53 protein-coding genes and 1 other RNA gene (1 of these 54 running past the window's edge) are annotated in these 57,671 nt (G+C 40.8%); 44 read left to right on the top strand and 10 right to left on the bottom strand.

All coding sequences use genetic code 11. The annotated features are described in order from the left end of the window. From LKD48_RS06880 to LKD48_RS06865, 4 genes are all read left to right on the top strand, one after another. Positions 1–769 carry the 3' portion of a site-specific integrase gene (locus LKD48_RS06880; RefSeq protein ID WP_308731571.1) on the top strand. The gene continues 257 nt to the left of window position 1, outside the view, so the window shows 769 of its 1,026 coding nt (coding positions 258–1,026); its start codon lies off the left edge, out of view; the stop codon is at positions 767–769. Positions 770–785: 16 nt separating this feature from the next. Then, positions 786–1,394 carry a class I SAM-dependent methyltransferase gene (locus tag LKD48_RS06875; protein WP_308731570.1) on the top strand — a complete coding sequence of 203 codons (609 nt, stop codon included), beginning with the start codon at positions 786–788 and terminating at the stop codon, positions 1,392–1,394. Positions 1,395–1,596: 202 nt separating this feature from the next. Further along, entirely contained in the window at positions 1,597–2,799 is a 1,203-nt protein-coding gene (fliB, locus tag LKD48_RS06870) for a flagellin lysine-N-methylase (protein WP_308731569.1), read from the top strand. A gap of 15 nt (positions 2,800–2,814) precedes the next feature. After that, a complete protein-coding gene (locus LKD48_RS06865; protein WP_308731568.1) occupies positions 2,815–3,303 on the top strand; it encodes an LURP-one-related/scramblase family protein in 489 nt (162 codons plus the stop codon). A 53-nt stretch (positions 3,304–3,356) separates the two neighbouring features. Here LKD48_RS06865 and LKD48_RS06860 read toward each other — a convergent pair whose 3' ends face one another. Continuing rightward, on the bottom strand, positions 3,357–4,718 hold the full coding sequence (locus tag LKD48_RS06860) for an MATE family efflux transporter (RefSeq protein WP_308731567.1): 1,362 nt from the start codon (positions 4,716–4,718) through the stop codon (positions 3,357–3,359). Positions 4,719–4,893: 175 nt separating this feature from the next. On the opposite strand from LKD48_RS06860, the gene LKD48_RS06855 reads away from it, so the two are divergent. From LKD48_RS06855 to LKD48_RS06765, 19 genes are all read left to right on the top strand, one after another. Beyond that, a complete protein-coding gene (locus LKD48_RS06855) occupies positions 4,894–6,177 on the top strand; it encodes a dihydroorotase (RefSeq protein WP_227100457.1) in 1,284 nt (427 codons plus the stop codon). 34 nt (positions 6,178–6,211) lie between these two features. Beyond that, the gene (pyrF, locus tag LKD48_RS06850; RefSeq protein ID WP_262535849.1) at positions 6,212–7,129 is read left to right on the top strand and encodes an orotidine-5'-phosphate decarboxylase; all 918 of its coding nucleotides are present in this window, start codon (positions 6,212–6,214) and stop codon (positions 7,127–7,129) included. 28 nt (positions 7,130–7,157) lie between these two features. Further along, a complete protein-coding gene (locus LKD48_RS06845) occupies positions 7,158–7,928 on the top strand; it encodes a dihydroorotate dehydrogenase electron transfer subunit (protein ID WP_262535848.1) in 771 nt (256 codons plus the stop codon). 2 nt (positions 7,929–7,930) lie between these two features. Then, positions 7,931–8,866 (top strand): dihydroorotate dehydrogenase, encoded by a 936-nt coding sequence (locus LKD48_RS06840; protein WP_308731580.1) that lies wholly within the window; start codon positions 7,931–7,933, stop codon positions 8,864–8,866. An 82-nt stretch (positions 8,867–8,948) separates the two neighbouring features. Beyond that, positions 8,949–9,623 (top strand): orotate phosphoribosyltransferase, encoded by a 675-nt coding sequence (gene pyrE, locus LKD48_RS06835; protein WP_066561964.1) that lies wholly within the window; start codon positions 8,949–8,951, stop codon positions 9,621–9,623. A 38-nt stretch (positions 9,624–9,661) separates the two neighbouring features. After that, entirely contained in the window at positions 9,662–9,823 is a 162-nt protein-coding gene (locus tag LKD48_RS06830; RefSeq protein WP_227100459.1) for a hypothetical protein, read from the top strand. A gap of 18 nt (positions 9,824–9,841) precedes the next feature. Beyond that, entirely contained in the window at positions 9,842–10,168 is a 327-nt protein-coding gene (locus tag LKD48_RS06825; protein ID WP_118612833.1) for a hypothetical protein, read from the top strand. Between the two features lie 48 nt (positions 10,169–10,216). Then, on the top strand, positions 10,217–10,951 hold the full coding sequence (locus LKD48_RS06820; protein WP_262535847.1) for a hypothetical protein: 735 nt from the start codon (positions 10,217–10,219) through the stop codon (positions 10,949–10,951). A 58-nt stretch (positions 10,952–11,009) separates the two neighbouring features. Then, the gene (gene purE / locus LKD48_RS06815) at positions 11,010–11,534 is read left to right on the top strand and encodes a 5-(carboxyamino)imidazole ribonucleotide mutase (RefSeq protein ID WP_066561898.1); all 525 of its coding nucleotides are present in this window, start codon (positions 11,010–11,012) and stop codon (positions 11,532–11,534) included. A 96-nt stretch (positions 11,535–11,630) separates the two neighbouring features. Continuing rightward, complete coding sequence (gene purM, locus LKD48_RS06810) at positions 11,631–12,656, top strand: phosphoribosylformylglycinamidine cyclo-ligase (protein ID WP_066561891.1); 1,026 nt, start codon at positions 11,631–11,633, stop codon at positions 12,654–12,656. Then, positions 12,653–13,285 (top strand): phosphoribosylglycinamide formyltransferase, encoded by a 633-nt coding sequence (purN, locus tag LKD48_RS06805; RefSeq protein WP_262535846.1) that lies wholly within the window; start codon positions 12,653–12,655, stop codon positions 13,283–13,285. The genes purM and purN overlap by 4 nt, the downstream gene beginning before the upstream one ends. 29 nt (positions 13,286–13,314) lie before the next feature. Next, the gene (purD, locus tag LKD48_RS06800; RefSeq protein ID WP_066561887.1) at positions 13,315–14,586 is read left to right on the top strand and encodes a phosphoribosylamine--glycine ligase; all 1,272 of its coding nucleotides are present in this window, start codon (positions 13,315–13,317) and stop codon (positions 14,584–14,586) included. A gap of 179 nt (positions 14,587–14,765) precedes the next feature. Beyond that, complete coding sequence (locus LKD48_RS06795) at positions 14,766–16,352, top strand: DNA topoisomerase 2-like domain-containing protein (protein WP_308731566.1); 1,587 nt, start codon at positions 14,766–14,768, stop codon at positions 16,350–16,352. 255 nt (positions 16,353–16,607) lie between these two features. Further along, entirely contained in the window at positions 16,608–18,173 is a 1,566-nt protein-coding gene (purH, locus tag LKD48_RS06790) for a bifunctional phosphoribosylaminoimidazolecarboxamide formyltransferase/IMP cyclohydrolase (protein ID WP_227100462.1), read from the top strand. Between the two features lie 76 nt (positions 18,174–18,249). Next, positions 18,250–18,861 carry a cyclodeaminase/cyclohydrolase family protein gene (locus LKD48_RS06785; RefSeq protein ID WP_308731565.1) on the top strand — a complete coding sequence of 204 codons (612 nt, stop codon included), beginning with the start codon at positions 18,250–18,252 and terminating at the stop codon, positions 18,859–18,861. Between the two features lie 27 nt (positions 18,862–18,888). Next, positions 18,889–19,767: a bifunctional 5,10-methylenetetrahydrofolate dehydrogenase/5,10-methenyltetrahydrofolate cyclohydrolase gene (locus tag LKD48_RS06780; RefSeq protein ID WP_308731564.1), complete on the top strand. Its 879-nt coding sequence runs from the start codon at positions 18,889–18,891 to the stop codon at positions 19,765–19,767. Next, a complete protein-coding gene (locus LKD48_RS06775) occupies positions 19,748–21,658 on the top strand; it encodes a YgiQ family radical SAM protein (protein WP_308731563.1) in 1,911 nt (636 codons plus the stop codon). The genes LKD48_RS06780 and LKD48_RS06775 overlap by 20 nt, the downstream gene beginning before the upstream one ends. Positions 21,659–21,660: 2 nt before the next feature. Further along, positions 21,661–22,902 carry a serine hydroxymethyltransferase gene (glyA, locus tag LKD48_RS06770; protein ID WP_227100466.1) on the top strand — a complete coding sequence of 414 codons (1,242 nt, stop codon included), beginning with the start codon at positions 21,661–21,663 and terminating at the stop codon, positions 22,900–22,902. 24 nt (positions 22,903–22,926) lie between these two features. Beyond that, positions 22,927–23,361: a dUTP diphosphatase gene (locus tag LKD48_RS06765; RefSeq protein ID WP_118612824.1), complete on the top strand. Its 435-nt coding sequence runs from the start codon at positions 22,927–22,929 to the stop codon at positions 23,359–23,361. Positions 23,362–23,564: 203 nt separating this feature from the next. Here the strand turns inward: LKD48_RS06765 and LKD48_RS06760 are convergent, their stop codons facing one another. The 3 genes from LKD48_RS06760 to LKD48_RS06750 form a co-directional block, all read right to left on the bottom strand. After that, the gene (locus LKD48_RS06760; RefSeq protein ID WP_066561874.1) at positions 23,565–24,185 is read right to left on the bottom strand and encodes a hypothetical protein; all 621 of its coding nucleotides are present in this window, start codon (positions 24,183–24,185) and stop codon (positions 23,565–23,567) included. Positions 24,186–24,299: 114 nt separating this feature from the next. Then, positions 24,300–25,112, bottom strand: coding sequence for a diaminopimelate epimerase (dapF, locus tag LKD48_RS06755; protein ID WP_066561872.1), 813 nt, complete (start codon positions 25,110–25,112; stop codon positions 24,300–24,302). Positions 25,113–25,365: 253 nt separating this feature from the next. Beyond that, on the bottom strand, positions 25,366–25,857 hold the full coding sequence (locus LKD48_RS06750) for a TetR/AcrR family transcriptional regulator (RefSeq protein ID WP_066561870.1): 492 nt from the start codon (positions 25,855–25,857) through the stop codon (positions 25,366–25,368). A gap of 307 nt (positions 25,858–26,164) precedes the next feature. Between LKD48_RS06750 and LKD48_RS06745 the strand changes: the two genes are divergently transcribed. The 14 genes from LKD48_RS06745 (at position 26,165) to LKD48_RS06680 (ending at position 44,256) form a co-directional block, all read left to right on the top strand. Then, positions 26,165–27,115 carry an alpha/beta hydrolase gene (locus tag LKD48_RS06745; protein ID WP_308731562.1) on the top strand — a complete coding sequence of 317 codons (951 nt, stop codon included), beginning with the start codon at positions 26,165–26,167 and terminating at the stop codon, positions 27,113–27,115. 77 nt (positions 27,116–27,192) lie between these two features. Further along, on the top strand, positions 27,193–27,321 hold the full coding sequence (locus tag LKD48_RS06740; RefSeq protein ID WP_308731561.1) for a hypothetical protein: 129 nt from the start codon (positions 27,193–27,195) through the stop codon (positions 27,319–27,321). Positions 27,322–27,464: 143 nt separating this feature from the next. Further along, positions 27,465–28,412 (top strand): alpha/beta hydrolase, encoded by a 948-nt coding sequence (locus LKD48_RS06735; RefSeq protein ID WP_082868646.1) that lies wholly within the window; start codon positions 27,465–27,467, stop codon positions 28,410–28,412. 329 nt (positions 28,413–28,741) lie between these two features. Further along, a complete protein-coding gene (gene pyrH, locus LKD48_RS06730) occupies positions 28,742–29,446 on the top strand; it encodes a UMP kinase (protein ID WP_066561863.1) in 705 nt (234 codons plus the stop codon). A gap of 43 nt (positions 29,447–29,489) precedes the next feature. Continuing rightward, a complete protein-coding gene (frr, locus tag LKD48_RS06725) occupies positions 29,490–30,044 on the top strand; it encodes a ribosome recycling factor (RefSeq protein WP_118612821.1) in 555 nt (184 codons plus the stop codon). A gap of 85 nt (positions 30,045–30,129) precedes the next feature. Further along, a complete protein-coding gene (locus tag LKD48_RS06720; RefSeq protein ID WP_308731560.1) occupies positions 30,130–30,849 on the top strand; it encodes an undecaprenyl pyrophosphate synthase in 720 nt (239 codons plus the stop codon). Positions 30,850–30,890: 41 nt separating this feature from the next. Next, positions 30,891–31,700, top strand: a complete 810-nt coding sequence (locus tag LKD48_RS06715) for a phosphatidate cytidylyltransferase (protein ID WP_308731559.1) — start codon at positions 30,891–30,893, stop codon at positions 31,698–31,700. A gap of 37 nt (positions 31,701–31,737) precedes the next feature. Next, positions 31,738–32,898: a 1-deoxy-D-xylulose-5-phosphate reductoisomerase gene (locus LKD48_RS06710; RefSeq protein ID WP_227100470.1), complete on the top strand. Its 1,161-nt coding sequence runs from the start codon at positions 31,738–31,740 to the stop codon at positions 32,896–32,898. Between the two features lie 44 nt (positions 32,899–32,942). After that, a complete protein-coding gene (locus tag LKD48_RS06705; RefSeq protein ID WP_118612817.1) occupies positions 32,943–34,034 on the top strand; it encodes a M50 family metallopeptidase in 1,092 nt (363 codons plus the stop codon). 27 nt (positions 34,035–34,061) lie between these two features. Then, positions 34,062–35,135, top strand: coding sequence for a flavodoxin-dependent (E)-4-hydroxy-3-methylbut-2-enyl-diphosphate synthase (gene ispG, locus LKD48_RS06700; RefSeq protein WP_308731558.1), 1,074 nt, complete (start codon positions 34,062–34,064; stop codon positions 35,133–35,135). A gap of 20 nt (positions 35,136–35,155) precedes the next feature. Further along, positions 35,156–39,673, top strand: coding sequence for a PolC-type DNA polymerase III (locus tag LKD48_RS06695; protein ID WP_308731557.1), 4,518 nt, complete (start codon positions 35,156–35,158; stop codon positions 39,671–39,673). A 25-nt stretch (positions 39,674–39,698) separates the two neighbouring features. Next, on the top strand, positions 39,699–41,183 hold the full coding sequence (locus LKD48_RS06690) for a DUF1846 domain-containing protein (RefSeq protein ID WP_227100473.1): 1,485 nt from the start codon (positions 39,699–39,701) through the stop codon (positions 41,181–41,183). A 42-nt stretch (positions 41,184–41,225) separates the two neighbouring features. Beyond that, positions 41,226–43,337 (top strand): glycoside hydrolase family 36 protein, encoded by a 2,112-nt coding sequence (locus LKD48_RS06685; protein ID WP_308731555.1) that lies wholly within the window; start codon positions 41,226–41,228, stop codon positions 43,335–43,337. Positions 43,338–43,374: 37 nt separating this feature from the next. Further along, on the top strand, positions 43,375–44,256 hold the full coding sequence (locus tag LKD48_RS06680) for a PPK2 family polyphosphate kinase (protein WP_308731554.1): 882 nt from the start codon (positions 43,375–43,377) through the stop codon (positions 44,254–44,256). Positions 44,257–44,442: 186 nt separating this feature from the next. Here LKD48_RS06680 and LKD48_RS06675 read toward each other — a convergent pair whose 3' ends face one another. After that, on the bottom strand, positions 44,443–45,630 hold the full coding sequence (locus LKD48_RS06675; RefSeq protein ID WP_227100476.1) for a ribose-phosphate pyrophosphokinase: 1,188 nt from the start codon (positions 45,628–45,630) through the stop codon (positions 44,443–44,445). A gap of 224 nt (positions 45,631–45,854) precedes the next feature. Here LKD48_RS06675 and secG point away from each other — a divergent pair, with 224 nt between their 5' ends. From secG to smpB, 3 genes are all read left to right on the top strand, one after another. Then, entirely contained in the window at positions 45,855–46,091 is a 237-nt protein-coding gene (secG, locus tag LKD48_RS06670; RefSeq protein WP_118612813.1) for a preprotein translocase subunit SecG, read from the top strand. A gap of 378 nt (positions 46,092–46,469) precedes the next feature. Next, positions 46,470–48,623: a ribonuclease R gene (gene rnr, locus LKD48_RS06665; RefSeq protein WP_308731579.1), complete on the top strand. Its 2,154-nt coding sequence runs from the start codon at positions 46,470–46,472 to the stop codon at positions 48,621–48,623. Continuing rightward, complete coding sequence (gene smpB / locus LKD48_RS06660) at positions 48,589–49,056, top strand: SsrA-binding protein SmpB (RefSeq protein WP_066561839.1); 468 nt, start codon at positions 48,589–48,591, stop codon at positions 49,054–49,056. The genes rnr and smpB overlap by 35 nt, the downstream gene beginning before the upstream one ends. Positions 49,057–49,094: 38 nt before the next feature. On the opposite strand, the gene ssrA is transcribed toward smpB, so the two are convergent. Continuing rightward, positions 49,095–49,439, bottom strand: a transfer-messenger RNA (tmRNA) gene (gene ssrA / locus LKD48_RS06655). Between the two features lie 185 nt (positions 49,440–49,624). On the opposite strand from ssrA, the gene LKD48_RS06650 reads away from it, so the two are divergent. Continuing rightward, the gene (locus tag LKD48_RS06650) at positions 49,625–50,203 is read left to right on the top strand and encodes a TetR/AcrR family transcriptional regulator (protein ID WP_308731553.1); all 579 of its coding nucleotides are present in this window, start codon (positions 49,625–49,627) and stop codon (positions 50,201–50,203) included. 152 nt (positions 50,204–50,355) lie between these two features. After that, positions 50,356–52,311: an oleate hydratase gene (locus tag LKD48_RS06645; RefSeq protein ID WP_262535873.1), complete on the top strand. Its 1,956-nt coding sequence runs from the start codon at positions 50,356–50,358 to the stop codon at positions 52,309–52,311. Positions 52,312–52,520: 209 nt separating this feature from the next. On the opposite strand, the gene LKD48_RS06640 is transcribed toward LKD48_RS06645, so the two are convergent. After that, entirely contained in the window at positions 52,521–53,582 is a 1,062-nt protein-coding gene (locus LKD48_RS06640; RefSeq protein WP_308731552.1) for a tyrosine-type recombinase/integrase, read from the bottom strand. Continuing rightward, on the bottom strand, positions 53,583–54,407 hold the full coding sequence (locus LKD48_RS06635) for a tRNA 2-thiocytidine biosynthesis TtcA family protein (RefSeq protein ID WP_308731551.1): 825 nt from the start codon (positions 54,405–54,407) through the stop codon (positions 53,583–53,585). Positions 54,408–54,593: 186 nt separating this feature from the next. On the opposite strand from LKD48_RS06635, the gene LKD48_RS06630 reads away from it, so the two are divergent. Then, on the top strand, positions 54,594–55,610 hold the full coding sequence (locus tag LKD48_RS06630) for an LCP family protein (RefSeq protein WP_308731550.1): 1,017 nt from the start codon (positions 54,594–54,596) through the stop codon (positions 55,608–55,610). A 259-nt stretch (positions 55,611–55,869) separates the two neighbouring features. Further along, positions 55,870–56,496 (top strand): transcriptional repressor LexA, encoded by a 627-nt coding sequence (lexA, locus tag LKD48_RS06625; protein ID WP_227100485.1) that lies wholly within the window; start codon positions 55,870–55,872, stop codon positions 56,494–56,496. A gap of 63 nt (positions 56,497–56,559) precedes the next feature. On the opposite strand, the gene rsfS is transcribed toward lexA, so the two are convergent. Further along, on the bottom strand, positions 56,560–56,925 hold the full coding sequence (gene rsfS / locus LKD48_RS06620) for a ribosome silencing factor (RefSeq protein WP_118612807.1): 366 nt from the start codon (positions 56,923–56,925) through the stop codon (positions 56,560–56,562). A 3-nt stretch (positions 56,926–56,928) separates the two neighbouring features. Further along, on the bottom strand, positions 56,929–57,540 hold the full coding sequence (gene yqeK, locus LKD48_RS06615; RefSeq protein ID WP_227100486.1) for a bis(5'-nucleosyl)-tetraphosphatase (symmetrical) YqeK: 612 nt from the start codon (positions 57,538–57,540) through the stop codon (positions 56,929–56,931). Positions 57,541–57,671 lie beyond the last annotated feature (131 nt).

Below are 57,671 nucleotides of genomic sequence, written 5' to 3'. Positions count from 1 at the left end.
AATTGTAAAGCGTGAGATTTCTGTTTCTACATCGCGAATACGTTATTATGCCATTATTGGCTTTCTGGATTTTTACAGTATAAATCATCCATCGTATGTAGAGACGTCAGATCAGTTTTTAAATCCAGCGCATGCACCAACACCAAAGGTGAACAAATATCCAACGGCTGTGCAGATGGCATCTATTTTGCAGGCAATGAAGAAGGCAGATATTCAGGTGTATGTTGCAGCGCTTCTCGCTTATGAATGTGCACTTGCACCGAGTGAGATTATTGAGCTTCAGACTAGCTCATTTATCAGAAATGGAGAGGATGGAACATGTATGCTGTCCGTTCCTGGTAAGGCAAAACGTTTGATAGTTATACGAGAAGACTTGATGGAAGAGATCGAGCACTTTTTTTCAATGGGCGGATATTATGGCGATGACTGGCTTTTACACAATAAATATGGTGGGCAGATGAGGGCGTCTGTTTTGCAAAGAGCATGCAGAAAGGCACAGCAGGAAGTAATTGATACAGGTATTATATTAGAACCATATTCACTGATTTCAATCCGAAGTGCGGCAATTCATCGTTTCTTGATGTCAGATGGTGCAAAGGGTACTAGTACGGCACAATATGCAGGAATCAGTGAGGCATATGCGCTTCAGATGCAAAGTGTCGGGTTGGCATCAGCTGTCCAGCTTCCGGGAACGAAGCGTGGCTACACTATTTCAGATCTGCTTGATTCCTCAAATGAAGAAAGTAGCAAAAAAACACAACAGAAATAAGAAAGGAATGCAGCGAATGGGACAAAGTGAAGAGCAGTTGGAGAGTCAATGGGACAAAATGTTGAAAATTAAAACTACAGGGCGTGATGACAGTCATGCAGATGCCTTTTGTTATCCATATGAGCCAACACCATATTGTGTATTAGAGCGATTGGCTAACAGTGGTTTGATTCAAAAAAAGCAGACAGTCTTGGATTATGGAACAGGAAAGGGAAGAGTGTGCTTTTTTCTTTCATATCAGACGCGTTGCCACAGTGTTGGTATTGAGTATGATGAGCGTATTTTTGCAGGAGCAGAACAAAACAGAGAAAATGCGGTTTCAGGTGCGCGTACACAATTTGTTCTTGCCAATGCAGAAAATTATAAAGTACCATCAGATGTGAGTTTTTGCTATTTCTTTAATCCATTTTCGGTAGAAATCCTAAAGAGAGTAGTAGCAAGGATTCTTGAATCTTATTATGAGAATCCAAGGCCGATTCAGCTTATGTTTTATTATCCGTCAGATGAATATGTGAGTTTTTTGATGACGCAAGATGAGTTGATGTTTTCTGATGAGATTGACTGCAGAGATTTGTTTGATGGAAATGATAGCAGAGAGAAGATTTTAGTGTTTGATGTGGGGTAAGTTGGAAAATAATTTGTGGTGGAGTATATAAAATACATAACATAAAAATAGCATAACTTAAATTAGATAAAATTTCCGCCCAAAACTTCCCTCTTAAAATACACACATTAACCCACCAAATCACCACTAAAAATTGCTATCTGTGAAATTACCGACTGTGGATTGAAACAATAAAAAAGAAAGAGAACTTAAAGAAAACTATATGACAATTAGAAAACCAGAATATTATGATGAATTTGTCTGCACTGCCAATAAATGTCCATTCACCTGCTGCCGTGAGTGGAAGATTGAAGTGGATGACGAGACAAATGAAAAATGGAAGAAATTACAAGCACCAGAGAATGTATATCCAGTTCGAAAGAATATGAGCCAATACACACAAAAAAAGGACAACATGCGCGTAATTGCATTAAATAAAAAACATATATGTCCTTTCTTAAATGAACAAAAGCTGTGCCGTCTGGTATGTACATTTGGCGATGACGTTTTATCAAAGACATGCCGTGTTTTTCCAAGAGAAATTCATAAGTTTTTAGATCAAGAAGAATTTTTCCTTATGCCGTCATGTCCAGCTGTTATTGACTTGATGAAAAAATATCCAGATTGTAAATATATTGAAATGGATACTGAAAACATAGAAGGAAAGAAGAATACTGAATTTAGTGAATTAAATTTTTTAAGAAATGTACGCAGCATATTTTCTGATTGGATGAGAAGAAAAGAATTTGATCCACAGGAAAATTTAAAACATATTTTCTTTGCTGCACTTGAGCTATGGCGTATTTTGCAGGAAAACAGTAATGAAGATTTCTTATTTTCAGATGATTTCAATGCTCAGATTAAAAAGAATCTTAAAGAGTATAAAACAAAAAAGCTTCAAAAAGAACTGGCGGATGCCATTTCGAAAATTCCTTCTGATCAGGAATCAGCCATTTTTGAACAAAATGAATTGTTTTTAGATTTGACAACTAATTATGAAAGAGAAGGCTTGTATAAGAGTGAGCTAAAGGATGTGCTTAACAAAGCAAGACTAATTGAGGAAGAAAACAGCACATTCCTTTTGGAACAGAAAAGAAAATTTAATGATCATTTTTCAAAATGGCAGGAATTATTTAGAAGCTTTCTGACAGCAGAAATTGAATCAGACTGTCTTCTTCCTGATGGAAACCTGCAGGATTTTATTGTTCATCTGGAATGGATTGCACTTGAATATACAGCGATCAAACAATTTCTTTTTCTGGATTGGATACAAAATGGTTCGTTGACATATGAAAAGATACGCGACACAATCACGTTAGTTTGTCGTATGACCGGATATGAGGAAGATGACATTTACGAGTACATGCAGGATTGTTTTGATGATGTTGTGTGGGAGTGGGGATATTTGGCATTTATTTTGACGTAAGGGAGGAATGATGTAATGAGGTTGTTATTTCGACAGAGATTTTTTTCATGGTTTGACAGCTATGATATTTACGATGATAATGAAGAAACTGTATACACAGTAAAAGGTCAGCTTTCAATTGGACATTGCCTGACGATTTATGATGCAAATAATAATCGCATAGGAATGGTACAGGAAAAGTTTTTAACATTTCTTCCTAAATTTGAAATCTACGAATATGATCTGCAAAATAATTGTCGGTATATTGGACAAATCAGCAAGGAATTTACTTTTTTTAAGCCAAGATATAATATTGATTTCAATGGCTGGCAGATTGAGGGAAGCTGGACTGAGTGGGATTATTCTATCTTAGATTCAAACGGACGAAATATTGCGCAAATCTCAAAGGAACTGTTTCATATGACAGATACTTATGTATTAGATATTGCACGACCATCAGATGCATTGCATGTATTAATGTTTGTTTTGGCTATGGATGCAGAAAAATGTTCTAGAAATAATTAAATAAAGACCTTCCAGTTGTTCGTTGAAAAATGAACAGCGGAAGGTCTTTTTTATTAACACAATTCTTTTTTTTCTGTCAGTGTATGGCGATAAACATGGAAGAAATATATATTTTCCGCAATTGCAGTGATTCCCCAAGAGAATACATATAGGATGTATAGCGACTGGATGGTATGGAAATAGGCGAATATCGTATATATCCAGATGATACGAAATACGCATGATCCCATAACAACAACAAAAGTAGGAACAGCTGTCTTTCCAAGACCTCTTGAGGCAGCAATGGAAGCATCCATAAAAGCCGAGGCACTATAAGAAAGCGCCATAATGGAAAGTCTTGTAATACCAGCTTCCACAACAGCCTTATCACTTGTAAACAGATAAAGAAACGGATATCTTGCAAGATAAATGCCTACACCAAGTACTAAGCTTGTAATAAAAGAGTAAAACAAACATATCAAATAGGTTTGCAGAATACGTTTCTTTTTCCGTGCACCAAAATTTTGGGCAATAAAACTGGAACAGGCTGTATAAAAAGCAGCCATCATATCATATACAAGAGGATCTGCATTTGCAGCGGCAGAGTTTCCTTCTACAAGAACATGGTCAAAGGAATTGACACTGCTTTGCACAAACAAATTGGCGAAGGCAAATAGTGAGTACTGGAAAGCAGAAGGAATTCCAATTTGTAAAATACCGACTGCTTTTCTTTTGTCAAAGCGAATTTCTGATAAACGCAGACAATATTTTTCCTTTCCTGTCAACAGCGCCCGCAAGATTAAAAATGCAGAGATGAACTGTGAAATCATACTTGCAAGTGCAACACCAGCAACACCAAGGTGACATACAATAACAAAGAATAAATTTAAAATGACATTTACAACACCTGCGAAAGCAAGATAATATAGCGGTCGTTTCGTATCTCCGGCAGCGCTAAGCACCGCATTTCCAAAGTTATATAATCCAAGTGCAGGCATACCAAGCAGATAGATTCGAAGGTACAATACAGCTCCATCAATAAGTTCATCCTTTGTATTCATTAAAGCAAGAATATTGTGAGAAAAAAGAATGCCAAATACAGTTATTAAAATACCACCTGCCAGACAGATAATTACCGCAGTATGTACAGTGCGCTTTAACCCTTCATCATCCTTTGATCCAATGTGAAGTGCAGTTAGTGCGTTTACACCGCTGGCAAGACCAAGCAAAATTCCAGTAAATAACGTGACAAGAATGCTGGTAGAACCAACAGCACCGAGTGCAATCGCTCCTGCAAATTTTCCTACTACTGCCACGTCTGACATATTAAACAAAACCTGCAGGATGTTTGTAAACATCAGCGGAACGCTGTACACAAAAATTTTTTTCCAAAGGGATCCGCTGCATAGATCCATTTCATGTGATTTGCTGCTCATAAAAAATAGTTACTCCTTTTAGTAGATGCTCTCACTATCATAACGCTAAAATAAAAAAAAGCAAGCGAAAAAACAACAATATAATAATCGAAGCAAAATATCTCTTGTGCAACGCCTGTATTTATGTTATGATATTTTAGATAAAAACGAAAAAAGTTGAAATGGAGGAGAAGCAATGCGTATTTTGGTTGAAAATGGACGGCTTTTGGACCCTTCCAGGGAACTTGACGTTCAGGAAAGCCTGTGGATCGAGGATGGCATCATCTGCGAGAAACAGGCTTTTTCTGCGAATCAGGCTGATCGCGTGATTGATGCAGCCGGTGGTTGGGTTGTGCCAGGTTTGATCGATCTTCATGTTCACTTCCGTGATCCGGGACTTGAATATAAGGAAACTATTGAAACAGGATGCTTGGCAGCAGCACATGGCGGTTATACAACTGTATGCCCTATGCCAAACACAAAGCCTTCAACTGATTGCCCTGAGGTGGTAAAGGAAGTTCTTGACAAGGCATCAGCAGCATGTGGTGTTCATGTTCTTCCAGTTGGTGCTGTTACGGTAGGTCAAAAGGGTGAACAGCCAACTGATGTTGCAGCATTAAAGGCAGCTGGAATTGTTGCAATCAGCGAGGATGGAAAATCCGTTATGAATTCTGAGGTTTATCGTGAAGCAATGCTGCAGGCAGCTGAATGTGATATTCCAGTATTTGCTCATTGTGAGGATATTAATCTTGTTCACGGTGGCTGCATGAATGCAGGAAAGCGTGCAAAAGAACTGGGTCTTCCAGGTATCTCAAATGCAGTAGAGGATATTATTACAGCAAGAGATATTCTGCTTGCAAATGAAACAGGTGCACAGCTTCATTTGTGTCACTGCTCGACAAAAGAAAGCGTTAATCTGGTAAAGTGGGGCAAGGAGATGGGTGTTAAGCTGACGGCAGAAGTCTGCCCGCATCACTTTGCACTTTCAGATGAGGATATTCCATCAGCAGAAGATACGAACTATAAAATGAATCCGCCGCTTCGTTCTAAGGAAGATGTAGAGGCTATTAAGCAGGCATTAAAGGATGGCGTTATGGAGGTTATCTCAACAGATCATGCACCTCATCATGCTGACGAGAAGGCAAAGCCATTTACACAGGCACCATTTGGTATTGTTGGATTAGAGACAGCAGTTGCACTTACAATAACAAACCTTGTCCGTACAGGTTGGCTGACACCAATGCAGATGATCGCTTATATGAGTACAAATCCAGCAAAGGTTCTTGGAATTGATAAGGGAACATTAAAGCCTGGAAGCTGTGCAGACGTCACAGTCATTATGCCAGATGAATCTTATGTCATTGATGCAGCTTCTTTTGCTTCAAAGGGAAAAAATACCCCGTTTGATGGTCAGAAGGTGTGGGGACGTGTTGCATTAACTATTGCCGATGGAAAAATCATTTATGAAAATGAGCAATAAAAATTGAAAATCAAATACAGGAAGGAGATAAAAAATGATTAACAAACTTGTTAGCAAAATCAAAAAAATGGGAGCACCAGTTGTAGTAGGCCTTGATCCAATGTTAAATTATGTGCCGGAATTTGTTCAGAAGAAGGCATTCGAGGAGTACGGAGAGACCTTAGAGGGAGCAGCAGAAGCAATCTGGCAGTTTAATAAGGCAATTGTAGACCAGATCTATGATATCGTGCCTGCTGTAAAGCCGCAGATTGCTATGTATGAGCAGTTTGGTGTTCCGGGCGTTGCTGCATATAAGAAGACTGTTGATTACTGTAAGTCAAAGGATCTTGTTGTAATTGGTGATGTAAAGAGAGGCGATATCGGTTCTACCTCTGCTGCATATGCAGTTGGTCATCTGGGAAAAGTAACTGTTGGAAGCAAAAAAATTACTGCATTTGATGAAGATTTCGCAACCGTAAATCCTTATCTTGGAACTGATGGCATCAAGCCGTTTGTTGATGTATGCAAGGAAGAAAAGAAGGGTATTTTTGTTCTTGTTAAGACTTCTAATCCTTCAAGTGGTGAGTTCCAGGATCGTCTGATCGATGGAAGACCGCTGTATGAGCTTGTTGGCGAGAAGGTTGCTGAATGGGGTGCTGATGCAATGGGCGATGAATACAGCTACGTTGGCTGCGTTGTTGGTGCAACATATCCAAAGATGGGTGAAATCTTACGTAAGGTAATGCCGAAGAGCTACATCCTTGTTCCAGGTTACGGTGCTCAGGGTGGTACTGCTGCAAGTCTTCGTCCATACTTTAATGAGGATGGTCTTGGTGCAATTGTAAACTCCTCAAGAGGAATTATTGCAGCTTATAAGCAGGAAGCATACAGCAAGTTTGGACCAGAGCATTTTGCAGAAGCATCAAGAGCAGCAGCAGAAGCAATGATCGCAGACATTGCATCCATCTTCTAAAATTGATTAGAAAGGGTTTTGATAACGTATGAAAAAGAAGGAACGTGCGGTTGTTCTCTCACAGGAATGTATCGCTACCGATATTTACAGCATGTGGATTGAGACACCGGACATCGCAGCAGAAGCGATTCCAGGTCAGTTTATAACATTATACACAAAGGATGCAGACAAGCTTCTTCCAAGACCAATCAGTCTGTGTGAAATTGATAAGGAAAATGGACGTTTGCGCATCGTATATCGAATTGCCGGAGCAGGAACAAAGGAGTTTTCTGCCTATAAGGCAGGCGATGCTGTCGAGATTATGGGACCGCTTGGAAATGGCTTTTCGGAAACTGGAAAAAAGCCAATGGTAATCGGAGGTGGAATCGGTATTCCGCCAATGCTTGGTCTGGCAAAAAGCCTTAAGGAATCTGGAAGTGATGTGACTGCCGTTTTAGGCTATCGAAGCGAACTTTTTTTACAGGATGAGTTCGCATCCAGCAGCAGCGTTTACAATGCAACAGAGGATGGAAATAGCGGAACAAAGGGTACTGTAATTGACGCAATAAAGGAAAATAACCTTGATGCAGATATAATCTTTGCCTGTGGTCCAAAGCCAATGCTTCGTGCAATTAAAGAGCTTGCTGCACAAAAAAAGATTCCATGTTATATTTCTCTTGAGGAGCGTATGGCATGTGGAATCGGAGCTTGTCTTGCATGTGTATGTCAGACAAAAAATGTGGATGGTCATTCAAATGTGCATAACGCCAGAGTCTGCAAGGACGGTCCTGTATTTAAAGCAGAGGAGGTAGAGCTGTGAGTATGAATATGACTGCAGAAAAAAATGCACCTGCTTTTGATACAAGTGTTACAATCGCAGGCGTAACCTTAAAAAATCCAGTTATGACTGCATCAGGCACATTTGGTTCTGGTGCGGAATATAGTGAGTTTGTTGACTTAAACAAATTAGGAGCTGTTGTGACAAAGGGTGTAGCCAATGTACCGTGGCCAGGCAATCCAACACCAAGAATTGCAGAGACACATAGCGGTATGCTCAATGCGATTGGTCTTCAAAATCCTGGTATAGATCTGTTTTGCAAGCGCGATATTCCGTATTTAAAGCAGTTTGATACAAAGATCATCGTAAATGTGTGCGGAAGAAGTACAGAAGATTATTTAGAGGTAGTGGAGCGCCTTGGAAATGAGCCTGTTGATATGCTTGAGATTAATATTTCCTGCCCGAATGTTAAAGAGGGCGGAATTGCTTTTGGACAGGATCCAAAAGCAGTCGAGGCAATCACAAAGGCTGTAAAAGCAAAGGCAAAGCAGCCTGTAATTATGAAGTTAAGCCCTAATGTAACAGATATTACTGTTATGGCAAAGGCAGCAGAGGCCGGCGGTGCTGATGCAATTTCTCTTATTAACACTCTGACAGGAATGAAGATCGATATTAACCGTCAGTGCTTTGCACTTGCAAATAAGACAGGCGGTCTTTCAGGTCCGGCAATAAAACCTATTGCTGTGCGTATGGTTTACCAGGCAGCAAATGCAGTTTCGATTCCTGTAATCGGAATGGGAGGTATTGCTTGTGCAGAGGATGCACTGGAATTTATTCTGGCAGGTGCAAGCGCAGTAAGTATTGGAACAGCAAACTTCTTTAATCCATATGCAGCAGAAGAGACTGTGCAGGGAATTGAAGCATATATGCGCGAGAAAAAGGTTGCCCGTCTGACCGATCTGATCGGAATTGTAAAGTAAAAGATGGAAAGTCTTGAATATTAAGGTATTCTATGATATAATCATTTGCCGTAAAACGCAAACAAAAAAGGAGATTTCTGGTATGGAACAGTACAAGAAGGAATTTATTGAATTTATGATTGACTGCCAGGTTTTAAAGTTTGGCGACTTTGTAACTAAGAGTGGCAGAAAGACACCATTTTTTGTAAACACAGGTTATTACCGCACAGGTTCTCAGTTAAAGAAGCTCGGTGAGTATTATGCAAAGGCAATTCATGAGAGCTTTGGCAGTGATTTTGATGTGCTGTTTGGACCTGCTTATAAGGGAATTCCACTGTCTGTAACAACTGCTATCGCTCTTAGTGATGAGTTCGATACCGATGTGCGCTACTGCTCTAATCGTAAAGAAGTAAAGGATCACGGCGATGTCGGCATTTTGCTTGGCGGTCCGATCAACGATGGAGACCGTGTTATGATGATCGAGGATGTAACTACATCTGGCAAGTCCATTAATGAGACAATGCCGATCATTCAGGCACAGGGCAACGTGACCGTAACTGGTCTTTGCGTTTCTGTTGACCGTATGGAGAGAGGAACAGGCGAGAAGAGCGCTATTGCAGAGCTTGAGGAGAAGTTTGGCATCCGTATCCGTGCGATTGTTACAATGCAGGAAGTAATTGAACATCTTTACAACAAGCCATACAAGGGCAAGATCATTATTGATGATACCATTAAGGCAGCAATTGATGAGTATTATAAGCAGTATGGTGCAAAATAAAAATCAAGCAAAAATTGAAGAAAGGTTTGGGTGATGATATGGAACAAAAGCTGTATAAAACGGTTAATTCCGCAGGAATCTCCAGTATTGTTACTGGTATCATTGCAGTAGTAGCAGGACTTGCCTGTGTGGCTGGCGGTATCCTGGCATTGATTCAGGGTGGCCGTCTCTTAGGGGCACGAAAGAATATCCTGTTCTGATAAGCCAAAGGGGTTTTTATGGAAGCACAGAAAGTTGAGCGCAGCAATGCCGCACGATACGGTGTGCGCAGAGTTTCCTGGCAGGGAATTGCTTCAAGTATACTTTTAATCATCCAGATCATTCTTCTTTTTTCTGCCGTTTATCTGTCATATCTGGCAGAAGGAAAGGGTGGACTTATTGTCGGTATACTAGGAGTAGCAGCCTTTGTTCTGGCGATTGTCAGTGTCGGACTTTCCATCTGGGGACTCTTAAAAAAAGAGCAAAATCATGCAGGCTGCATGGTCGGAGGAATCGGCAGCCTCTTGATTGCGGCAGGAATTATAATAATCTGTACGATATTGTAAATACATATTCGTTCAAATGATTTTAATTGAATTGAAAGGAAACTGTCTATGACATCAAATAGAAAGGAAAGGTTAGCACTCGTTACAAAAAGGCTGGAAGATGAACTTGTGCAGCAGAATGATTTTTTCCATTCCTGCTGTGAGCTGGCACTTGGCTGTAAAATCAGCGAAGAATCACACGCATACTTAAGCTATCGTGTATGCCGCGAAACACTAGGACATAAAAACGGTGTTTATCTGTGTCTTCTTTATGCACAGCTATACGCTGCAAACTGCCTGCTGACAACATACGGCAGCCAGATTGATGAGCAGCTGCGTGACGAGTTTACCTGCGTTAACAGGGAGCTTCTTTCACAGATTCTTTTGATGACAGCGCAGCATGACGGACCTGAGCAGATACGTGATGCACTGTATTGGTTTTACAGTGATTACTGTGAACTATTTGTACAGCTGCATGCGGTACTGCTTTCTAATAATGTTTCGCTTACATTTGGCGGTCCCTTTTTAATTAGTACATTACAGGACAACAATCTAAAACAATGGCAGCAGCATATGTGGGACTGTGGACTTTATCTGGGAAAACGCTTTGAGGAGCGCTTTTTTCAGTCAGTAAAAAAAGTCTTTTCTCAGCCTGAAAACACAAATTGTTTTGACTGCTATATAAACCTGTTTCCAAAGCAGGTATCTATTGATACACCTGTAAATGAAGGCTTTCTGCTGACTTTGTGGCAAAAAAAACAGTGGGAGCAAATGACTACACAGCTTCGCCTTATGGCTAAGTGATAGATTAAGCAACACCAAAATAGCATTACCATCATAATAACAACTAGGAGGAATCAAAATGGAACCATTGGTAGGTATTATCATTGGCAGTGACTCTGACCTTGGTGTCATGAGTAAGACAGCAGAGATTTTAGACAAACTGGAGATCCCGTATGAGTTTAGCATCATCTCTGCACACCGGACTCCGGACAGAATGTATGAATATGCAAGACAGGCAAGAAAAAGAGGTTTAAAAGCAATCATTGCAGGAGCCGGCGGAGCAGCTCATGTTCCAGGCATGGTTGCCGCTATGACAACCGTTCCTGTAATTGGCGTTCCGATTCAGGCAAAAGCACTTGACGGCATGGATGCACTCTTCTCTATCTGCCAGATGCCTCCGGGAATCCCGGTTGCCACTGTTGCCATTAACGGTGCTTTAAATGCAGGTATTCTTGCAGCAAAAATCATTGCTACAAATGATGAAGCACTGGCAGACCGCCTTGAGGCTTACGCTACAAATATGAAGGAAACCGTTGAGAAAAAGGCTGCAAAGCTGGAAAGCATCGGTTACAGCGAGTATTTAAAGCAGATGCAGTCAAAATAATTATTAAAAATGACTCGCACAAATTAAAAATCACAAAACACGTATACCACATCACTACTACATAAGTGCTGCAAAAAGCAGCAGAAGGAGATCAACATGGATTACAAGCACGCTGGAGTTGACATTGAGGCAGGTTACAAGTCAGTTGAACTGATGAAGGAGCACGTTAAGAAAACACTTAGACCAGAGGTATTAACCGGACTTGGCGGATTTTCAGGAGCATTTTCTATGGAGCGTTTCAAGCAGATGGAAAAGCCAACTCTTGTTTCTGGAACAGATGGTGTTGGAACTAAGTTAAAGCTTGCTTTCTTAATGGACAAACATGACACGATCGGTATTGACTGCGTGGCAATGTGTGTAAATGATATTGCATGTGCTGGCGGTGAGCCGCTGTTTTTCCTTGACTATATCGCATGTGGAAAGAATTATCCGGAAAAAATTGCAGATATCGTAAAGGGTGTAGCTGAGGGCTGTTTACAGTCTGATGCAGCATTGATCGGCGGTGAGACTGCTGAGCATCCAGGTCTGATGCCAGAGGAAGAGTATGATCTGGCTGGCTTTGCAGTTGGTATTGTTGATGAAAAGGATATGATCACTGGACAGGATCTTAAGGCAGGCGATGTTTTAATTGGCGTTGCTTCCAGTGGTGTTCATTCAAATGGATTCTCTCTTGTTCGTAAGATTTTTGAGATGACAAAGGAAAGTCTTGATACCTACTATGATGAATTAGGAAAGACTCTTGGTGAGGCACTGCTCACACCTACCCGCATCTATGTAAAGGCAATGAAGAGTATGAAGGATGCTGGCGTAAAGGTAAAGGCATGCAGCCATATTACTGGAGGCGGTTTCTACGAGAATATCCCGCGTATGCTCAAGGATGACACCGTTGCTGTAATCGAGAAGAACAGCTACCCGATTCCGCCAATCTTCACTTTAATGGCAAAGAAGGGAAACGTTGATGAGCAGATGATGTACAACACCTACAACATGGGTCTGGGACTTGTTATCGCAGTGGATCCGGCACAGGCAGATGCAGCCATCGCAGCTATCGAGGCAGCTGGTGAGAAGGCATACCGTGTTGGAAGCATTGAAGCTGGAGAGAAGGGTGTTATCTTAAAATGAGTAAGTTAAAGATCGCAGTGTTAGTCAGCGGTGGAGGCACCAATCTGCAGGCTATAATTGACAAGATCGCGTCTGGCGAAATCACAAACACCGAGATCGCACTCGTTTTTTCAAACAACCGTAAGGCATATGCATTGGAGCGTGCAAAAATGGCAGGGATTCCTGCCAAAGCGCTGTCTCCAAAACAGTTTGAAAACAGAGAGGCATTTAACGATGCCGTGCTTGAGGTGATTGAAGAAAGCAAAGTTGATTTGATCGTACTTGCAGGCTGTCTTATGTATATCCCGCCAAAGCTGATTGAAAAATATCACAACCGGATTATCAATATTCATCCATCCTTAATCCCGTCCTTTTGCGGAAAGGGTTATTATGGCCTGACAGTACACGAAAAGGCACTAAAGCGCGGTGTGAAAGTGACAGGTGCTACAGTTCATTTTGTGGATGAGGTACTTGATAATGGACCAATCATTTTGCAAAAGGCAGTAATGATTGAAGAAGGCGATACACCAGAAGTTTTGCAGCGCCGTGTTATGGAACAGGCAGAGTGGGTTATTTTGCCAAAGGCAATTGATTTGATTGCAAATGGAAAAATATCGGTTGAAAATGGAATTGCCCATATCAAAGAGTAAATAAAAAGTGAAGGAAGGTTGCAGGCAATATGAAGGTACTGATTATAGGAAGTGGCGGAAGAGAGCATGCCATTGCATGGAAGCTAAGTAAAAGCCCAAAGGTAACGAAGTTATATTGTGCACCAGGAAATGCCGGAATTGGACAGATCGCTGAGTGTGTTCCGATTTCTGCCATGGAATTTGACAAGCTGGCTGATTTTGCACAGGAAAACGGCATTGATCTTACAGTTGTAGGTATGGATGATCCGCTTGTAGGCGGCATTGTTGATGTATTTGAGGCGAGAGGCCTGCGTGTATTTGGACCTCGCAAGAATGCAGCAATTTTGGAGGGTTCCAAGGCTTTTTCCAAGGATCTCATGAAAAAGTATGGTATTCCAACTGCCGCATATGAGAATTTCCATTCTCCAGAGGATGCAATCGAATATTTAAAAACTGCGAAAATGCCAATCGTATTAAAGGCTGATGGACTTGCACTTGGAAAGGGCGTTTTAATCTGCAATACAAGAGAAGAAGCCATGGAAGGTGTAAAGACACTGATGCTTGACAAGCAGTTTGGTGCTGCCGGTGATACTATTGTTGTTGAAGAATTTATGACAGGAAGAGAAGTTTCTGTTCTTACCTTTGTAGATGGAAATACCTATCGGGTAATGACAAGCGCACAGGATCACAAGCGCGCAAAAGACGGCGATCAGGGCTTAAACACAGGTGGTATGGGAACCTTCTCACCAAGTCCATTTTATACAAAAGAAGTTGATGCATACTGCAGAGAGCATATCTATCAGCCAACGGTTGATGCAATGCGTTCTGAAGGACGTACCTTCCAGGGTATCATTTTCTTTGGACTTATGTTGACCAAAGAAGGACCAAAGGTGCTTGAGTATAATGCGCGTTTCGGAGATCCAGAGACACAAGTTGTTCTTCCACGTATGAAGAATGATATTGTGGATCTGTTCGAAGCCTGCATTGATCAGACACTTGACAAAATTGATCTTCAGTTTGAGGATAATGCAGCTGTATGTGTTGTTTTGGCATCTGACGGCTATCCAGTTCACTACGAAAAGGGTCTTCCAATTTCCGGTCTTGAAGCTTTTGATGGCAAAGATGATTACTTTGTATTCCATGCTGGAACAAAGAAGCAGGGCGATACATTTGTGACAAACGGAGGACGAGTTCTTGGTGTGACAGCAACAGGAAAAGATCTAAAGGAAGCGCGTTCAAAAGCTTATCAGGCAACCGAGTGGATCTCATTTGACAATAAGTATATGAGACATGATATCGGAAAGGCCATTGATGAGGCATAATACAAAAAAGAACTCCTCTTTGAGGGGTTCTTTTTAATTCTGGTTTCTTGCAATTATCTTAACAATTCAAGCAAATCTATTGACAGAACACATTTTGTGCTTTAGTATAGACAAGTACGGTAAATGTTGATAAAACAAAGCAACAAAAAAAAAGAACAGATAATTTGGAGGATGAAAACATGAGACGTTTTGCAGGGCTGTTTATGGCAGCATGCATGACCGTAGCTGTTCCTGCAGCAACGGTTTTCGCAGACGAAGTCGCAACCGAGTCAGTTGAAGCATCAGCTGAGACTGATGGTGAGACAAACGCAGAAGAACAGGATTCAAACGCTGAGAGTCAGGAAGAATCTCAGGAAATAACAGATAATACGACACAGGAATTAAATATTGCACAGTCACTTGACGGAGTAACACTTCCGGCAGACTCTGAGCAAATTACGTATACTTATCATGGAAATGTATGCAACGCTGCTAAGACAGCAACAGGACTTTATCTGCTGCCAGTTGTACAGGATGATTCAAGCGTTGTATGGTATGTATACAATGAGGAGACGGATAAGGCTATCCCATATGTAGCATTTACATCTGTAACAACTTCTTATGCAATTGTTCTTCCTAATGATGATGTAACTGTTCCAAGCGGATATGAGCGTGTAGATATTAATGTCAGCGGCCGCGTTGTTCCAGCATGGTTTAAATCAGCAGCTGGTGACGAAAATATGTATCTGATTTATGCACAGGATTCTGATGGAAATCAGGGCTTTTATCGTTTTGATGGATCAAATGGTTCCTGCCTTCGCTATGTAGCTGATCCTGATACTGATCTGCAGGCATCAGCAGACAGCTTAAGTGCAGAGCTTTCAAGCTTACAGGAAGACTATAATTCCATGTCTTCCCAGAATAGTGATGAGATTGAGAAATTAAATAATTCTGCAAATCTGCAGCAGCAAAATTATAACAATCTGAAGGAAAAGGTAGAGAAGTATGGTATGATCGGTGTTGCAGCATTGGGAGCTGTGACATTACTAATGCTGATTTTCTTTATCCGTATGATCTCAAAGTCTTCTAAGCTTAAGAAAGCAAATAAGAAGGTTACTGAGCTTGAGAACGCAGCTAAGACACGTGCACAGCAGGCAAGACCAAGATCAAGCCAGCCATCTACAAGAAGAGTACGCAGCGAGAATATGGGTGATACAAGAATGACAGAAGGCCGTGAGGAAGGTACTTCCAGTGTACGTCGTGTGCCAAGAAATTCTGACAGAGGTTTCGAGCAGAGTACAACTACATCTAAGGTTACACGTGTATCAAGAGAAGAAAGTTCTGAGCGTACACAGGGGGCAAGACCTGTAAGACAGCAGCCTTCAAGACAAGCAGGACAGACTGCTAGCCAGGCAAGACCGGCTAGAAGACCAGAGACAGCTGCTCCAAGAGCACAGCGTCCGGCTAGACCGACAAATGCACAGCAAAGACCGCAGCGTCCGACTAGACCAGCTGATTCCCGTCCATCTGGCGAGACTAAGATTTTTGATAAGGCTCCTGCAGAGTTAAATGATCTTGATGATGTAACACAGAGCACATCTTCAACACAGTCAAACGTTGCAGCAGCTGATATTGATAAGATCAGCGAGCAGTTAAATAGTCTTCATGCAGCAGAAAGCTCACCGATTGAAGATGATTTCATCGAAGTAGAGAGCACAACTCCAGAAGATATTTATTCAGATGATGACGATGATGATTTTTCTTTAACAGATTTTAAGGATATCTGATTCTAATAAATTTTGATACTAATTTGATATTAAGAAGGAATTAAGCAAACCAATTGGTGGGCGAAATTCCTTCTTTTTTTTGTAACTATTTAAAGCAGTACAAAATTTACTGAAAGTAATCTTCTTTCTTAAACTTTTTGGATTCTTTTATACTTGCATTCTATGAAGATTTGTGTAATAATAAATTCGTTGCAGGCAAAAAATGCCGCTAGGAATAAAATAATCGAATATGCAGTTGAAACGAAGGAGAGGACAATGAGAGCATTAATCAGTGTATCAGACAAAACAGGCGTAGTAGAACTTGCCAAAGAGCTAGAGGCGCTTGGGATCGAACTTATTTCAACAGGAGGAACCTATAAGAAGTTAGCAGAGGCTGGCGTAAAGGCGATGGAGATCTCCGAACTTACAGGCTTCCCGGAATGCCTTGATGGCAGAGTAAAGACATTGCACCCAGTTGTACATGCTGGATTATTGGCAATGCGTTCAAACCCAGAGCATATGAAGCAGCTTAAGGAGTTAGGTATTGAGCCAATTGATCTGGTAATTGTAAATCTGTATCCATTCAAGGCTACTATTTTAAAGGATGGCGTAACAAGAGCAGAGGCTGTTGAAAACATCGATATCGGCGGACCAACCATGCTGCGTGCTGCTGCTAAGAACTATCAGGATGTTGCTGTTGTGACAGATCCATCTGATTATGAGAAGATTCTTGCAGAGCTTAAGGCAGACGGACAGGTAAGTCTTGATACAAAGTTTTATCTGATGCAGAAGGTATTTATGCATACCTCCAGTTATGACACAATGATTGCAGATTATTTAAAGAAGGAGCGCGGTGATCACAGTCTGCCAGAGACGCTGACTATGACCTTTGAAAAGGTTGAGGATATGCGTTATGGTGAAAACCCGCATCAGAAGGCTGCTTTCTACCGCGAAATTGGCAAGAAGAAGGGTTCTTTGGTTGATGCAAAGCAGTTAAATGGAAAGTCTCTTTCCTTTAATAACATCAATGATACAAATGGTGCATTAGAGCTTCTTAAGGAGTTTACAGAGCCAACTGTTGTTGCATGCAAGCATGGAAATCCATGTGGTGTTGGAAGTGCTGATACTATTGAGGAAGCATGGAAGAAGGCATTTGCAGCTGATAAGGTATCTATTTATGGTGGTATTGTTGTTTCAAATCGCGAAATCAATGAGACCATTGCAAAGGATATGAAGTCAATGTTCCTTGAGGTAATTGTTGCACCGTCTTATACAGAGGGCGCACTGAAGATGTTAAGCTTCAAGAAGGATGGTTCTATGAGAAATGTCCGTGTTCTTGAGCTTGCAGATATCAGTGAAAAGCAGCCAGCAGAGGCACTTGATTTAAAGAAGGTAAATGGCGGACTGATTGTTCAGAACATCGACAGCAAGCTTCTTGACGGAGATGTTAAGGTAGTAACAGAAAAGGCACCGACTGAGAAGGAGATGGAAGATCTGCTCTTTGCATGGAAGGTTGTTAAGTTTGTTAAGTCAAATGGTATTGCAGTTGCAAAGGATCTTCAGACTGTCGGTATCGGACCTGGTCAGGTAAATCGTGTATGGGCGATTGAGCAGTGCTTCGAGCATGCAAATGAGCTGATCGGACCAGATGCAACAAAGGGTGCTGTATTGGCATCTGATGCATATTTCCCATTTGCTGATAATGTAGAGGCTGCTCATAAGGCAGGCATTACTGCAATTATTCAGCCAGGCGGATCTATTCGTGATAAGGACTGCATCGACAAGTGCAATGAATATGGAATTGCAATGGTGTTTACAGGAATGAGACACTTTAAGCACTAAAAATGAAATAATAAAAGTACCAAAGGAGGTGCTGCGAAACAGCAGCATCTCCTTTCTGTAAAGGAACAAGTAACGTATGGAAAATTTGAGTTTAAAAGAGTTTGCAGCGGCGCTTTCTGGAAAAGAACCAGTACCGGGCGGCGGCGGTGCAAGCGCCTGCACAGGTTCTTATGGATGTGCCTTAGGAATGATGGCTTGCGCACTGACCCATGGAAAGAAAAAGTATGCCTGCTATGAACAGGATATCAAAAGGATTGAGGGTGAGTTAGCAGTATGCAGGGACACACTTCTTAGCTGTATAAATGAGGATGCTCAAGGCTTTCTTCCGCTTTCAAAAGCGTATGGACTGCCAAAGGATACACCAGAGCAAAAAGCAAAAAAAGATGAGATTTTGGAGAAAGCACTGCATCAAGCCAGTCTTACTCCTATGAAAATTTTAAAAAATTCTGCTTATGCCATGACACTTTTGGATGAGCTTTCAGGAAAATGTTCGAAGCTGATTTTAAGTGATGTTGTAACAGGAGCAGCTCTTCTTGCAGCCTCTGCCAATGGAGGCTTTATAAATGTCGGTGCAAACACGGGGATGATGAAAAACACTGAAATAGCGCAAAAGCTTAATGAAGAAGCTAAAATGCTTCTTTCCCAAACAATGAAGCTTCATGATAGCATCAGTCAGCTTATGGCATAAGAATAAATTAAAAAAGGAAGTGTGTCTATGCAAATCTTAAAAGGTGCGCCGGTCGCAGCAGCGATCCGCGATGAGATAAAAAAAGAACTAGAAGGGTGTGAGACAAAGCCTTGTCTTGCCATTGTTCGTGTAGGTGAAAAACAAGAGGATCTTTCCTATGAGAGAAGTGCCCTCAAGCGAATGAGTGGTGTTGGAATAGAGACAAAACTGTTTGTATTTCCGGCAGACATTTCAATGGATGATTTTTCAGCAGAATTTGCTGCCATAAATGATGATCCAACGATCGATGGCATTTTACTGTTTCGTCCGCTTCCGGCACAGCTTAATGAGTCACAGATTGTTGAATCAATTGCTCCAGAAAAGGATGTAGATGGTATATCTAGTGCAGCGCTTGGAAAGCTGTTTTCAGGAGATAAACATGCATTTGCTCCGTGTACTGCGCAGGCTGTCATGGAAATTATCCATTTTTATGGCATTGAGCCGCAGGGAAAACGAGCAGTTGTACTTGGACGAAGTCTTGTAGTAGGAAAACCGCTATCTATGCTCTTATTAAACGAAAATGCGACAGTAACAATTTGTCATTCCCGTACAGCTTCACTGCCAGAGGTATGCCGTGAAGCCGACATTCTCGTAACGGCGATTGGCAAAGCAAAATGGGTAGATGAGCGTTTTGTTTCAGAAAAAACAATTGTTATTGATGTAGGAATTAATGTAGATGAAAATGGAATGCTTTGCGGCGACGTAAACTTTGGACAGATTGAAGATAAAGTTTTTATGGCAACACCAGTTCCGGGCGGTGTAGGTGCCGTAACGACAGCAGTTTTAGCAAAGCATGTATTGGAGGCGGCAAAAGGACGCCGTGCTTTAAACAGCAAAGGAGGAAAAAATGGGCTTTCTGCCGATTAATCGCCGTGAAATGCAGCGGCTTGGCTGGGAACAGCCAGATTTTGTCTATGTGACAGGTGATGCCTATGTAGATCATCCATCCTTTGGACATGCCATAATAAGTCGTATTCTGGAATCTCACGGCTATAAAGTTGCTATATTACCGCAGCCTGACTGGCGTGACGATAATGCAATTCATGAGTTTGGCAAACCGCGCCTTGGTTTTTTAGTATCCTCTGGAAATATGGATTCTATGGTAAATCACTATTCTGTTTCCAAAAAAAGACGTCAGATGGATGCATACACTCCAGGTGGGGTGATTGGAAAGCGCCCAGATTATGCAGATGTTGTTTATGGAAATTATATACGCCGTAATTTTCCAGACAGTCCAATTATTTTAGGCGGAATCGAAGCATCTCTTCGCCGCCTGGCACATTACGACTATTGGTCAGATAAGTTAAAGCGTTCTATTTTGATAGAAGCACAGGCGGATATCATCTCGTATGGAATGGGAGAGCATTCCATTGTCGAGATTGCAGATGCATTAAACAGCGGTCTGCCTGTAAGTGAACTTACCTTTATACGCGGAACTGTATGTAAGGTGCGTTCACTTGACCGTGTGCCGGATGCCTTAGTGCTTCCGACATATGATGAGCTGACAAAAGATAAGAAACAATATGCAGCCAGCTTTTATAAGCAGTACTGCAATACTGATCCATTTACGGCAAAACAGCTTGCTGAGCCATACGGATCACATCTTTATGTCATTCAAAATCCACCTGCCTATCCGCTTACAACACAGGAGATGGATGACGTGTATGAGCTTCCTTATATGAGAACGTATCATCCGTCTTACGAGGCGCTAGGCGGTGTGCCGGCCATCTCAGAAATTAAATTTTCACTTTGCAGCAATCGCGGCTGCTTTGGCGGCTGCAGCTTCTGCGCTCTTACATTTCATCAGGGACGAATCATTCAGACAAGAAGTCATGAATCATTGATTCGCGAAGCAAAACTGATGACACAGGAAAAAGATTTTAAAGGATATATCCACGATGTAGGAGGTCCAACGGCAAACTTCCGTCATCCAGCCTGTCAAAAACAGCTGACTAAAGGTGTCTGCACGGGAAAGCAGTGTTTATTCCCGTCACCATGTAAAAACCTTACAGTTGACCACCAGGATTATATCCAGCTTCTTCGAAAACTGCGCGCTCTTCCAAAGGTAAAGAAAGTTTTTATCCGCTCAGGTATTCGTTTTGATTATGTGTTGGCAGATAAAAGCGATGCTTTCCTTAAGGAGCTTTGCCAGTATCATGTCAGTGGACAGCTTAAGGTTGCCCCGGAGCATGTTTCTGACCGCGTTTTAAAATATATGGGTAAACCAGAAAATGCCGTCTACAAGCGTTTTACACAGCGCTACAAAGCAATGAATGAAAAGCTTGGACTCAAGCAATATCTGGTTCCTTATTTAATGTCATCTCATCCAGGCTCCCAGCTTACGGATGCGGTGGAGATGGCAGAGCATCTGCGTGATTTAGGCTACATGCCGGAACAGGTTCAGGATTTTTATCCGACACCGTCCACGATTTCAACCTGCATGTATTACACAGGCATTGATCCGCGTACAGGAGAGTCTGTTTATATTCCAAAGGATCCTCATGAAAAAGCCATGCAGCGTGCGCTTATCCAATACCGTGATCCAAAGCTTTATGATCTGGTAAAAGAGGCGCTTATAAAGTGTGGCCGTCAGGATTTGATTGGTTTTGGCAAGGAATGTCTGATTGCACCAAGAAATATCAAACAGGGCAGAAATACAAATACGCAGTATGCAAAGAAACACAATGACAGCAGCAATACAAGACAACATCGTAGTGACAGCAAAGGCAGATATTCTGCGGGCAAAAGGAGGAAGTAAACATGTTAGGATTTGAGGAAGTAGAAAAGTATGACCCTGAATTGGCACAGGCAATGTCGGATGAACTAACAAGACAGCGTACCCATATTGAGCTGATTGCCTCTGAAAATCTTGTAAGCAAGGCCGTTATGGCAGCAATGGGCAGCGTTCTGACAAACAAATATGCAGAGGGTTATCCGGGAAAACGCTATTATGGTGGATGCGAATATGTTGACGTAGTAGAGGAGTTAGCAAGAGAGCGCGCAAAGAAACTTTTTGGTTGTGAGTATGTCAATGTGCAGCCGCACTCTGGAGCACAGGCAAATATGGCAGTCTTTTTTGCCGTATTAAATCCTGGTGATACCTTTATGGGTATGAGCCTCGACATGGGTGGTCATCTTACACATGGAAGCCCGGTAAACATGTCAGGAAAGTACTTTCACGCTGTTCCTTATGGAATTAATGCAGATGGCTTTATTGATTATGACGAAGTTCGCCGTATTGCACTTGAGTGCAAGCCAAAGATGATCGTAGCTGGTGCCTCTGCCTACGCAAGAAAGATCGACTTTAAGCGCTTCCGTGAGATCGCAGATGAAGTAGGCGCAGTTTTAATGGTTGATATGGCACATATCGCAGGTCTTGTCGCAGCTGGACTTCATGAAAGTCCAATTCCTTACGCACATGTAACTACTACAACCACTCATAAGACACTTCGCGGACCGCGAGGCGGCATGATCATGTGCAGCAACGAGGTTAACAAAAAGTACAATTTTAATAAGGCAATTTTCCCAGGTATTCAGGGCGGACCGCTTATGCATGTTATCGCAGGAAAGGCTGTTTGCTTTAAGGAAGCACTTGATCCGTCATTCAAGCTTTATGCACAGGGAATTATTGATAATGCGCAGGCACTTGCTTCTGGCCTTATGAATCGTGGCTTTGAGCTTGTATCAGGCGGAACAGATAATCATCTAATGCTCGTAAATCTGATAAATAAGGGTGTAACTGGAAAGCAGGCTGAAAAGATGCTTGATGCTGCCAACATTACATGCAATAAGAACACCGTACCGAATGACCCACAGTCTGCATTTACGACAAGTGGTATCCGTCTTGGAACAGCCGCTGTTACTACCAGAGGCTTTAATACAGCTGATATGGATGTTGTCGCACAGGCAATCTCTCTTGTTATCGACGATATGGAGAAAAACAAAGAAGAAGCAATGGCACTTGTTAAGAGCCTGACTGACAAATATCCGTTATACGAATAATTGTAATTTTAGTAATGAGGTATCATGGAAACATTAAAAATTCGCTATTTGAGTGACAAAATTGAAAAACTCCGTTTCATCGACGGAAAATCTGATTGGATTGATCTAAGAAGCGCAGAGGAAGTAAATATGAAGGCCGGAGAGGCTCGTCTTATTTCTCTTGGTATTGCAGTGCAGCTTCCAAAGGGCTACGAGGCACATGTTGTTCCAAGAAGCAGTACATTTAAGAATTTCGGTCTCATCCAGACAAATCATATGGGTGTGATTGATGAAAGCTACTGCGGTGATCATGACGAATGGAAAGTACCTGTGATGGCGGTACGCGATACATGTATTCACGTAAATGACAGAATTTGCCAGTTTCGTATTATGGCACATCAGCCAGCACTTCAATTTGAAGAAGTGGAGCATTTAGAAGGCTGCGACCGCGGAGGCTTTGGAACGACTGGGAAGCAGTAAGCAGTAATTTATCGTAATGAACGATTGTAATATTCGTGACATATTAGTAATATTACAATGGCAAGGGCAGCGGAGTGCAAAATGGCATTCCGCTGTTTTTTCATCACAAAGCTATTTGAGATTGATGAGCTATTGGCGCGCATTATTGTGCAGCTAAGAAAACAGCCAGATTCTCATCGAATCTTTTCAATTATAAGAGTATATTATGGCTCAAACGTAATCAACTGCTCTGCATATGGAAGTGTTTCAATCCAGTCACAGAAGGTATGCCACTCAGCTAGCTTATGATTCTTTCTTGCGCGATAAATGTTGATTAATGTCTCATAATTAAATGTGCAGGTGCGCATCTGGTTATAGCTGCTTGGAAGAAGCTGGATCATGTCATACCAGTCATCCTTTGATTTTGTCTCCTTAAAGCGAAGACGGATGTTTTCAAGCTCGGCAACAACTGTTTCCATAAATTTTTTTGTACCGTCTGTCATATGATCGCAGGAGAAGTCATCAATTGAGAATGGTTTGCTGTGGATTTTATGCATAGTACTTGTTGAGTTAGCAACAGTGGCTACCTTATAAGTATCATATTCCTTCCACCAGTAAAGTGGTGCAGTTACATCTACGCTGACAAAAACCATGCGCAGATATTTTCTATGATCAGAACCTGCTTTTGCAAGGCGCATTGCCAGATCAAGATCATTCGGTCCAAAAACAAAAGTGCCATCCGGCTCAGTATGGCTATCCATGCGGCCCCAGCTATTCATCGGATTTCGTGCTCCGCGAATGGCATTTTCAAAATTCATAACAGATGTATTTTTTAAAGTAAGCATTTGTGTCAATTCCTCCTGTACGATATTTTCACATCTGCCTTATCTTAACACATACAAAGCGCCTCTGCAACCTAATATTGCAGTTCACAGGACACTCATTCACAAAACAACACGTTACATATGCACTGTAACATCAAATACAAATTCCGCTGGGCCGCTTAAAAAAACGGCTTCTCCATTCCCATTCCAACTAATAGTTAGCGTCCCACCTGGCACCTCTGCCAAAACCTTATTTTCCAACCCCTTTTGCTGTATAGCACAAACCACCGCTGCACAGGCACCAGTTCCACAAGAGAGTGTTTCACCAGAACCACGTTCCCAAATGCGAAGACGAAGACGATCTTGTGAAACAACTTGAACAAACTCAACATTGCTGCGTTCCTTTAATCGTGAATGACACTCTAAAAACGGTCCCCATTTTTCAACTGGATACTCAGACGGCTGATTTGGCACAAAGTAAACAACATGAGGATTTCCGATTGAAACCGGTGTCAGCAAAAATGAATTGATTTCAATAGTTGGCAAAATAATAGGAATCCCCATATCTACAGAAACGAATCGAACATGATTCTCGTTTTCAATATCAAGATAGAGTGTTCGTATTCCTGCCATTGTTTCCACACAAATTACAGTTTTCTTTATTAGACTCCGTTCATACACATATTTTCCCAGACAGCGTATTCCATTTCCACACATAGCCCCCTCTGAGCCGTCTGCATTAAACATACGCATACGACAATCCGCGATATCGGATGGACAAATGAAAATCAAGCCATCAGAACCTATTCCGAAATGGCGATCACTAAGACGGATTGCCATCTGGCTCCAATTCATCTCATCAAATATTTCAGAGTCGCCTACGTCAAGCAAATTTGCAAAGATATAATCGTTTCCGGTTCCCTGCATTTTTGTAAGATTTAAATTCATCTGATTTCAACCCATTTTATGTAATTCATATCATTATATGCAGTACTACCCAGAAATTTAACAGATACCAAATTAATTAAATAATGGCAGGAGGAACGGATTGAAATGCAGGCATGGGTGGATTCGATTGACAGTTTGACAGCATGGTAGTAAAACATTATTCACTTGAATTATCAGTAACCGTAGAATTTCGGAAATTATAACAATCCCCTTTTCGTGTTAATTTACGGAAAGGGGATTGTTGCATAAGGGTTTAAGATTTAATGGACAAAATTTGCTCTGGTGTTTCCGAAAAATCATTATCAATCATCGCCCGGATGATACCATAAACCGAATAGGCAACCACATACAGAAGGTATTTTGCCATGCCAATATCTTCTGCTGGAACAATGACCTTTCTGAAAAGCTCCTCAATCAGATATACTTTATCGTGCTTTTTGATTGCCCGCACGAACTCTTTTTCCGCATAAAAGAACTGAATCAGTCTTTGCTTCAATACTTCTCCATCTTCTGGCGGCACAGGATTGATTTCACAATACTTTGCCCATTTCAAAATCAGGCAGTATATGATGATTTCATCTGTGGAATTGAAGTTGCGGTAATAGGCATTGCGTGACACTCCGGCTTTTTCACAAATCATGGTTACGGAGATATTCTGCTCATTTTGCAGCAATTCACAATAGGCAAAAGCAATGCTTTCTTTGGTAATGGCGTTGATTTCGTCGTTTCTTTTATTATATCCCATACACTTTGACTCCTTGATGTCACAATCAGCCTATGATTGTGACTTTATCTTTTCCTCGTTCTGCTGTATATTATATGGTGTAACAAATGTTGTGTCAATGGTGAATAAAGCAAGGAGAAAAAATCATGTCTATTATGACAAAGCGGTTGATTATTTTAGCTATACTAATTATTGTTGGTATTGTTCTCGGCAGATTAGCAGTACGAGGATTTATGAATCTCTTAATGGGTGGCACTATGTTTTGGGGTAACATCTTATGATGAAAGAAGAGAATAAAACAGAAAAGGCAAAGAAAGGTCGAAGGATTATGTGGACATTTATTTATATCGGTGTTTTTATTGCCGCAGCAGGAATAGGTGTGGCAAGCAAGTTTGTCCAGCCGTCCTGGACGAAAGATTTTACGGCAGAGTGGAACGAGTCTGTCGGCACAGTTTATAAGGACATTTCATACGGAGAAATGGATGCCAACAAATTCGACCTCTATGTTCCGGCGGACAATACGAAAGAAAGTTACGGGTTGGTGGTTTATCTCCACGCAGGCGGATTTACTGCCGGTGATAAATCCGGCGATGAACAAATCCTAAAATGGCTGTGTTCCAAAGGCTATGTCGCAGCAGGAATTAACTATACATTGCGTGACGAAGCACATACGGAAGCAAGCGTTTATTCCCAGTCAATCGAAATCAAAGAGAGTATGCCCGTAGTCATTGCAGAATCGGAAAAACTCGGCTATCATATCGATGAGATGTCCATCGGCGGTGGGTCGGCAGGTCATTGTCTTGCCATGCTTTATGCGTACAGAGATGCAGAACTTTCTCCTGTTCCTGTAAGAATGGTGTTCGGTGCTGTCGGTCCCTCCAGCTTCTATCCGGAGGACTGGGGTTGCTACGGCTTGGATAAGAATACGGAGGAAAGCAAGGAAGCTGCGGCAGGTCTGTTCAGTGTTATGGCAGGAAAAGAAATTATATCTGATATGTTCGGCACACCGGAATATGATGAAGCAAGCAAGGACATTTCTGCTCTTTTGTGGATTGACGAAAACACAGTTCCATCTGTTTTGGCATACGGAAAATATGACAAGGTGCAATCTTTTGAGGCATCCGTTCGTCTGGATCAGGCTTTGACGGAACATAATGTGCCGCACGAATATATTGTCTGCGAACATTCCGGACATGGCTTGCAGAATGATAACAAGGAATTTCTTCTGTATAATCAGAAAATGGAAGAATATCTTGACAAGTATATGCCAGTAAAATAATTGGAGAAATTACATAATAAACGAAATGGAAAAACGACAATCTTGTAAATATATCCGGCTCCGAAAAGGCTCTGTCGGTGTATGAAGAAAGTGATGCTTTTGCAAAGCTTGTTACCATTTCCGGGGCAGGACACATTTTCTTTAATGCAAAGCACAGAGAGCAGGCAATATCCGATATATTGGGCTTTCTCAAGCCGGACGAATGATAAGAGGGAATTATATGGATAAAAATAGAAAGAAACTATTCATCAACATCGGGATTACCGTTGCTGTAATTATCATAGCTGCTATACTCGGTGCGATTGTCGGGGAATTGCTTCTTGACAATCTGATATAAGGCGGTGGTGGTATGAAGAAAAGAACAAAAATATTACTGTGGTGCATACTGTTTGTTGTCGTATTCGTAATCAGTGCTTTAGTGAGGGTAAATATGCTCGGTTCTGCACCGATGAAACTTCTGCTGGTTCAATGGGATGATACCATCGGAACAGTTTACAGCGACCTGAACTACGAAAATGATTATGGACATAAATACGATTTGTATGTTCCTTCCAACATTGATAAAGGAAAAGCACAGCAGCTCATTCTCTATATCCACGGCGGCAGTTTTAATTCAGGAACCAAAGAGGACGGCGAGGTTTGGTGTAAATACTACGCTTCAAAGGGCTATATTACGGCTTCACTTGACTATTCTTTGCAAACTGTTCAAGAGGACGCAAGCCTTGTGAGAATGAACACGGAAATCAAAGAATGTGTAAATGCAATAAATGAAAAATGCATAGAACTCGGATACACCCTTGATGGTATGGCAACCTGTGGTGTTTCAGCCGGTGGAACGCTGGCGATGAATTATGCCTACACTTGTGCAGATTCATCTGCCATACCTGTAAAATTTGTGTTCCAGCTTGCCGCACCTGCTGATTTCGAACCCGACGATTGGAATATTCTGAAAAAGGTCGACAATCTTGATACTGATGCAGAATTTCTTTCTATGATGACAGGCGTGGATATTACAGAGAAAGCCATCCACAGCGGCGAATATAAGCAGTATGTAGATATGATTTCACCGGCAAGGCTTGTGAGTGAAAACTCTGTTCCTACTCTGATGGGATATGGACTGAAAGACCACCTTGTGCCGGGGAAATTGAAATACAAGCTGGTTTCCGCATTGGAGGAAAATGGCGTACAATACGATTATTTTGAGTTCCCGCACTGCAACCACGGAATGTATCGTGATCTCAATATATTGGAACAGTTTTTGAAACAATCTCTGGTATATTGCAAAACATATTTTTGAAACAATATTCTTGACATTAAAGCAAACAATAGTTAAGCCATGGACAATGCTGATTTTTGCATCATCCATGGCTTTCTCTTTAACAATAAATCAATTGGGCCCGTCGACAAAGTCATTCGTCGAAGCACCTTTCGGTAAAACTTCCGGGTTACACTGCTACACTTCTAATCGCTTTCATAAAACTTCCGGGTTGCATATTACTACAGTTCACCAGACGCCCATTCGCATATTTTAGTTGATTTTTAAAAGTCTGTATGGTAAGATACTGATATATGTATCTGGGTGAAACGATAACCAAAGATACAACCCACAGAAAGGACGAGACAAACATGGAAAAACAGCGCAGAGTTATGCTTAAGCTCAGCGGAGAAGCATTAGCTGGTGAAAAAAAGACTGGTTTTGATGAAGAAGTTGTAAAGGACGTTGCAAGACAGGTAAAACTGTCAGTTGACCAGGGCGTACAGGTTGCAATTGTAATTGGCGGCGGAAACTTCTGGAGAGGCCGTTCCAGCAACGCAATTGATCGACCAAAGGCAGACCAGATTGGTATGTTAGCAACTGTTATGAACTGTATCTATGTATCTGAAATCTTCCGTACCACAGGCATGAAGACTGAAATCTTCACACCATTTGCCTGCAGCACCTTTACAAAGCTGTTTTCTAAGGATGCAGCAAATGAAGCACTTGCACAGGGAAAGGTTGTTTTCTTTGCAGGCGGTACCGGACATCCATATTTTTCTACTGACACTGGTGTTGTACTGCGTGCTATTGAGATGGAGGCAGACGTTATTCTTCTTGCAAAGGCAATCGACGGTGTTTATGATAGTGATCCGGCAAAGAATCCAGATGCTGTCAAGTATGATACCGTAACTATTAAAGAGGTCGTAGATAAGCGCCTTGCTGTTATTGATATGACGGCATCTATCATGTGTATGGAAAACCATATGCCGCTTGCTGTATTTGGCTTAAACGAAGAAAATAGCATTGCAAATGCATTAAACGGCAAGATTACAGGAACTCATGTAACAGCCTGAAAATGTAAAAATTTAAAAATCATAAAACCGAAGGAGCGTAACTATGAAGGAAGTTATTAAAAAATGTGAAGAGAAGATGACAAAAACCTGCGAAAATCTGGATGGCGAGTTTTCCAATATCCGTGCAGGACGTGCAAATCCAAATCTGTTAAACAGAATTATGGTTGAATATTATGGAACTCCAACTCCTATGCAGCAGGTAGGAAATATTTCAGTTCCGGAGCCGAGAATCATCCAGATCAATCCGTGGGAGAAGAGTCTGTTAAAGGCTATCGAGAAAGCTATTCTGGCATCTGATCTTGGAATCACACCAACAAATGATGGTACAAGCATTCGCCTTGTATTCCCAGAGCTTACAGAGGAAAGACGTAAGGAATTAGTAAAGGACATTAAGAAGAAGGGTGAGGCTGCAAAGGTTGCTGTCCGCAATGTTCGCCGTGATGCAAACGATACCTTAAAGAAGATGGAAAAGTCAACTGACATTACTGAGGATGAGCGCAAGGAAGGCGAAGAGAAAATCCAGAAGATGACAGACAAATATGTTGCAAAGATAGACAAGAGTGTTGAGAATAAATCAAAGGAAATCATGACTGTCTAATAATAAGAAAGTTTCAGGGCAGGCGTTTTGCCTGTCCTGTTTTGTGTAACAAGATAGAATAAGATTATACCTGTGAGGTACTCATATGGATGAACAAAAAAAGATTCCGCGTCATGTCGCGATCATTATGGACGGAAACGGCAGATGGGCTGAGCGCAGAAAGCTTCCGCGAAAAATGGGTCATGCAGAAGGCTGTAAGGTACTAGAGCAAACTGTGCGCGATGCAGCTGATCTTGGTATTGGCTATTTGACTGTTTATGCGTTTTCCACTGAAAACTGGAAGCGCTCTGAGGAAGAGGTTTCGGCGCTTATGGTTCTTATGGGCTTTTACATTAAAAAGCTTTTAAAGGTAGCCGAAGAGGAGAATGTACGTGTTAAAATTATAGGAGAGCGAAGCCGCTTTGCACCAGATCTGGTGAAGGGTTTAAATAAGCTTGAGTATGAGACAAGAAATAATACACGCATGGTATTTGCCATTGCGATCAACTATGGTGCAAGAGACGAGATGCGCCGCGGAATGATTCGCATGGCAGAGGATGTGAAAGCAGGAAAGCTCGAGCCTACAGCTATTACGGAGCAGACAATTGGCTCTTATCTGGATACTGCAGATATGCCAGATCCAGATCTTTTAATTCGCACAAGCGGTGAGCTTCGTCTATCAAATTTCTTGCTCTGGCAGCTGGCTTACACAGAAATTTATGTGACAGATGTTTTGTGGCCTGATTTTAACAAGGAAGAGCTACAAAAGGCAGTAGATTCATTTGGAAAGCGTGAGCGCCGTTATGGAGGTCGTCTTACCAAATAAGATTTATATAACATTTTACTTACAGAAAGGCATAAAAATTTATGTTTATTACAAGAACAATCAGCGGAATTGTGCTGTTGGCAGTGACTATGTGTGCAATCATCGCCTCGGGCCCGCTTCTGTATTTATTTATGCTTCTGATCAGCCTGGTTGGCATGTATGAGCTGTACCGTGTTTTTCAGATGGAAAAAAAGATTTCTGCGCTTGTTGGTTATCTGACAGCAATCGGAATAGAATCTGTCATTCTGGCAGGAAAAAATGATCTTGTTGTTCTTATACTTGTCTTAGGATTTTTGGCAATGATGGTCTCATATGTGGCTACTTATCCAAAATTCACGGCAGAAGAGATTGCAAAAGCAACATTTGGAATGGTATATGTGGCATTGATGATGTCATTTATTTTCCAAACAAGAATAAGCAATGATGGTGCCTACACAGTATGGCTGATCTTTATCAGCGCATGGGGTTGTGATACATGTGCATATTTAGTTGGACGTGCGATTGGAAAACATAAAATGACACCTGTATTAAGTCCAAAAAAATCAATCGAGGGTGCAGTCGGCGGAATTATAGGAAGTGCATTAATTGGTGCGCTTTATGGAACAATTTTCAAGACAAGTCTGACTGAATTTTCAAATCCGGCTGTTTTTTGTGCTATTATTGGTGCATGCGGCGGCTTTATCTCTATGTTTGGAGATCTTTCCGCTTCTGCGATCAAACGCCAGTACCAGATTAAGGATTATGGAAATCTGATTCCGGGACACGGCGGAATCATGGATCGTTTTGACAGTATTATTTTTACAGCACCGTTAATCTACATTCTCGTAACGCTACTTCAGCGTATTGCGTAAGCGAAGAATAATTAACGAAGAAAGGCAGGTTTTTATAATGAAAAAAATTGCCATTTTAGGATCTACCGGTTCTATTGGAACACAAAGCTTAGAGGTTATTCGCAGCCAGCCAGATATGGAAGCAACTGTGTTAGCCGCCGGAAGTAATGTTGAACTGCTTGAAAAGCAGATTCGCGAATTTCATCCAAAGCTTGTATGTGTTTATAAAGAAGATGCGGCAAAACTATTAAAACAGGCTGTTGCCGACCTTGATGTAACGATTGTAAGCGGAATGGATGGTCTTATTGAGGCAGCTGCATTCCCGGAAACACAGATTGTTGTTACTGCAGTTGTCGGAATGATTGGAATACGTCCGACTATAGCAGCTATTAAGGCAGGCAAGGATATCGCACTTGCAAATAAGGAAACACTTGTCACTGCCGGTCATCTGATTATTCCAATGATCAAGCAGTATGGAGTGCGCCTGCTTCCAGTAGACAGTGAGCATTCTGCTATTTTCCAGTCACTTATGGGAAGCTCTCCAGAAGGATCAACTGGTCACAAGATTGATAAAATTCTTCTGACAGCATCTGGCGGACCGTTCCGTGGATGGACGAAAGAACAGATGAAAAATATTCGCCCTGAGGATGCATTAAAGCATCCTAACTGGGTAATGGGAAGAAAGATTACAATTGATTCTTCTACCATGGTAAATAAGGGATTAGAGGTCATGGAAGCAAAGTGGCTTTTTGGCGTTGAATATGATCAGGTTCAGGTTGTGATCCAGCCGCAGTCTGTTATCCATTCAATGGTACAGTTTGAGGATGGTGCTATTATTGCCCAGCTTGGCACACCTGATATGAAGCTTCCTATTCAGTTAGCACTGACATATCCAGACAGAAGATATCTTCCTGGAAAACGCCTCGATTTTGCAGAACTTGGAAGCATCAGCTTCTTTGCACCTGATTTTGAAAACTTCCCTGGACTGGCACTTGCTTATAAAGTTGGAAAAGAAGGTGGAAACAGACCAACAATATACAACGCAGCTAATGAGTTTGCTGTCAGCCGTTTTCTTGATCACAAATTGTCATATCCGGGCATTATTGAGGCAATTGAAGCCTCTCTTGATCATGTTGGCTTTGTTCAAAATCCGAATGTCGACAACATTTTAGAGACTGAGGCAGCTGTATACGAATTTTTACAGTCAGCGTTGGCATAGATTACAACAGGGTAAGAAACTAGTACGAAAAGAAAGAGGAAAGTATGAATCCATTCAGCATTATTGCACTTTTTTTAATTATCGGATTGGTTGTATTCATCCATGAATTTGGCCATTTCCTTCTTGCAAAAAAGAACGGGGTAGGGGTAATTGAGTTTTCAATTGGCATGGGACCGAGACTTTTGAGCACTGTTCATAAGGGAACACGATATTCTCTTAAATGGATACCTTTTGGCGGCTCCTGCCTGATGCTGGGGGATGACAATGGAATAGTTGATCCGGACGCAGAAGAAATTACAGACAAGGCGCATAGTCTTGCTGAGAAGAATGTCTGGGCACGTATTTCAATTATTGCAGCAGGACCAATCTTTAATTTTTTGCTTGCCTTTGTGCTTGCTGTTATTGTGATCGGTTTTGCCGGAAGCGACAAGCCATATGTGCAGGGAGTTATTGATAAGTATCCTGCACAGGAGGCAGGTCTTGAGAAAGGCGATTTAATCACCTCAGTGAATGGCTCACGTGTCCATTTGTTTCGTGAAATTCAGATCTATATGGCAATGAACCCTGGCAAATCACTTGACGTTACTTATGTAAGAGATAACCAGACTCATGAAACAACACTTGTTCCAAAGTATGACGAGGCAAATAATACGTATTACATGGGTATTTACTCTGGTGCTCGCTATGGATTAAAATGGTATGAGACACTCCAATATGGTCTTTACGAGGTGAAATATAACGTTGTTACGGTAATCAAAAGTCTTGGTATGATATTTACCGGAGACCTTCCGATGACGAGCTTTTCTGGTCCTGTTGGCATTGCGACTACAGTAAATGATATGGTTGAAGAGGTCAATACCTCTATGGCCGATGAATCGTTTTCAGACCGTGCGATGACGATGTTTTTAACGCTTGCAAATTTTGTTGTCATGATCAGTGCCAACTTAGGCGTCATGAATCTGCTTCCGATTCCGGCATTAGACGGCGGAAGATTACTGTTTTTACTAATTGAAGCAGTGCGTGGCAAGCCGGTGCCAAAAGAAAAAGAGGCAATCGTTCATATCGCAGGAATTATTTTCCTCTTCATTTTTATGATATTCATTTTGTTTAGCGATATTATAAAGATTTTCCAGTGAGGAATCATTTATATGTGAGGGGTAAAAATGGAACAAAATACAAAGCAAATTCGAGAACTTACAAAAGAAATACGAATAGGAGACCGTGTGATTGGCGGCAGTTATCCTATTTTGATTCAGTCTATGACAAATACAAAGACACAGGATGTTGATGCAACTGTTGAACAGATTCTTCGTCTTGAAGATGCTGGCTGCGAGATTGTTCGCTGTACAGTGCCTGATATGGAGGCGGCAAAGGCAATTGGTGAGATTAAAAAGCGTATTCATATTCCGTTAGTAGCCGATATTCATTTTGATTACAGGCTGGCAATTGCCGCTATGGAAAATGGTGCTGATAAGATTCGCATTAATCCTGGAAATATCGGAAGTGATGAGCGTGTGCGTGCTGTTGTCGAGAAGGCAAAGGAATATCATGTTCCTATCCGTGTCGGTGTTAATAGTGGTTCTCTTGAAAAAAAATATATTGAAAAATATAATGGCGTGACGGCAGAGGGTCTGGTAGAGAGTGCTCTTGAAAAGGTGGCAATGATTGAACAGTTTGGTTATGATCAGCTTGTCATCAGCATTAAATCATCGGATGTTATGATGTGCGTAAAAGCGCATGAATTAATTGCCGATAAAACACCTTACCCGCTTCATGTGGGCATCACGGAGGCTGGAACAATTATTTCAGGAAATATTAAGTCCTCTATTGGTCTAGCATTAATTTTAAATCAGGGAATTGGAAATACCATCCGCGTATCACTGACTGGTGACCCTGTTGAAGAGATTCGTTCAGCTAAGATCATTTTAAAGACACTTGGTATTCGAAAGGGTGGTGCAGAGATTGTATCCTGTCCAACCTGCGGACGTACACAGATTGATCTGATTCGTCTGGCAAATGAGGCAGAAACGCTTGTCAGCCGTTATCCATATGATATTAAGGTTGCTGTTATGGGCTGTGTTGTAAATGGTCCAGGTGAGGCAAAGGAAGCTGATCTTGGCATTGCAGGAGGTCTTGGCTGCGGTGTTATCATAAAAAAGGGTGAAATCATCCGAAAGCTTCCGGAAGAGGAGCTGCTTGCCGGATTAAAGGAAGAATTGGATAACTGGCAGGCATAATAATTCAGAAAGGAACTTTCATGGCAAAGCGCTTTTTTGAAACATTTCCAGCGCTTATCCTAGAAGATGAGCTGAAGGATCTGTTTGAATTTGCAGAAGTAACTGCATTAAAATATAATCGTGACCGGACGGCGATTCATGTCTATCTGCTTTGTCGCCGTCTGATTTCAAAGCCGCAGATTTATGCGGTGGAATCTAAAATTGAAAAGCAGATGTTTCCTGATGGTGATATGAAGATTCGTATATTTGAATCTTTTTCACTGTCAGAACAATACACACCGTCATATCTTGTTGATGTCTATAAGGACAGTTTATTTGCAGAAATTAAGCGTCGAAGTGATCTGGATTATCATATTTTGATGCGCGCTGACTGGAAGGTAGCTGATGATGATTCTCTTTTGCTTACATTAGAGGATAGTCTTTGGGCTAGAAATCGTGCTGGCGAGCTGCGTGAATGGATTCAGATGGTTTTTTATGACCGCTGTGCAATATCAATTCCTGTAGCAGTATCATTTAAAGAGCGTGATACAACAGCAATTGAGGAAGAAAAAAAGCGCGCAGAGGCACAGGCTATCGCACGTATCATGAAGGCCAACAGCGTGGCTTCCAAAGAGAAAGAGGATGAATTTATTGATACAGCCTCTGCTGATACGAAAAAAGGCAGTGAAAAAACTACTCTTAGAAAAGGAGATCCCTCAAAAGCTGCCAAATCAGCTGGCGAAAAAAACGTTCAGACACCGCGCGAAATTCCAGGCGGCAATTTTCAAAAATCATCCTATAACAAGGGTAATAAAGGCGGATACAGCGCCAAGCGTCCTCTTCGTTCAGACGATCCAAACATGGTATATGGACGCAATTTTGAGGATGTCACACCAATGAAAATTGTTGAGATTCAGGAGGAGATCGGAGAAGTTGTCATAAATGGAAAGATTATTGCTGTAACTGAGCGTGAGCTTAGAAATGGCGAGAAAACTATCATTTCCTTTGCTGTAACTGATTACACAGATACGATCATGGCAAAAATCTTTGTTCCAAATGAGTTTTTAGCCGAATTAAAAAAGGATGTGGCTGTTGGCAAGGCTGTAACTGTTAAGGGCATCGCCATGATGGATAAGTTTGACCATGAAGTAACGATTTCCTCTGTATCAGGTATAAAGCGTGCGGAATGGAAGGAAGAAAAACGCGAAGATCACGCTCTTGTAAAACGAGTTGAACTTCACTGCCATACAAAGTCCTCAGAGATGGATGCTGTATCTGATGCGCAAGCGCTTGTAAAAACAGCAAAGGGCTGGGGACACACTGCTCTTGCCATAACAGATCATGGCTGTGCGTATGCTTTCCCGGAAGCTGCACATGCATTGTCAAAGGATGATGATTTTAAGCTGATCTTTGGCTGCGAGGGATACTTAGTCGATGACTTAAAGGAAATCGTTGTAAATAGTAACGGTGCTTCTCTTGATGCTTCATATGTTGTATTTGATATTGAGACAACAGGATTTCACCCATCTAAAAATAAAATCATTGAGATTGGTGCTGTAAAGGTGATAAATGGTGAGATTACAGACCGCTTTTCTGAGTTCATCAATCCGCGTGTTCCTATTCCGTTTACGATTGAACGACTAACCGGAATCAATGATGCTATGGTTTGTGATGCACCAGGCGTAGAGGAAATTCTTCCTAAATTTTTGAGCTTTTGCGAAGGCTGTGTCCTTGTAGCGCATAATGCGTCCTTTGATACAAGCTTTATCCGCTATAATGCAGAGCAGCTTGGCATTGAATTTCCTCCAACTTACGTTGATACAGTTGGACTGGCACGTTTTCTTCTGCCGCATCTTGGACGTTTTAAGCTTGATACTGTTGCAAAAGAGCTTCATGTTTCACTTGAGAATCATCATAGGGCAGTAGATGATGCCGGGGCAACAGCAGAAATTTTTGTCAAGTTTCTTCCGATGCTTAAGAAGAAAGGCTTTGAAACACTTGATGATATTGTAGAAAAGGCTGTTATGACACCAGAGGCAATCATGCGAATGCCTACGTATCACATCATATTGCTTGCAGCGAATGAAGTAGGCCGAATAAATCTGTATCGTCTGATCTCAATGGCACATGTTAAATATTTTGCCAGAAGACCGAGATTCCCACGCTCAGAAATTATGAAATACAGAGAGGGACTGATTATTGGATCGGCGTGTGAGGCTGGCGAGCTGTTTCGTGCAATCACAGGAGGAGAGAGCGATGATGAAATTGCAAAAATTGTCTCCTTTTATGATTATCTGGAAATTCAGCCTACAGGAAACAATGAGTTTATGCTGCGTGAAGAGGATTCTCCTTATAAGACAAGAGAAGATCTTGAGGCGCTTAATAAAAAGATTGTTCAGCTTGGCGAGCTTTACGATAAACCTGTCTGCGCAACATGCGATGTGCATTTTTTAAATCCTGAGGATGAGGTTTACCGCCGTATTATTATGAGCGGTAAAGGCTTTAAGGATGCTGATTTCCAACCGCCGCTTTATTACAGAACAACAGAAGAAATGCTAAAGGAATTTGAATATTTGGGAAGTGATAAGGCATATGAGGTAGTTGTCACAAATACGAATCTGATTGCAGATCGTATTGATCATCTGGCGCCTGTAAGACCTGATAAATGTCCGCCTGTTATTGAAAATTCAGATATAGACCTTAGAAATATGTGTTATGAAAAGGCACATTCAATGTATGGCGATCCGCTGCCGCCAATAGTAGAAGAACGCTTAGAGCATGAGCTTCACTCAATCATTTCAAATGGCTTCGCCGTTATGTATCTGATTGCCGTTAAGCTTGTTCATAAGTCAAACGAAGACGGTTACATGGTAGGCTCTCGTGGTTCTGTCGGATCATCATTTGTTGCAACTATGTCTGGAATTACAGAGGTAAATCCATTAAGTCCACATTATTACTGCAAGAAATGTCATTACAGTGATTTTGATTCGGAGGAAGTTAAAAAGTTTGGTGGTGGTGCAGGCTGCGATATGCCAGATAAAATTTGTCCTGTATGCGGTGAAAAGCTTGCAAAGGATGGCTATGATATCCCATTCGAGACATTCCTAGGCTTTTATGGTGATAAGGAGCCTGATATTGACTTAAACTTCTCTGGTGAATACCAGAGTAAGGCTCATGCCTATACAGAGGTTATTTTTGGCGCCGGACAAACCTTTAGAGCCGGCACTGTAGGTACACTGGCAGAAAAAACAGCATTTGGCTACGTGAAGAATTATTATGAAGAACATAACCAACATAAGCGAGAGTGCGAGATTAACCGCCTTGTCACTGGCTGTACTGGCGTAAAACGAACATCAGGGCAGCATCCCGGCGGAATAATTGTACTTCCAATCGGTGAAGATATTAACTCCTTCACACCAGTACAGCATCCGGCAAATGATATGACGACCAGCACAGTAACAACACACTTTGATTACCATTCAATTGATCATAACTTGTTAAAGCTTGACATACTTGGCCATGATGATCCTACCATGATCCGTATGCTTGAAGATTTAACAGGAATTGATGCAAGAGAAATTCCGCTCGACAGTCCAGAGGTAATGTCATTATTTAAGGACACATCTGCGCTTGGAATAAAGCCAGAGGATATAGGTGGCTGTAAGCTTGGTGCACTTGGTCTTCCGGAGTTTGGCACTGACTTTGCTATGGGCATGTTAATTGAAACACAGCCGCAGCATTTCTCAGATTTAGTTCGTATTGCGGGTTTGTCACATGGTACAGATGTATGGCTTGGAAATGCCCAGACACTTCTGCAGGAGAAAAAGGCGACCATTTCAACTGCTATATGTACGCGAGATGATATCATGGTTTACTTAATCAGCAAGGGCATTGAAAAAGGTCTTTCGTTTAAGATCATGGAGGCAGTTCGAAAAGGAAAGGGTCTTCAGCCAGAATGGGAGCAGACTATGGTTGAGCATGATGTGCCAGACTGGTATATATGGTCTTGTAAAAAGATTAAATACATGTTCCCTAAGGCACATGCCGCAGCTTATGTTATGATGATGTGGCGAATTGCATACTGCAAAATCTTTTATCCGCTGGCATTTTATGCTGCCTACTTTAGTATACGTGCCACTGCCTTTTCATATGAATTGATGTGTCAGGGCAAAGAAGCACTAGAACGTCATATGGCTGATTATGAAAGCCGAATGGACACGCTTTCACCAAAGGAGAAGGATTCCTATCACGATATGCGTATTGTTCAGGAAATGTATGTAAGAGGCTTTGAATTTACACCAATTGACTTGTTTAAGGTACAGGCAACAAGATTCCAGATTGTTGATGGAAAGCTAATGCCATCATTAAGCTCTATAGAAGGTCTTGGAAATAAGGCAGCAGAATCCATTGTAGAAGCAGCACTCGGAGGGGCGTTCCTTTCAAGACAAGATTTTCGAGAGCGCGCCAAAGTGGGACAGACAGTTAGTGATAAGCTTTTGGAGCTTGGAATTTTAAGCGATATTCCAGAGTCCAATCAGCTGTCGCTCTTTGACTTTTAACAAATATTAGAATAGAGGAAAACAAATGAAAATAGGATTTGATAATGAAAAGTATCTCAAAATTCAGTCAGAACATATCAAGGAGAGAATTGACCAGTTTGGCGATAAGCTGTATCTGGAATTTGGCGGAAAGCTGTTTGATGACTATCACGCTTCAAGAGTTCTTCCGGGATTTGCGCCAGATAGTAAGCTTCAGATGTTAATGCAGCTGTCTGATATGGCTGAGATCGTTATTGTAATTTCAGCGACAGATATTGAAAAAAACAAAAAGCGTGGTGATCTTGGAATTACTTATGATGTTGATGTACTTCGCCTTATATCAGAATATGAAAAAAAGGGTCTGTATGTTGGAAGTGTTGTGATAACACAGTTCGCAGGCCAGTCAGGTGCTGTTCAGTTCCAGAAGCGTCTTGAAAAGAAGGGTATTGATGTATACCGTCATTACCTTATTGATGGCTATCCATCAAATGTTTCTCTTATTGTAAGCCCTGATGGTTTTGGTAAAAACGAATATGTCCGCACAACAAGACCGCTAGTTGTTGTCACTGCACCAGGACCGGGAAGCGGTAAGATGGCAACATGTCTTTCTCAGCTTTACCACGAAAATTTACGCGGAGTACGTGCCGGCTATGCTAAGTTTGAGACATTCCCGATCTGGAATATTCCTCTAAAGCACCCTGTAAATCTGGCTTATGAAGCTGCTACAGCCGATCTGAATGATGTTAACATGATCGACCCATTCCATTTAGAGGCATATGGTGTTACAACTGTAAATTATAACCGTGATATTGAGATTTTCCCTGTTTTAAATGCTATCTTCGAGCGCATTTATGGAGAAAATCACTATTACAAGTCTCCAACTGATATGGGTGTCAACATGGCGGGAAATTGTATTATCGACGATGAGGTATGCTGTGAAGCATCCAGAATGGAAATTATTCGCCGTTATTACACAGCCATGAATAAGATTGCAAAAGAGGATGGCGGTGAGAATGAGCTGTACAAGATTGAGCTTTTGATGAAGCAGGCAAAAATCACACCAGCTGACCGCAAGGTAACAGTAGCTGCCATGGACCGCGCAAACAAGCTTGGTGTTCCTACTGCTGCAATGGAGCTTCCAGATGGAACAATCGTTACCTCTAAAACAAGTAATCTTCTTGGTGCCTCTGCCGCACTTCTTTTAAATGCTTTAAAGCAGTTAGCACAGATTGATCACGACAGAAATCTGATCTCTCCAGAAGTTATTGAACCAATTCAGAAATTAAAGACAGGCTATCTTGGTGCAAAGAATCCACGTCTTCACACCGATGAAGTATTAGTTGCACTTTCTGTAACTGCTGCATCAGATCCGACTGCAAAACTCGCAATGGAGCAGATGCCAAAGCTGTCTGGATGCCAGATGCATACTTCTGTTATGCTTTCCGATGTAGACAGTAAGACACTTAAGCGCCTTGGTGTTGATCTGACATGTGAGCCTGTACGCGAATCTGCAGCAAAAGGAGAGTTCTGATTTGTTAACAATCAGCTGATAAAAAACAGCAGGGAGGAAAAAATGGAACGCATTGAAATTGTTGAAAATGGCTTGTTTCTCGTATTTGAAATTGCTGATGATAAATGTTTTAAATTTCTTCATTTTGGGAAAAAGCCATTTAATGAAAAAGATATTATTGCGCGATCTACATCATATGGTTTTAGATTTGTTGAAATTAATCTGGCCGGTTATGATCGTCCCTATGAGCGTCATGGAAACAAATATATTGTAACGGCACCTGGCTGGCATATGCGTTATGAATCTATGGAAGACGGCCGTAATCAAAACGGCCGTATCGTGATGTTTGTTCTGCGTGATGAAATAACAGATGTAATAGTAAAAAGCTACATGCAGTTTTATGACGGACTTTCCATTATTCGATTCTGGAACATAGTTGAAAACACAGGCATCCAGACGCAGGTGTTAGACTATATTTCATCTTTTAATTATGAGGGAATTGACAAGGAAGGATCACTTCCTGCTGATAAAAAGCTGCAAATTCGCATACCGCACAACGGATGGCAAAAAGAAGTCAATTGGAAAACGTATGATCTTTGTGACTTTGGTATGGAACGTATTCAGCCAGCGTGTGATCAGCGTTCCTCAAACCTTCTTACAGTAAGCAATACTGGAAACTGGTCAGCTAAAGAACACCTTCCAATGGGATATCTTGAGAACACGCAGACACATACGGGTATGCTCTGGCAGATTGAAAATAATGGTTCCTGGCACTGGGAGATTGGAGATCAGAATGGTCATCTTTATTTGGCAGCATCTGGTCCGAATGAAATTTATTCTCACTGGTTTAAAAATCTAAAACCAGGAGATACTTTTACAAGCGTGCCTGTTGCTGTAAGCCTAACTGATCAAGGCTTTGATGATGCAGTTGGAACAATGACAAAATATCGCCGTATTATCCGCCGTCCAAATACAGATAATGAATCTCTTAAAATTATCTTTAATGACTATATGAATTGTTTGTGGGGGCATCCGACGGCAGCAGAAGAGTTTCCACTAATAGATGCGGCAGCAGAGGCCGGATGCGAGTATTTTTGTATTGATGCCGGCTGGTATGCAGATGGTGATTGGTGGGATGCGGTTGGTGACTGGAGAGAGAGCAAAAAACGCTTTCCGAACGGTGTACGTGAAATTACCGATTATATTCGCAGTAAGGGAATGATTCCAGGCGTATGGCTTGAGCTTGAAGTTATGGGTATTAATTGTCATATGGCACAGGAGGTTCCTGATGACTGGTTTTTCATGCGTCATGGAAAACGTGTATATGATAGAAGTCGATATCAGCTTGACTACAGAAATCCAGAAGTTCGTGCCTATGCAGATAGTGTGATAGATCGCCTGATTAAAGAGTATGGCGTTGGCTATATTAAAATGGACTATAACATTGAGCCGGGAATTGGTACCGACTTACATGCCGATAGTGCTGGAGACGGTATGTTATCACACGAGAGAGCTTATCTAAAATGGCTGGAAGCAGTATTTAAACGCTATCCGGATCTTGTAATTGAAAACTGTTCATCAGGTGGTCTTCGTATGGATTACGCTATGCTATCACGATACAGCATTCAGTCTACAAGTGATCAGGATGACTATCGTTATTATTGTACTATTGCAGCAAATTCGCCATCTGCATTGACACCAGAGCAAAGTGCGATTTGGTCATATCCACTTCGTGAAGGAGATCGGGAAGAGGTTGTCTTTAATATGGTTAACGCCATGCTACTTCGCATTCATCAAAGTGGTCATTTAGCTGAACTTACTCAAGAACGCCGTGATCTGGTAAAGGAGGCACTCGATATTTACAAAACTATTCGAAAAGATATCAAAAATAGTGTTCCGATCTGGCCAATTGGATTATCGCAGTTTCATGATGAATGGACCTGTCTTGGTCTGCAATCAGAAAACAAAATTTATCTGGCTGTGTGGAGAAGAAATGGCAATAAACCTGTCATTGAAATTCCATTCGAACAGTTAAATAATAAAGAAGTGTCTGTCAGCTGTCTTTATCCATCATATTCAGAGGTTTTGTTTTCATGGAGCAAAGAAAGCAATGTATTGACCGTTACGATGGAAAAAGAATTTATGGCAAGACTGTTTTGTATTGAAATAAAATAAATAATCGTAAATAAGGCAATTGCCAAAAGGAGCTGTTATGGGAAAATTAGATCAGTATTGTTTTGATGGAACAAATGCACTTTCACTGAAAAAACTGCCGACAGACAGCAAAAAAGATCAAGTTGACAAGGAAACAATTCTTGCAAAAACAGAAAAAAATCAGGAAAAAATTTTTGCACTTCAGGATAAGCTTTACGCAGATGCAAAAGAAGGACTAATTATTATCCTGCAGGCTAGAGATGCTGCAGGAAAGGACAGTACTATTCGTCATGTCATGGGCGGTATAAATCCGCAGGGTGTACAGGTTTTCAGCTACAAGCAGCCTTCTAAGGATGAGCTTGCGCATGATTATCTGTGGCGCTGCGTTACAAATCTTCCTAAGCGTGGAATGATAGCTATTTTTAATCGCTCTTACTACGAAGATGTATTAGTCGTAAAGGTTCATGAGCTTTACAAAGGCTACCATATGGCAGAACGTTGTTTAAATCCAGATACAATCATTGAGAATCGTTATCGCCAGATTCGCCATTTTGAGGAATATCTGTATGACAACAGCTACCGCGTCGTAAAGATTCTGCTTAATGTTTCTAAAGAAAAGCAAAAACAGCGTTTCCTTGAACGTATTGATCTTCCAGAGAAAAACTGGAAATTTTCCCAAAGCGATATGGCAGAGCGTGCTCTGTGGGATCAATACGATGATGCTTATGAGTGTGCTGTAAATGCAACTGCCACAAAGGAGAATCCATGGTATGTTATTCCGGCAGATCAGAAATGGTACAGCAGATATCTTGTATCAGAAATTATTCTTGATGTGCTGCAAAAAATTGATCCACAGTATCCAACTCTCTCACAAGAAGAAGCCGAGAAGCTTCCGCAGTATAAGGAGATGCTTCAAAATGAGAATATGAAGCATTCATAAAAATTAGATCTAGTATAAAAAGCCCGGCAGTAAGAGTAATCTTTCTGCCAGGCTTTTTTTATATATTTTGACCTCTTTGATACCAGATTGCTACGTGCTTTGCACTTTCGCAATCTTCAAAAACATTCGTAATCCGCTCATTTTTCTTTGAAAAATGGCTACTTACTCATGTTTTTGACCCTGGTATTATTCAAATTGTTCTTTGTGCTTCTTTAACAATGTCTGAATCTTTTCTGTTGGAGATAAGCTGTTTCCAATCGGAACGTCATGATTAAGTGTATTGATGATAGCAGCAGTAAACTTACTCATGTCAGCTTCAATGTACCAGCTTCTCTTAAGCAGCTCTGGAGAACGATAATTCAAGTTAGTTGTGATAACATAATCAAAGTAACCCTGAGAATTGAAATCATCAAACTTCTCTAATCCGTCTGTGAAAAGACCAAATGTACAACATACAACAACATTCTTTGCACCGCGGTCTTTCAGTTCCTTTGCTGTATCAAGCATACTTTCTCCGGAAGAGATCATATCGTCAATGATGATAACAGTTTTGCCCTTGATGTTTGCACCCAAAAATTCATGTGCAACAATCGGATTCTTTCCATTTACAACAGTAGAATAGTCTCTTCTCTTGTAGAACATACCCATGTCAATGCCAAGGTTATTAGCAAAGTAAACAGCACGTCCCATTGCACCTTCATCAGGGCTGATTGCCATTAAATGATCCTTGTCGATTATCATATTTGGCTCTTTCTTTAACAGCGCCTTGATAAACTGGTACGGAGGTGTAAAATTGTCAAATCCGTGAAGCGGAATTGCATTCTGAACACGTGGGTCATGAGCATCAAAAGTGATGATGTTGCTTACACCCATGTCGATAAGCTCCTCTAATGCCAGTGCACAGTCAAGAGATTCTCTTCTGTTACGCTTATGCTGACGGCCCTCATACAAAAACGGCATAACGACATTGACACGGCGTGCACCGCGGCAGGAGCCGATAAGACGCTTCAGATCCTGATAATGATTATCAGGAGACATGTGATTTACTTCACCGCACAGCTGATAAGTTAAGCTATAATTTGTTACATCGACCATTGCAAAAATATCAGAGCCGCGAACAGACTCTTTTAATACACACTTTGCTTCACCAGAGCCAAAACGTGGACAGGAAAAATCAAGCAGATAGGACTTACTGTCATATCCACGGAAATCCAGCATCGACTGACGCTGAGCAAGTGCCTCTGCATCATGCTGACGGAAGGAAACGATATAGTCATCGACCTTCTTTGCAAAATCCTTGCAGCTGTCAAGTGCAGCAATCTTCAAAGGACCAATAGGAATACTGTTTTCAAATGAATAATCAATATTTGCCATTTATAGGACCGCCTTTTTATGTTAGTCTTGCAGTCAGAAATTGCCTCTTGCTTCATATACAATTTTTGACATACACAATCTATTATAACCGCAAAGAAAAGCATAAGTCAATAGAAAAAGTCGACAGAAAAAAATAGTTGCATTTTTGTTTTCTTTGTGATACACTGACTTAAGTGTTATTCTCGTGTGATAACCAATTATTTTAATAAGGAATGGGGTTTGGCATGTCAGCATTAAAGATTATCGTTACTGTTATTTATTGCATTGTTGCGATTGCATTTACAGCTTCTGTACTGATGCAGGAGGGAAAATCCGCAGGTCTGGGCGCAATTGGCGGTATGGCTGAGAGCTACTGGGGCAAGAATAAAGGTCGTTCCATGGAGGGAAAGTTAGAAAGATTCACTCTGATTGGAGCAATCATTTTCTTTGTTGGAGCAATTCTTCTGAACATGAACTTTTAAGTTACAGTTCACACGTCTGTTAATGAGCAAAACAGAGCTGCGAAGCAGCGACACACACAACATGTGGTTTTGTGAATTGGCGTCCTGTGAACAGTTACTTTATCAACAAAAGAAGCGGCTGTCGCAGATTGCGGCGGCCGTTTTGTGCCTTTTTATAAGATCAGCACCCCTTACACGACTAAAGCACTAACATATAAGAATATATAAGAAAGAAGTTTAATTTAAGTGAAGCTATATAAAGAAAAAAAGAAAAAATATTATCGAAAAAAACAGCAGTATAGCGAATCTAGTGAAGTGTTCGATACATCTGCTGATGAAGATTCTCTTAATTCAGAGCAGGATCATAACGATTCAAATCATGAAGGCAATAAAAAGAAGCTGCTGTTAGAGTTAATGTATGATAAAAATTACCGCCCGATGAAATTTAGGGAATTGTGTGTGCTGTTAGATGTCTCAAAAGCACGCCGTTATGAGCTTGAGACTGCTTTGAATCAGCTTGTTGATGAGGGAAAAATTGGTATTTCTGCTCATGGAAAATATGGTAAACCAGAGTTATTTACGCTTAAGGGTTCCTTTAGCTCCACATCAAGAGGCTTTGGCTTTGTTACAGTAGAAGAAAAAGACAATGATATTTTTATTGCCCCTGATAACACCTTAGGCGCCCTTCCTGGCGATGTTGTCTTAGTATCTGTAATTTCCCATGCCAATGGAAGCAGACGCGAAGAGGGACGTATTGTACGCATTTTAGAACACACGCTTACAAGTGTTGTCGGTACTTTTCAGAAGAACAAAAATTTTGGCTTTGTCCTTCCTGATAATCAGCGTATTCTTCGTGATTTCTTTGTTGAAAAAGGAAAGGATATGGATGCACAAAATGGAGACAAGGTTGTTGCTACAATACTTGACTATGGAAATGAGCATAAAAATCCACAGGTTGAAGTCACTGAAATTCTTGGTGCAAAGAATGAACCTGGTACTGATGTGTTAAGTATTGTGCGAAGCTATGGTATTCCAGAGGAATTTCCACAAGAGGTGCTAGATAGTCTTGATTCCATACCAGAAGAGGTTACAGAAGCAGAAAAAATTGGCAGACGCGACATGCGTGATTTCCATACAGTTACAATTGACGGTGAGGATGCAAGAGACTTAGATGATGCCATATCATTGACTTTTGAAAATGGTATTTATCATCTTGGTGTGCATATCGCTGATGTTACTCATTACGTAAAGGAAGGCTCCTTGCTTGATGAGGAAGCAAAAAATCGAGGCACAAGCGTGTATTTGGCGGATCGTGTAATTCCGATGCTTCCAAGAAAGCTTTCAAATGGCATATGCTCTTTAAATGCCGGGACAGATCGCTTGGCTTTGTCATGTCTTATGGACATCGATGAAGAGGGTACCATTGTCAATCATGAGATTTGTGAAACTGTAATTTGTGTTGACCGCCGCATGACATATACTATGGTAGCTGATATTCTCGATGGTGCAGAGTCACCTGAAGAATACAAAGACTTTGTTGATGATTTCAAGTTAATGAAGCAGCTTTCTGATTTGCTTCGCAAGAAACGCTCTGGACGCGGAGCCATTGACTTTGATTTTCCAGAATCAAAAATTATTCTCGATGAAAAAGGTCGTCCTATTGAGATTAAAGCATATGAACATTCTGCAGCGACACGGCTGATTGAGGATTTTATGCTGCTGACTAATGAGACAATAGCAGAGGAGTATTACTGGCTGGAGCTTCCGTTTGTTTATCGTATTCATGAGACGCCAGATGAGGAGAAGCTTAGGACATTTGCCACCTTCCTCAATAATTTTGGCTATTCGCTTCATCTTACAAACCACACTATTCATCCGAAAGAGCTGCAAAAGCTGTTAAGCCGCATTGAGGGAAGTGAGGCAGAGGGGCTAATCTCACGCATTTTGCTGCGTTCAATGAAACAGGCAAAATATTCACCAGAAAATCTTGGTCATTTTGGCTTGTCAGCGAAGTATTACTGCCATTTTACTTCACCGATTCGCCGTTACCCTGATTTGCAGATACACCGCATTATCAAAGAGCAGCTGCACGGAACACTTTCAAAATCACGTCAGGAGCATTATGAGCATATCCTTCCAAGCGTCTGTGACAGCTCAAGCAAGCTTGAACGGCGGGCAGACGAAGCGGAGCGTGAGACAGATAAGCTTAAAAAAGCCCAATATATGCGCCGTCATATTGGAGATATCTATGAGGGTGTAATTTCTGGCGTTACCGCATACGGCTTCTATGTAGAACTTACAAATACAGTAGAAGGACTTGTACGTGCTGCCAATTTAGATGATGATTATTATATCTATGATCAGGAGCATTATCAGTTAGTTGGTGAAATGACAGGACGTACCTTCAGCATCGGACAGAGTGTATCTGTTGTCGTAGTTGATGCGGACACGCTGACTAAACAAATCGAATTTTTACTCTACTATCCAGAGGAAGATTGGTCAAAGGGGGAAACGAGACATGGCAAAAGAAAGTCGAAAACTCATCGCAAATAATAAAAAAGCATTTCACGACTATTTTATCGAGGATACCTGGGAAGCAGGAATTGCACTGGTAGGTACTGAGGTAAAATCTCTTCGTATGGGAAAATGCAGTTTAAAGGAATCCTTTATACAAATTCACAAGGGTGAAGTCTTTATCTACAACATGCATATCAGCCCGTATGAAAAAGGCAATATCTTTAATAAAGATCCGCTTCGTCCAAGAAAGCTTCTTGTTCATCGATATGAGATTAACAAGATTGTTGGAAAAATCGACCAGAAGGGCTATACATTAGTGCCGCTTCAGATTTATTTCAAGGGAAGTCTTGTAAAGGTTGAGTTTGCTCTTGCAAAGGGTAAAAAGCTTTATGATAAGCGTGCCGATATTGCAAAGAAGGACACAAGAAGAGAGGCTGAACGAGAATTTAAGGTATCAAATCTATATTAAGCAAAAAAAGAGATCCTTGGAAAACCAAGGATCTTTTTTAGTGGAGCTGAGGGGAATCGAACCCCTGTCCGAAAGCCCATTCATTAAAGCTTCTCCCATCACAGTTGCTCTACATTCATTCCCTCATCCGACTGCCGAACAACAGGCTGCCAGATTCAGTAGCTTCATAAATCTCTTACCACCGCAAAGCTTAGGCGGTAAGGTGCCCTGCAAAGTCGATGCCAGATTCTTAAGCAGCAGGTGACTTAAGGCTGACAGCTGCCATTAGGCAGCGTATGCTAATTCGTTGTTAGCGTTTATATTTAAATCCGACTTTTAACGTGGATCCGGACCACGGATGGCTACTCTAACTTCAAAACCCCCGTCGAAACCAGTACAACCCCGGGAATGCATTCCGGTACAAACTTGTACGGTCACTAACAGTTGCATACTATTTTCATATAATATCACAATGTCACTCATCTGTCAACTGTACTTTTTTGAAAAATCATTAGCCTTTTTTTATATGGTATGCTAAAATAAAAGCCAATAAACCCCACAATTTAACAGAAAGGATAAGGTGACACTCATGCCAAACAACTCTACTAAACTTGCACTGGAAGCTTCTTTGAAAAATTTGTTATTAAAAAAGCCTGTTGACAAAATTACGATTACAGATCTGACAAATGATTGCGGCATCACACGCATGGCTTTTTATTACCATTTTAAAGATATCTACGATCTCGTTGAATGGTCCTGCTACGAGGACGCCTCAAAGGCTTTACATGGAAAGAAAACGTATGAAACCTGGCAGGAGGGATTGATGCAGATATTCGAGGCTGTTATGGAAAACAAACCTTTTATTATGAATGTGTATCATGCACTGAGCCGTGAGCAGATTGAAAACTATCTTTTCAGGCTGACGCGTGATTTAATTATGAATGTTATTAAGGAATGCTCTAAAGGTATGAACATAACTGCCAGTGAGCAAAGCTTTATCGCAGACTTTTATAAATACAGCTTTGTCGGTGTTATGCTTGACTGGATCAAAAAGGGCATGAAGGAGAATTATCATGAGATTGTAAACGATATATGTATCACAATGAGCGGAAATATTAAAAATTCACTTCAAAACTTTGCAGATAGTAAAAAACAGCCTAAGCAATGATAGGTTAATAAGTCAACACAGAAGTTTTTTATCAAAATAGGGGGTTTGATTAGTTTTTTGTCATTATTCTTTTTTTGTATATGTATCTTTTTAATTTTATGAGTTAAGATAAGACCATCAAGAGAAAACAACAATGAAAGGTGGTACTGATGATGTCAGAAAAGAAAAATACATTAGGAAAAGCAGTAGCAGTTGCAGCAGGAGTAGGTGCAGCATATCTGGCACTAAAGAAGAAGGAAAACGAGAAGCAGGTTCTTGAACAGCAGGCTGCCCAGAACAGCAATTATAGAAACACTGAGCGCGGCAAATATGATAAGAACAGCAAGGGAATTTATTATACAAATGGTAATTACGAAGCATTCGCAAGACCTGAGAAGCCAGAAGGCGTTGATGAAAAGCATGCCTATATCGTAGGAAGCGGACTTGCTGCTTTATCTGCAGCTTGCTTCTTAGTACGTGATGGTCAGATGCCTGGATCTCATATTCATATTTTGGAGGCTATGGATATTGCCGGTGGTGCATGTGATGGTATCTTTGACCCGTCCCGTGGCTATATTATGAGAGGCGGACGTGAGATGGAAAATCATTTTGAGTGTCTGTGGGATCTGTTCCGCAGTATTCCATCTCTTGAAGTTCCAAATGCATCTGTTCTGGATGAGTTCTATTGGCTGAACAAGCATGATCCTAATTATTCCCTGTGCCGTGCAACAGAGGACTGTGGAAAAGATGCTCATACCGATGGAAAGTTCAACTTAAGTCAGAAGGGCTGTATGGAAATCATGAAGCTTTTCATGACAAAGGATGAAGATCTGTATGATAAGACAATCGAAGATGTATTTGATGATGAAGTATTCAATTCTACATTCTGGCTGTACTGGCGTACCATGTTCGCATTTGAAAACTGGCACAGTGCACTTGAGATGAAACTTTACTTCCAGCGTTTCATTCATCATATTTCTGGTCTGCCGGATTTCAGTGCACTTAAATTTACGAAGTATAATCAGTATGAATCCCTGATTCTTCCAATGCAGAAGTATCTTGAGGCTGCTGGCGTTGAGTTTAGATTTGGCGTTGAAGTAACAAATGTTATTTTTGAATTTAAGGATGGAAAGAAGATTGCATCTGCAATTGAGTGCAAGGAGCATGGCGTTGAGAAGGGTATTGTTTTGACAGAAAACGATCTTGTATTCGTCACAAACGGAAGCTGTACAGAAGGTACTATTTATGGTGATCAGAATCATGCACCGAATGGAGATGCAGAGGTTCGCACAAGTGGCTGCTGGAATCTGTGGAAGAATATCGCAAAGCAGGATCCGTCCTTTGGTCATCCGGAGAAATTCTGTTCCGATATTACAAAGACAAACTGGGAATCTGCTACCGTTACTACACTGGATGACAAGATTATTCCATATATCACTGATATTTGCAAGCGTGATCCGAAAACAGGAAACGTTGTAACTGGTGGTATTGTAAGCTGCGTAGATTCTAATTGGCTGTTAAGCTGGACAATCAACCGTCAGGGACAGTTCAAGACACAGGATAAGGACAAGGTTTGCGTATGGGTATATGGTCTGTTTACAGATAAGCCAGGCAACTTTGTTAAGAAGCCAATGAGAGAGTGTACAGGTAAAGAAATCACAGAAGAGTGGCTGTATCATTTAGGTGTTCCGACTGATCAGATTCCAGAGCTTGCTGAGAACAGTGCAGTCTGCGTACCGACTATGATGCCATATATCACTGCATTCTTCATGCCGCGTACAAAGGGCGACCGCCCGGATGTTATTCCGGATGGCTGCGTAAATTTCGCATTCTTAGGTCAGTTTGCTGACACACCTCGCGACACTGTATTCACTACAGAATATTCTGTAAGAACTGCTATGGAAGCTGTTTATGGACTGCTTGGTGTAGACAGAGGTGTTCCTGAGGTATGGGGCAGTGTATATGATATTCGTGAACTGCTTGACAGTTCTGTAAAGCTCATGGATGGCAAGTCTCCGCTTGATATCCAGCTGCCAGGACCGCTGAATGCATTAAAGAAGCCTCTGCTTCATGTCATTCATGGAACGGTAGTTGAGAAAGTGCTTCAGGATCATGATATTATAAGATGAGTTATTGCAAAATAGCAGCATCGAAGATGAATAGTTAGTAAAAAATCGGCAGGATTATTCTTGCCGATTTTTTACTAATTCAGAAGAAAAACGACGAAAGAAGAGTACTTTGAAAAGCAAATATTTTTCGCGGATTTGCCTTTCTTCCCTACTTGTACGACACTTCGATTTTTGCTATTTACCGTTACCGAATTTTTTAAAATTTTATTTTAATCTCTAAGCTTTACCGCATTTCTTGCACCGCGTCGTCTATCATCTTCAAGAGCAGCGTAGTGCTTTTTGGTTGTATTTACATCGTTATGTCCAAGAACATCTGCCACCAAATAAATATCGCCAGTTTCGCGATATAAATTTGTTCCGTAGGTACTGCGCAACTTATGAGGTGTGATATGTTTGACTGTCGTAACAGTTTGAGCATATTTTTTTACGAGCTTTTCAACAGCTCTTACACTGATTCGTTTTTTTTGAAGGGATAAAAACAAAGCTTCCTCATGACCAACTACAGCCTCTGTTTTTTTACGTTCTTCAATGTATGAAAGAAGAGCGCTTTCAACTTCATCTCCAAAATAAACAACAACCTCCTTACCGCCTTTTCTATGAATGCGAATACCGTCATTTTTAAAATCAACGTCATCAATATTTAGTCCTACGCATTCCGATACGCGGATGCCTGTTCCAAGCATTAATGTAAGCAGCGCTACATCACGCAATTTTGTCCTGTCATGGAAACGTTGTTCTCGCTCAGATAGTTTATCACCACTTTCTGCCTGATCTAGCAGCAATGCCACTTCATCGATATCCAGCCTTGTAATCGCCTTATCATGTACCTTTGGCATAGTTACAAGATCAACAGGGTTATACTTAATATCTTCATGCTGAATAAAATATCGATAGAAAGAGCGAAGAGAAGCAAGCTTTCGTTTTAATCCTAACTCATGATTTGTTTTTGTATTATTGCTTCCTTCATTTTTAGGATCCGTATATGCCTGCAGATACTCAAGATATTCCTCAATATCAGTGGGACGAAGCTTCTCCAAATCGTCTAATGTAATATCACGAATTTCCTTTTGAGCAAAAATAGGATTATTTTCATGCAAATATGAAAAAAATACATTTAAATCGTATGCATAAGCAATTCGGGTGCGCGATTCTGTATGAGGCTGGATACCCCGAAAATAATCTTTTGCATAGGGCGGAAGAGTACTGATTAGCATTCGCAGGCGGTATGTATTATCAATATCAATCTGCTCACTGTATGAATTAGCTCCCATTTACAACTCACCTCCTGACTGAACTGTTTTTGCAGAATTTTTAGCTTTATCTAATGTTTTTTCTTGCATTTTTCTATTCTGGATCAACTGTTTTACGTCCATATGTGTGCGTGCAGCTGTCCAGTCATCAATATTGCCATTTTCAATAGCATGAAAAAAGCGGTCTTTGGCATCTGGATAAAGAGATGTTAATTGTTTCATAAGTGACTCCATATCACTTCTTGCAGAATGACCATCACGTGGACATAGATTTTTAATAACGGGAAGCTGATATTGCTGTGCAAAGTTTTTAATTTCACCCTCACTTACGTAAATAAGTGGACGAATTACAGCAATTTGACTATCATCATATGCAGTATATGGTGATACGGTATAAAAACGCCCCTCAAACAGCATAGACATCATCATCGTATATATAATATCTTCTTTATGGTGACCAAGAGCCAGCTTAGTACAGCCAAGTTCTAATGCTTTTGAAATCAGTGCACCACGACGAAGATTCGCACAAAAAGAGCAAGATCCATTTGGATTTTCAGGATGAAATACAATATCTTTTATTTGCGTATGACAAATAAAAAATGGAACGTCAAGTTCATCACAAAGCCTCTGAACAGGCGTAAAATCCATTCCAAAGCCAATATCAATAGTAATTGCACAAATGGTAAAAGAAGCGGGATAGAAGCGTTTGAGACCTGCTAGCGCATATAATAATGCTAGACTATCTTTTCCACCAGAGACTGCCACTGCAATTTTATCTTCATCTTCAATTAAATTATATTCATCTGCTGCCTGACGTACATAGCGGTATAATTTTTGTAATTTCATAACTATATGTCTTACCTTTCATAGATTCCAATACGATGATTTTATCACAAAAAGAGATGGGCGTAAAGAAATTTACCGTTGCCGCGCTTTTTGTTTTGTGGTAGACTATACACTTGTGAGAGATTGACGTTTAAAAATGACAATCTACGATAATGCAAGTCTTAATAAAGGAGAAAATTAAAGATTATGCTTAACAAAATAGCAAAACGGGTAATATTGCTTTTATGTACAATTACTGTTGTCGGAATTTTATCTGGCTGTACTGAAACAATTCTTTCCCAAAATGGTCCAGGCGCAGTTTTTGTTGCCGGAAAACTAGATTCTGATAATACATTTTCCAAATCTGTGAATTGGCTGGAGAATGCTTTTTCCAAGTTTGAAAATCTTGCAAAACATGGAGCAGAAGAGAAGTCACAAACGCTTGCAATTCCAGATCAGTATCAAGTACTCTTAATTGGCAGTGATAGACGTGATGGTTCCTGGAATGGAAATTCTGATGTAATGATTTTAGCCTCATTAAATCGAAATAAAAAGACAATTTCTTTTATTTCTTTCATGCGAGATACTGGTGTAAATGTTCCAAATGTTGGATATGGAAAACTTAATTGTTCTTTTGCCAAAGGCGGAGCTGAATTGTTACAAAGCACACTTGAATCAAATTTTCAGATCTCGATTGATAATTATATCGCAACTGATTTTGTCAGTATGGCCGATATAATTGATTTATTCGGGGGCGTTGATCTTGATATAACAGATGCAGAGATTCCAGTAATCAATGGTTATATCAATGAAATGGCAACATTGAGAGGATTTGATCCGTCAGAATATCAGCTTTCAGCGGCTGGAACATTACATTTAAATGGTTTGCAGGCAGTTGGATATATGCGTGATCGTTATGTAGGAAGCAACGATTTTCAGAGAACCGAACGCCAAAGAATTGTTTTGCAAAAACTTCTTGAAAAGCTTAAAACCATGAATGCATTAGAAATATTGAAATTAGGTTCATCAATGACAAACTTGTCAATTCAGCATAATTTTACAGCTGAACAAATCGCTGGATTGGCTGCGCTTGCTTTGGAATGCAGAAATTATACAGTGGTAATGGATCGTATTCCTTATGACGGATTATATACTTCAAATGGAGAAAATCTGGATCCTGTATGGCCAGAAACCATTGAAAAACTGCATGCGACAATTTATTAAAATAACGAGTAAAATGATGGCTTAAACACCATCATTTTACTTTCAGATGTATTTATTCGTTAAACTAGGGTTTCGCGAATAAATTAATATATCTCTTATTTCACCCCAAAATCAAAAAAATGTTTGTTTTCTCAGCGAACACATTTTCGCAAACTTTTGTTTGCATTTTCTTCTGATTTGTGCTATACTATTTTCAAGTATAAATCAATGCTTATCAATATATGATTAATAACTTAGCTTGAAAAAGGAGGACTTATTTATGACATATGGAAAAATCACAAATAAGCAGCGTGAAGTACTAGAATATTTAAAACAACAGGTTCTGCAGAAAGGTTATCCGCCGTCTGTACGTGAAATCTGTGATGCTGTCGGATTAAAATCTACATCTTCCGTTCATGCCCATCTTGAATCACTTGAGAGAAATGGTTACATCCGCAAGGATCCAACAAAACCTAGAGCAATTGAAATTGTTGATGATGGCTTTAATCTTGTTCGCACAGAGACTGTCTATATTCCTGAGGTTGGAAAAGTCGCTGCCGGACAGCCAATTCTTGCCATTGAAAATATCGATGCCTATTTACCATTCCCGGCATATATGATTCCACAGGGAAAGGAGGTTTTTGTGCTGACTGTTAAGGGTGACAGCATGGTTGAAGCAGGTATTTTTGATGGTGATAAGCTTGTTGTCGCTAAGCAAAGTACCGCACAAAATGGTGAAATTGTCGTTGCACTTGTAGATGATTCTGCTACTGTTAAAACTTTTTATAAAGAAGATGGTCATTATCGTTTGCAACCTCAAAACAGCTCTATGGAACCTATTATCGTTGATAATGTTGAGATCATAGGAAAGGTAATCAGTCTGTTCCGTCCAAAGATTGTTTCTTAAAAGCTAAAAAGACCGTATCCTTAGAGACTTTTCTCCAAAGATACGGTCTTTTTGTGCTGTAAATTATAAAGCGGCCTCTTTAATGCCAAGCTGTTCCTTTGACACTGAGATTGCATCTCTCCAAAGACGTTCAAGATCGTAGAATAAACGATCTTCCTTATTGAATATATGAACAATAATATCGCCAAAGTCAAGCAGTACCCAGCCAGATTCTGATTTTCCTTCAATACGGCAATGATTGCCATTTTTCATCATCTGCTCTTCTACATTATCAGCAATTGCCTGCAGCTGATTGTTATTCTCAGCATCTGCAATCACAAAATAGTCTGCCATAACAGAAATACCGCTGATATCAAGAACACTGATTCGGCTTCCTTTTTTATCCTCAATTGCATTGTAAATCAATGCTGCCTTTTGCTTTACTTCCATAAGTCAGTTCCTTTCTGTTTCATTTTCTACGTCTTTTTCACCACACAGCGCACGATAATAATCACAGGACTTTTTTGTCAGGCTGTCAATCGGAACTTTTTTTGACTTTAGATAACGAAGCGTCTGATCCATAATTTCGTAAACGGTGCGATCAATATCAATAAACGCCATTTGACGCAGTTTGGACAGGTTTGACGCTTTATTTCTCCTTGGTTCAATATAGTCAGCAACAAAAACAATCTTCTCAAGAAGACTCATTGCCGGACGTCCTGTAGTGTGATTCTCAATAGCATTTAAAATATCCTGATCTTTAATCCTATAATGGTCAGCTGCAATAAAAGCGCCAAGCTTTGCATGAAGAAGAGATGGGCTTTGTTCTTGTGCCTTTGTGATCGGAATATTGTTGCGCTTGCATTTATCAAGTTTAATATCATCCGGGATACATTTTGCACAGTCATGAAGAAGACCGGCTAATTCTGCCTTGTGAAGATCTTCTCCATAACGCATTGCAAGGCAAACAGATGTGTATGCAACACCAATGGTGTGCTCAAAGCGGTCTTCATCCATCTTCTTTTTCAAGCGTCTTCGGATGTAAAGAATTTCATCATTAACCATAAAATGGATCCTCCCGTATATTATGATGTTTGGGTCAAAAGGTATTTTGCCCCAAACTGATATCCACGAATTGCTCCGTTGCTATGCAACTTTCGCAATTCTAAAAACATTCGGATTCGCTGATTTTCCTT

Origin of the sequence: Anthropogastromicrobium aceti, assembly GCF_020687335.1 — a bacterium.
GTDB classification, from domain to species: Bacteria; Bacillota; Clostridia; order Lachnospirales; family Lachnospiraceae; genus Anthropogastromicrobium; species Anthropogastromicrobium aceti.
Note: the sequence above shows the minus strand (reverse complement) of the source record. Positions and strands in the feature narration are given on the sequence as shown.

Excerpts from the sequence above, each read along its gene's own strand:
- LKD48_RS06875 (WP_308731570.1), top strand. The coding sequence starts at position 786 with ATGGGACAAAGTGAAGAGCAGTTGGAGAGTCAATGGGACAAAATGTTG.
- fliB (WP_308731569.1), top strand. The coding sequence starts at position 1,597 with ATGACAATTAGAAAACCAGAATATTATGATGAATTTGTCTGCACTGCC.
- LKD48_RS06865 (WP_308731568.1), top strand. The coding sequence starts at position 2,815 with ATGAGGTTGTTATTTCGACAGAGATTTTTTTCATGGTTTGACAGCTAT.
- LKD48_RS06860 (WP_308731567.1), bottom strand. The coding sequence starts at position 4,718 with ATGAGCAGCAAATCACATGAAATGGATCTATGCAGCGGATCCCTTTGG.
- LKD48_RS06855 (WP_227100457.1), top strand. The coding sequence starts at position 4,894 with ATGCGTATTTTGGTTGAAAATGGACGGCTTTTGGACCCTTCCAGGGAA.
- pyrF (WP_262535849.1), top strand. The coding sequence starts at position 6,212 with ATGATTAACAAACTTGTTAGCAAAATCAAAAAAATGGGAGCACCAGTT.
- LKD48_RS06845 (WP_262535848.1), top strand. The coding sequence starts at position 7,158 with ATGAAAAAGAAGGAACGTGCGGTTGTTCTCTCACAGGAATGTATCGCT.
- LKD48_RS06840 (WP_308731580.1), top strand. The coding sequence starts at position 7,931 with ATGAATATGACTGCAGAAAAAAATGCACCTGCTTTTGATACAAGTGTT.
- pyrE (WP_066561964.1), top strand. The coding sequence starts at position 8,949 with ATGGAACAGTACAAGAAGGAATTTATTGAATTTATGATTGACTGCCAG.
- LKD48_RS06830 (WP_227100459.1), top strand. The coding sequence starts at position 9,662 with ATGGAACAAAAGCTGTATAAAACGGTTAATTCCGCAGGAATCTCCAGT.
- LKD48_RS06825 (WP_118612833.1), top strand. The coding sequence starts at position 9,842 with ATGGAAGCACAGAAAGTTGAGCGCAGCAATGCCGCACGATACGGTGTG.
- LKD48_RS06820 (WP_262535847.1), top strand. The coding sequence starts at position 10,217 with ATGACATCAAATAGAAAGGAAAGGTTAGCACTCGTTACAAAAAGGCTG.
- purE (WP_066561898.1), top strand. The coding sequence starts at position 11,010 with ATGGAACCATTGGTAGGTATTATCATTGGCAGTGACTCTGACCTTGGT.
- purM (WP_066561891.1), top strand. The coding sequence starts at position 11,631 with ATGGATTACAAGCACGCTGGAGTTGACATTGAGGCAGGTTACAAGTCA.
- purN (WP_262535846.1), top strand. The coding sequence starts at position 12,653 with ATGAGTAAGTTAAAGATCGCAGTGTTAGTCAGCGGTGGAGGCACCAAT.
- purD (WP_066561887.1), top strand. The coding sequence starts at position 13,315 with ATGAAGGTACTGATTATAGGAAGTGGCGGAAGAGAGCATGCCATTGCA.
- LKD48_RS06795 (WP_308731566.1), top strand. The coding sequence starts at position 14,766 with ATGAGACGTTTTGCAGGGCTGTTTATGGCAGCATGCATGACCGTAGCT.
- purH (WP_227100462.1), top strand. The coding sequence starts at position 16,608 with ATGAGAGCATTAATCAGTGTATCAGACAAAACAGGCGTAGTAGAACTT.
- LKD48_RS06785 (WP_308731565.1), top strand. The coding sequence starts at position 18,250 with ATGGAAAATTTGAGTTTAAAAGAGTTTGCAGCGGCGCTTTCTGGAAAA.
- LKD48_RS06780 (WP_308731564.1), top strand. The coding sequence starts at position 18,889 with ATGCAAATCTTAAAAGGTGCGCCGGTCGCAGCAGCGATCCGCGATGAG.
- LKD48_RS06775 (WP_308731563.1), top strand. The coding sequence starts at position 19,748 with ATGGGCTTTCTGCCGATTAATCGCCGTGAAATGCAGCGGCTTGGCTGG.
- glyA (WP_227100466.1), top strand. The coding sequence starts at position 21,661 with ATGTTAGGATTTGAGGAAGTAGAAAAGTATGACCCTGAATTGGCACAG.
- LKD48_RS06765 (WP_118612824.1), top strand. The coding sequence starts at position 22,927 with ATGGAAACATTAAAAATTCGCTATTTGAGTGACAAAATTGAAAAACTC.
- LKD48_RS06760 (WP_066561874.1), bottom strand. The coding sequence starts at position 24,185 with ATGCTTACTTTAAAAAATACATCTGTTATGAATTTTGAAAATGCCATT.
- dapF (WP_066561872.1), bottom strand. The coding sequence starts at position 25,112 with ATGAATTTAAATCTTACAAAAATGCAGGGAACCGGAAACGATTATATC.
- LKD48_RS06750 (WP_066561870.1), bottom strand. The coding sequence starts at position 25,857 with ATGGGATATAATAAAAGAAACGACGAAATCAACGCCATTACCAAAGAA.
- LKD48_RS06745 (WP_308731562.1), top strand. The coding sequence starts at position 26,165 with ATGTGGACATTTATTTATATCGGTGTTTTTATTGCCGCAGCAGGAATA.
- LKD48_RS06735 (WP_082868646.1), top strand. The coding sequence starts at position 27,465 with ATGAAGAAAAGAACAAAAATATTACTGTGGTGCATACTGTTTGTTGTC.
- pyrH (WP_066561863.1), top strand. The coding sequence starts at position 28,742 with ATGGAAAAACAGCGCAGAGTTATGCTTAAGCTCAGCGGAGAAGCATTA.
- frr (WP_118612821.1), top strand. The coding sequence starts at position 29,490 with ATGAAGGAAGTTATTAAAAAATGTGAAGAGAAGATGACAAAAACCTGC.
- LKD48_RS06720 (WP_308731560.1), top strand. The coding sequence starts at position 30,130 with ATGGATGAACAAAAAAAGATTCCGCGTCATGTCGCGATCATTATGGAC.
- LKD48_RS06715 (WP_308731559.1), top strand. The coding sequence starts at position 30,891 with ATGTTTATTACAAGAACAATCAGCGGAATTGTGCTGTTGGCAGTGACT.
- LKD48_RS06710 (WP_227100470.1), top strand. The coding sequence starts at position 31,738 with ATGAAAAAAATTGCCATTTTAGGATCTACCGGTTCTATTGGAACACAA.
- LKD48_RS06705 (WP_118612817.1), top strand. The coding sequence starts at position 32,943 with ATGAATCCATTCAGCATTATTGCACTTTTTTTAATTATCGGATTGGTT.
- ispG (WP_308731558.1), top strand. The coding sequence starts at position 34,062 with ATGGAACAAAATACAAAGCAAATTCGAGAACTTACAAAAGAAATACGA.
- LKD48_RS06695 (WP_308731557.1), top strand. The coding sequence starts at position 35,156 with ATGGCAAAGCGCTTTTTTGAAACATTTCCAGCGCTTATCCTAGAAGAT.
- LKD48_RS06690 (WP_227100473.1), top strand. The coding sequence starts at position 39,699 with ATGAAAATAGGATTTGATAATGAAAAGTATCTCAAAATTCAGTCAGAA.
- LKD48_RS06685 (WP_308731555.1), top strand. The coding sequence starts at position 41,226 with ATGGAACGCATTGAAATTGTTGAAAATGGCTTGTTTCTCGTATTTGAA.
- LKD48_RS06680 (WP_308731554.1), top strand. The coding sequence starts at position 43,375 with ATGGGAAAATTAGATCAGTATTGTTTTGATGGAACAAATGCACTTTCA.
- LKD48_RS06675 (WP_227100476.1), bottom strand. The coding sequence starts at position 45,630 with ATGGCAAATATTGATTATTCATTTGAAAACAGTATTCCTATTGGTCCT.
- secG (WP_118612813.1), top strand. The coding sequence starts at position 45,855 with ATGTCAGCATTAAAGATTATCGTTACTGTTATTTATTGCATTGTTGCG.
- smpB (WP_066561839.1), top strand. The coding sequence starts at position 48,589 with ATGGCAAAAGAAAGTCGAAAACTCATCGCAAATAATAAAAAAGCATTT.
- LKD48_RS06650 (WP_308731553.1), top strand. The coding sequence starts at position 49,625 with ATGCCAAACAACTCTACTAAACTTGCACTGGAAGCTTCTTTGAAAAAT.
- LKD48_RS06645 (WP_262535873.1), top strand. The coding sequence starts at position 50,356 with ATGTCAGAAAAGAAAAATACATTAGGAAAAGCAGTAGCAGTTGCAGCA.
- LKD48_RS06640 (WP_308731552.1), bottom strand. The coding sequence starts at position 53,582 with ATGGGAGCTAATTCATACAGTGAGCAGATTGATATTGATAATACATAC.
- LKD48_RS06635 (WP_308731551.1), bottom strand. The coding sequence starts at position 54,407 with ATGAAATTACAAAAATTATACCGCTATGTACGTCAGGCAGCAGATGAA.
- LKD48_RS06630 (WP_308731550.1), top strand. The coding sequence starts at position 54,594 with ATGCTTAACAAAATAGCAAAACGGGTAATATTGCTTTTATGTACAATT.
- lexA (WP_227100485.1), top strand. The coding sequence starts at position 55,870 with ATGACATATGGAAAAATCACAAATAAGCAGCGTGAAGTACTAGAATAT.
- rsfS (WP_118612807.1), bottom strand. The coding sequence starts at position 56,925 with ATGGAAGTAAAGCAAAAGGCAGCATTGATTTACAATGCAATTGAGGAT.
- yqeK (WP_227100486.1), bottom strand. The coding sequence starts at position 57,540 with ATGGTTAATGATGAAATTCTTTACATCCGAAGACGCTTGAAAAAGAAG.